The sequence below is a fragment of the Photobacterium obscurum genome (assembly GCF_026191635.1).
GTDB lineage: Bacteria > Pseudomonadota > Gammaproteobacteria > Enterobacterales > Vibrionaceae > Photobacterium > Photobacterium obscurum.
Genome location: NZ_JAKRRW010000031.1, coordinates 1 through 54,310 on the forward strand (window position 1 = coordinate 1; position 54,310 = coordinate 54,310).

General features: G+C 49.5%; 52 protein-coding genes. 38 read left to right on the forward strand and 14 right to left on the reverse strand.

Annotated elements, in window-relative coordinates; all coding sequences use genetic code 11:
• Positions 1–901: 901 nt before the first annotated feature.
• On the reverse strand, positions 902–2,029 hold the full coding sequence (gene queG, locus MD588_RS23770) for a tRNA epoxyqueuosine(34) reductase QueG (protein ID WP_265700399.1): 1,128 nt from the start codon (positions 2,027–2,029) through the stop codon (positions 902–904).
• 237 nt (positions 2,030–2,266) lie between these two features.
• Between queG and MD588_RS23775 the strand changes: the two genes are divergently transcribed.
• The 12 genes from MD588_RS23775 (at position 2,267) to motX (ending at position 15,525) form a co-directional block, all read left to right on the forward strand.
• Complete coding sequence (locus tag MD588_RS23775; protein ID WP_265700337.1) at positions 2,267–3,754, forward strand: NAD(P)H-hydrate dehydratase; 1,488 nt, start codon at positions 2,267–2,269, stop codon at positions 3,752–3,754.
• Between the two features lie 8 nt (positions 3,755–3,762).
• Positions 3,763–4,227, forward strand: coding sequence for a tRNA (adenosine(37)-N6)-threonylcarbamoyltransferase complex ATPase subunit type 1 TsaE (gene tsaE, locus MD588_RS23780; RefSeq protein ID WP_265700339.1), 465 nt, complete (start codon positions 3,763–3,765; stop codon positions 4,225–4,227).
• Positions 4,228–4,232: 5 nt separating this feature from the next.
• Positions 4,233–5,945 (forward strand): N-acetylmuramoyl-L-alanine amidase, encoded by a 1,713-nt coding sequence (locus tag MD588_RS23785; protein ID WP_265700340.1) that lies wholly within the window; start codon positions 4,233–4,235, stop codon positions 5,943–5,945.
• Positions 5,946–5,964: 19 nt separating this feature from the next.
• On the forward strand, positions 5,965–8,061 hold the full coding sequence (mutL, locus tag MD588_RS23790) for a DNA mismatch repair endonuclease MutL (RefSeq protein WP_265700341.1): 2,097 nt from the start codon (positions 5,965–5,967) through the stop codon (positions 8,059–8,061).
• On the forward strand, positions 8,054–8,989 hold the full coding sequence (miaA, locus tag MD588_RS23795) for a tRNA (adenosine(37)-N6)-dimethylallyltransferase MiaA (RefSeq protein WP_265700342.1): 936 nt from the start codon (positions 8,054–8,056) through the stop codon (positions 8,987–8,989). Before mutL ends, miaA begins: the two co-directional genes overlap by 8 nt.
• A gap of 86 nt (positions 8,990–9,075) precedes the next feature.
• Positions 9,076–9,345 (forward strand): RNA chaperone Hfq, encoded by a 270-nt coding sequence (gene hfq / locus MD588_RS23800; protein WP_075767857.1) that lies wholly within the window; start codon positions 9,076–9,078, stop codon positions 9,343–9,345.
• 26 nt (positions 9,346–9,371) lie between these two features.
• Complete coding sequence (gene hflX / locus MD588_RS23805) at positions 9,372–10,661, forward strand: ribosome rescue GTPase HflX (RefSeq protein WP_265700343.1); 1,290 nt, start codon at positions 9,372–9,374, stop codon at positions 10,659–10,661.
• Positions 10,662–10,718: 57 nt separating this feature from the next.
• A complete protein-coding gene (hflK, locus tag MD588_RS23810; RefSeq protein WP_265700344.1) occupies positions 10,719–11,879 on the forward strand; it encodes an FtsH protease activity modulator HflK in 1,161 nt (386 codons plus the stop codon).
• Positions 11,880–11,881: 2 nt separating this feature from the next.
• On the forward strand, positions 11,882–12,874 hold the full coding sequence (gene hflC, locus MD588_RS23815) for a protease modulator HflC (protein ID WP_265700346.1): 993 nt from the start codon (positions 11,882–11,884) through the stop codon (positions 12,872–12,874).
• A 123-nt stretch (positions 12,875–12,997) separates the two neighbouring features.
• Positions 12,998–13,192, forward strand: a complete 195-nt coding sequence (locus MD588_RS23820; RefSeq protein WP_265700347.1) for a DUF2065 domain-containing protein — start codon at positions 12,998–13,000, stop codon at positions 13,190–13,192.
• A 122-nt stretch (positions 13,193–13,314) separates the two neighbouring features.
• Entirely contained in the window at positions 13,315–14,631 is a 1,317-nt protein-coding gene (locus MD588_RS23825; RefSeq protein WP_265700349.1) for an adenylosuccinate synthase, read from the forward strand.
• Positions 14,632–14,898: 267 nt separating this feature from the next.
• The gene (gene motX, locus MD588_RS23830; protein WP_265700350.1) at positions 14,899–15,525 is read left to right on the forward strand and encodes a flagellar protein MotX; all 627 of its coding nucleotides are present in this window, start codon (positions 14,899–14,901) and stop codon (positions 15,523–15,525) included.
• Positions 15,526–15,619: 94 nt separating this feature from the next.
• Here the strand turns inward: motX and hmpA are convergent, their stop codons facing one another.
• Complete coding sequence (gene hmpA / locus MD588_RS23835) at positions 15,620–16,804, reverse strand: NO-inducible flavohemoprotein (protein ID WP_265700351.1); 1,185 nt, start codon at positions 16,802–16,804, stop codon at positions 15,620–15,622.
• 114 nt (positions 16,805–16,918) lie between these two features.
• Between hmpA and nsrR the strand changes: the two genes are divergently transcribed.
• The 7 genes from nsrR (at position 16,919) to rplI (ending at position 22,547) form a co-directional block, all read left to right on the forward strand.
• Positions 16,919–17,350, forward strand: a complete 432-nt coding sequence (gene nsrR / locus MD588_RS23840; RefSeq protein ID WP_265700352.1) for a nitric oxide-sensing transcriptional repressor NsrR — start codon at positions 16,919–16,921, stop codon at positions 17,348–17,350.
• A 124-nt stretch (positions 17,351–17,474) separates the two neighbouring features.
• On the forward strand, positions 17,475–20,009 hold the full coding sequence (gene rnr / locus MD588_RS23845; protein WP_265700353.1) for a ribonuclease R: 2,535 nt from the start codon (positions 17,475–17,477) through the stop codon (positions 20,007–20,009).
• Between the two features lie 3 nt (positions 20,010–20,012).
• Complete coding sequence (rlmB, locus tag MD588_RS23850) at positions 20,013–20,753, forward strand: 23S rRNA (guanosine(2251)-2'-O)-methyltransferase RlmB (protein WP_265700355.1); 741 nt, start codon at positions 20,013–20,015, stop codon at positions 20,751–20,753.
• Between the two features lie 349 nt (positions 20,754–21,102).
• Positions 21,103–21,504 carry a 30S ribosomal protein S6 gene (gene rpsF / locus MD588_RS23855; RefSeq protein ID WP_265700356.1) on the forward strand — a complete coding sequence of 134 codons (402 nt, stop codon included), beginning with the start codon at positions 21,103–21,105 and terminating at the stop codon, positions 21,502–21,504.
• A gap of 7 nt (positions 21,505–21,511) precedes the next feature.
• Positions 21,512–21,826: a primosomal replication protein N gene (gene priB, locus MD588_RS23860; protein WP_265700358.1), complete on the forward strand. Its 315-nt coding sequence runs from the start codon at positions 21,512–21,514 to the stop codon at positions 21,824–21,826.
• A gap of 3 nt (positions 21,827–21,829) precedes the next feature.
• Positions 21,830–22,057 carry a 30S ribosomal protein S18 gene (rpsR, locus tag MD588_RS23865; protein WP_002539422.1) on the forward strand — a complete coding sequence of 76 codons (228 nt, stop codon included), beginning with the start codon at positions 21,830–21,832 and terminating at the stop codon, positions 22,055–22,057.
• Between the two features lie 37 nt (positions 22,058–22,094).
• Positions 22,095–22,547, forward strand: a complete 453-nt coding sequence (rplI, locus tag MD588_RS23870; protein ID WP_265700360.1) for a 50S ribosomal protein L9 — start codon at positions 22,095–22,097, stop codon at positions 22,545–22,547.
• Positions 22,548–22,655: 108 nt separating this feature from the next.
• On the opposite strand, the gene MD588_RS23875 is transcribed toward rplI, so the two are convergent.
• Positions 22,656–23,408 (reverse strand): DUF481 domain-containing protein, encoded by a 753-nt coding sequence (locus tag MD588_RS23875; RefSeq protein WP_265700362.1) that lies wholly within the window; start codon positions 23,406–23,408, stop codon positions 22,656–22,658.
• 246 nt (positions 23,409–23,654) lie between these two features.
• Here MD588_RS23875 and MD588_RS23880 point away from each other — a divergent pair, with 246 nt between their 5' ends.
• From MD588_RS23880 to MD588_RS23890, 3 genes are all read left to right on the forward strand, one after another.
• Positions 23,655–25,052, forward strand: a complete 1,398-nt coding sequence (locus MD588_RS23880; RefSeq protein ID WP_265700363.1) for a replicative DNA helicase — start codon at positions 23,655–23,657, stop codon at positions 25,050–25,052.
• Between the two features lie 72 nt (positions 25,053–25,124).
• The gene (alr, locus tag MD588_RS23885) at positions 25,125–26,204 is read left to right on the forward strand and encodes an alanine racemase (protein ID WP_265700364.1); all 1,080 of its coding nucleotides are present in this window, start codon (positions 25,125–25,127) and stop codon (positions 26,202–26,204) included.
• A 25-nt stretch (positions 26,205–26,229) separates the two neighbouring features.
• Positions 26,230–27,477 (forward strand): BamA/TamA family outer membrane protein, encoded by a 1,248-nt coding sequence (locus MD588_RS23890; RefSeq protein WP_265700401.1) that lies wholly within the window; start codon positions 26,230–26,232, stop codon positions 27,475–27,477.
• 67 nt (positions 27,478–27,544) lie between these two features.
• Here MD588_RS23890 and MD588_RS23895 read toward each other — a convergent pair whose 3' ends face one another.
• The gene (locus MD588_RS23895) at positions 27,545–27,964 is read right to left on the reverse strand and encodes a secondary thiamine-phosphate synthase enzyme YjbQ (protein WP_265700365.1); all 420 of its coding nucleotides are present in this window, start codon (positions 27,962–27,964) and stop codon (positions 27,545–27,547) included.
• A gap of 283 nt (positions 27,965–28,247) precedes the next feature.
• On the opposite strand from MD588_RS23895, the gene pgi reads away from it, so the two are divergent.
• Positions 28,248–29,900, forward strand: coding sequence for a glucose-6-phosphate isomerase (gene pgi / locus MD588_RS23900; RefSeq protein WP_265700367.1), 1,653 nt, complete (start codon positions 28,248–28,250; stop codon positions 29,898–29,900).
• Between the two features lie 77 nt (positions 29,901–29,977).
• Here pgi and MD588_RS23905 read toward each other — a convergent pair whose 3' ends face one another.
• From MD588_RS23905 to MD588_RS23920, 4 genes are all read right to left on the reverse strand, one after another.
• On the reverse strand, positions 29,978–30,187 hold the full coding sequence (locus MD588_RS23905) for a cold-shock protein (RefSeq protein ID WP_047875438.1): 210 nt from the start codon (positions 30,185–30,187) through the stop codon (positions 29,978–29,980).
• A 271-nt stretch (positions 30,188–30,458) separates the two neighbouring features.
• Positions 30,459–30,923, reverse strand: a complete 465-nt coding sequence (locus MD588_RS23910) for a chemotaxis protein CheX (RefSeq protein WP_265700369.1) — start codon at positions 30,921–30,923, stop codon at positions 30,459–30,461.
• Positions 30,924–30,957: 34 nt separating this feature from the next.
• Positions 30,958–31,407: a zinc uptake transcriptional repressor Zur gene (gene zur / locus MD588_RS23915; RefSeq protein ID WP_265700370.1), complete on the reverse strand. Its 450-nt coding sequence runs from the start codon at positions 31,405–31,407 to the stop codon at positions 30,958–30,960.
• 59 nt (positions 31,408–31,466) lie between these two features.
• Positions 31,467–31,616, reverse strand: a complete 150-nt coding sequence (locus MD588_RS23920) for a hypothetical protein (RefSeq protein WP_265700371.1) — start codon at positions 31,614–31,616, stop codon at positions 31,467–31,469.
• Positions 31,617–31,988: 372 nt separating this feature from the next.
• Between MD588_RS23920 and cyaB the strand changes: the two genes are divergently transcribed.
• From cyaB to MD588_RS23960, 8 genes are all read left to right on the forward strand, one after another.
• A complete protein-coding gene (gene cyaB / locus MD588_RS23925) occupies positions 31,989–32,552 on the forward strand; it encodes a class IV adenylate cyclase (RefSeq protein WP_265700373.1) in 564 nt (187 codons plus the stop codon).
• A 482-nt stretch (positions 32,553–33,034) separates the two neighbouring features.
• Positions 33,035–34,075 carry a tRNA dihydrouridine(20/20a) synthase DusA gene (dusA, locus tag MD588_RS23930; RefSeq protein WP_265700374.1) on the forward strand — a complete coding sequence of 347 codons (1,041 nt, stop codon included), beginning with the start codon at positions 33,035–33,037 and terminating at the stop codon, positions 34,073–34,075.
• A 185-nt stretch (positions 34,076–34,260) separates the two neighbouring features.
• Positions 34,261–34,497 (forward strand): envelope stress response protein PspG, encoded by a 237-nt coding sequence (gene pspG, locus MD588_RS23935; protein ID WP_265700375.1) that lies wholly within the window; start codon positions 34,261–34,263, stop codon positions 34,495–34,497.
• 158 nt (positions 34,498–34,655) lie between these two features.
• Positions 34,656–35,294, forward strand: coding sequence for a TIGR04219 family outer membrane beta-barrel protein (locus MD588_RS23940; RefSeq protein WP_265700377.1), 639 nt, complete (start codon positions 34,656–34,658; stop codon positions 35,292–35,294).
• 115 nt (positions 35,295–35,409) lie between these two features.
• Positions 35,410–35,643 carry a thymidylate kinase gene (locus tag MD588_RS23945; protein ID WP_265700378.1) on the forward strand — a complete coding sequence of 78 codons (234 nt, stop codon included), beginning with the start codon at positions 35,410–35,412 and terminating at the stop codon, positions 35,641–35,643.
• Positions 35,644–35,801: 158 nt separating this feature from the next.
• Entirely contained in the window at positions 35,802–37,619 is a 1,818-nt protein-coding gene (locus MD588_RS23950; RefSeq protein ID WP_265700380.1) for an assimilatory sulfite reductase (NADPH) flavoprotein subunit, read from the forward strand.
• Complete coding sequence (cysI, locus tag MD588_RS23955; protein WP_265700382.1) at positions 37,619–39,310, forward strand: assimilatory sulfite reductase (NADPH) hemoprotein subunit; 1,692 nt, start codon at positions 37,619–37,621, stop codon at positions 39,308–39,310. The genes MD588_RS23950 and cysI overlap by 1 nt, the downstream gene beginning before the upstream one ends.
• Positions 39,303–40,064, forward strand: coding sequence for a phosphoadenylyl-sulfate reductase (locus MD588_RS23960; RefSeq protein ID WP_265700383.1), 762 nt, complete (start codon positions 39,303–39,305; stop codon positions 40,062–40,064). Before cysI ends, MD588_RS23960 begins: the two co-directional genes overlap by 8 nt.
• Positions 40,065–40,244: 180 nt before the next feature.
• Here the strand turns inward: MD588_RS23960 and MD588_RS23965 are convergent, their stop codons facing one another.
• Positions 40,245–40,739: a DUF2780 domain-containing protein gene (locus MD588_RS23965; protein WP_265700384.1), complete on the reverse strand. Its 495-nt coding sequence runs from the start codon at positions 40,737–40,739 to the stop codon at positions 40,245–40,247.
• Between the two features lie 173 nt (positions 40,740–40,912).
• The gene (locus MD588_RS23970) at positions 40,913–41,533 is read right to left on the reverse strand and encodes an FKBP-type peptidyl-prolyl cis-trans isomerase (protein ID WP_265700385.1); all 621 of its coding nucleotides are present in this window, start codon (positions 41,531–41,533) and stop codon (positions 40,913–40,915) included.
• Between the two features lie 123 nt (positions 41,534–41,656).
• Here MD588_RS23970 and MD588_RS23975 point away from each other — a divergent pair, with 123 nt between their 5' ends.
• Positions 41,657–42,310, forward strand: coding sequence for a LysM-like peptidoglycan-binding domain-containing protein (locus MD588_RS23975; protein WP_265700386.1), 654 nt, complete (start codon positions 41,657–41,659; stop codon positions 42,308–42,310).
• Positions 42,311–42,340: 30 nt separating this feature from the next.
• Here MD588_RS23975 and MD588_RS23980 read toward each other — a convergent pair whose 3' ends face one another.
• The 4 genes from MD588_RS23980 to MD588_RS23995 all read right to left on the reverse strand — a co-directional run bounded on the left by MD588_RS23980 (position 42,341) and on the right by MD588_RS23995 (position 46,431).
• Entirely contained in the window at positions 42,341–43,225 is an 885-nt protein-coding gene (locus MD588_RS23980) for a DMT family transporter (RefSeq protein WP_407676613.1), read from the reverse strand.
• A 1-nt stretch (position 43,226) separates the two neighbouring features.
• The gene (locus tag MD588_RS23985) at positions 43,227–43,691 is read right to left on the reverse strand and encodes a GNAT family N-acetyltransferase (protein WP_265700388.1); all 465 of its coding nucleotides are present in this window, start codon (positions 43,689–43,691) and stop codon (positions 43,227–43,229) included.
• Between the two features lie 105 nt (positions 43,692–43,796).
• A complete protein-coding gene (locus MD588_RS23990; protein WP_265700389.1) occupies positions 43,797–44,363 on the reverse strand; it encodes a Crp/Fnr family transcriptional regulator in 567 nt (188 codons plus the stop codon).
• A gap of 106 nt (positions 44,364–44,469) precedes the next feature.
• Positions 44,470–46,431, reverse strand: coding sequence for a bifunctional 2',3'-cyclic-nucleotide 2'-phosphodiesterase/3'-nucleotidase (locus MD588_RS23995; protein ID WP_265700390.1), 1,962 nt, complete (start codon positions 46,429–46,431; stop codon positions 44,470–44,472).
• 411 nt (positions 46,432–46,842) lie between these two features.
• Between MD588_RS23995 and cysG the strand changes: the two genes are divergently transcribed.
• From cysG to cysQ, 6 genes are read left to right on the forward strand one after another with little or no spacing between them, the layout of a single operon-like run.
• Positions 46,843–48,258, forward strand: coding sequence for a siroheme synthase CysG (cysG, locus tag MD588_RS24000; protein WP_265700393.1), 1,416 nt, complete (start codon positions 46,843–46,845; stop codon positions 48,256–48,258).
• Between the two features lie 16 nt (positions 48,259–48,274).
• Positions 48,275–49,183 (forward strand): sulfate adenylyltransferase subunit CysD, encoded by a 909-nt coding sequence (gene cysD / locus MD588_RS24005; RefSeq protein WP_265700394.1) that lies wholly within the window; start codon positions 48,275–48,277, stop codon positions 49,181–49,183.
• Between the two features lie 10 nt (positions 49,184–49,193).
• Complete coding sequence (gene cysN, locus MD588_RS24010) at positions 49,194–50,624, forward strand: sulfate adenylyltransferase subunit CysN (RefSeq protein WP_265700395.1); 1,431 nt, start codon at positions 49,194–49,196, stop codon at positions 50,622–50,624.
• 4 nt (positions 50,625–50,628) lie between these two features.
• Positions 50,629–52,356 carry an SLC13 family permease gene (locus MD588_RS24015; protein ID WP_265700396.1) on the forward strand — a complete coding sequence of 576 codons (1,728 nt, stop codon included), beginning with the start codon at positions 50,629–50,631 and terminating at the stop codon, positions 52,354–52,356.
• 40 nt (positions 52,357–52,396) lie between these two features.
• A complete protein-coding gene (gene cysC, locus MD588_RS24020; protein ID WP_265700397.1) occupies positions 52,397–53,017 on the forward strand; it encodes an adenylyl-sulfate kinase in 621 nt (206 codons plus the stop codon).
• A 15-nt stretch (positions 53,018–53,032) separates the two neighbouring features.
• Entirely contained in the window at positions 53,033–53,773 is a 741-nt protein-coding gene (gene cysQ / locus MD588_RS24025) for a 3'(2'),5'-bisphosphate nucleotidase CysQ (protein WP_265700398.1), read from the forward strand.
• Positions 53,774–54,310 lie beyond the last annotated feature (537 nt).

A 54,310-nucleotide genomic window follows, 5' to 3' on the forward strand; every position in this document is an offset into this window, starting at 1 on the left:
GGTAGAGCGCAACCTTGCCAAGGTTGAGGTCACGAGTTCGAACCTCGTGTGTCGCTCCAATTTCTTTGAGTGTTGTGATAATCATGATACTCCGACTCTGCTGCCAATGCATGATGCATAGGTACGGCAAAACTACTACTGTGAAGTATTAGTCTCAATGCAGCATTCCTGAGTTATTCGACTACCGATAACTTTGTGTGTTGCTCAAAAGTTCCATAACTACGGTTATCAGGAACCATTAGAAGCAGTCAGCTTCAAATACATCATCAGAATATTTACCGAGACAGCCTTTATTGGTCTGGCTCGTTTGTTTTAGGTAAATATGATGCTCTGTAGCCAATACGCTGAAGACGTATTGGTGTCAAATTACGACACATGCTCTTTGATTTTGTTGATGCCAGTAGTCACTCAATATGCTACTGAAAAGGACTTGTGAACCGTATCTGCTCTCTTTATCCAGTATTCCAAATTGCTTGAAAGCTGATGCTTTCTGGGCTGTTGCCCTGCTATCTGGGTAAATCTATCTGTTCGTACACAGACTTATCCACATAAACTAATCTGTGGGTAAGTCGGTTGATTACGTGTGCCGACACCGTGTGAATAACTCCGCACGCCCCTTCTGAAAGAAAAAAATAACAGTTATCACCAAAAAAATATCAACAGCTTAAGGTGTTGATATTGCTGGGCTTTGGTGGCCTTATTCAATACTTATATACAGCTTGATCAATATACCATGGTTTGGGATAACTGTTTTGATTCACAGATCTCGGGCCTGTGTTTAATATTTTATAGGTGGGTATAAATGGGTGGGAATGAAATTGTTTTCCACATTCATGCAGAAGCCTGATTTAGCTCCCACTTTGTATGAGAGCTGAAAGTCGATTACGTCAGATCACAAGACTTAAGCGTCGCGCGGCAAGCCTTTCTCTACGATTCTGATCAGCCTTTTAGTTTTGGCCGGTAGTACTTCAATCGTATTTTCCTGGCGCTTTTCTTGTTGTTTTTGTAGTGCCCACTGGATATGAACCTCAAGCACCTCGTTTTCGCCCTGGCGCTGTTGCAGGGCTGTCATGATATCGGCATGGTATGGGGCGTTACCCATGGCAATAGCTAGGTTTCGTAACCATTGGATATGGCCAATACGACGAATCGCCGAGCCTTCAGTATTTTTTAAAAATTGCTGCTCAGTCCATGCAAAGAGGGTGTGCAGTGGTTGCCGATATAAGCTGTCACGACAATGATAGTCGCTTTCGTCGGTAATTTCCGAGAAACGGTTAAATGGGCAAACTAACTGACAGTCATCACAGCCATATATGCGGTTACCGATCGGCTCGCGAAATTCTTCCGGAATGATGCCGTCAAATTCAATGGTTAGGTAGGAAATACAGCGTCTGGCATCAACCACACCATTTTCGACGATGGCACCAGTCGGGCAGCTGGTCAGGCAGGCGACACACTTTCCGCACTGGTTCTGAGCTGGTGGGTCGACGGGGAGTGGCAAATCGATGAGTAGCTCACCGAGGAAAAACCATGATCCAGCATCTTTATTGAGGATGAGTGAATGCTTGCCTGTCCATCCCAGCCCGGCTTTTTCTGCCAGTGGCCGCTCTAAAATAGGGGCAGAGTCGACAAAAGGACGGTAACCAAATTCGCCGACTTCTTTTTCTATCATCTGGCCAAGGCGCTTCAATCGGTTGCGAATAAGTTTATGGTAATCGCGGCCTAGCGAGTAGCGGCTGATGTAGGCTGTCTCGGGCTTGTTGAGGCTTTGGGCAAATCCTGCTTCAGGTGGCAGGTAGTTCATTCGTACACTGATGACCCGGATAGTGCCGGGGTGCAGCTCGGCAGGGCGAGCCCGCATCATGCCATGTCGGGCCATCCAATCCATTTCACCGTGAAAGCCAGCATCAATCCAACGCTGTAACTGGGCTTCATGCTGTTGAAGATCAATATCGCTGATCCCTACTTGCTGGAAGCCGAGTTCTTTGCCCCATTGTTTGATTTTCTGGGTCAGTTCGCTGTAGTCGATGTTCATGGTCTGATTCACAGTGTGGCTGAATTCTTGGGGGCCGAAGTGTACCACAATCATAATAGCTTTCACTGATATTAGAAAAGTCAGTAGGAATGGGAGCAGAAATGCTTTTTTGACATTGTGCCAAGCTGTAGTTTTGGGCACTATCTGTTCATTATGCGTTTTGCTTGCCCGACTTGGGTTTATATGGGCGGCTGCGAAATAACGTTAGAGGTTCAGAGGTAAAGACATACCATGGTGACTTCACAATTACCGATACAACTATATCTGGCCGAACAGGTTCGCCAGGGGGAACAACTGGCTGCCCAGGCGATGCAGCTAGAGATGTATCAGCTGATGGAAAGAGCTGGCGAGGCGGTATTTTCTGTTTTGCGTCAACACTGCCCTGAAGCTCAATCACTATTGATCTGCTGTGGTGGCGGTAATAACGGTGGTGATGGTTATGTCGTTGCCAGACTGGCTCGAGAGTCGGGCATGACGGTGAGACTGTGGCAACTGGGATGTGCAGAGCGGCTGACCGGCGATGCGGCTGTTGCTCGTGATGCTTGGTTAGCCAGTGGCGGAAAAATCGAGCAGCCAGAGTATACGGTTCCCGCCTCGGTTGAGGTGGTCGTCGATGCGTTGCTTGGTACGGGATTGAAAGGGCGTGTACGTGAAGATAGTGCCGCTTTGATTAATACCGTTAACCAGTCCGGTTGCCCGGTGATTGCCGTGGATGTGCCGTCGGGGCTATGTGCCGATACGGGGGCGGAACTGGGCCCCGTTATTTGTGCCCAGTCGACAGTCACTTTTATTGGGGTGAAGCAAGGTTTGTGTACCGGACGGGCTGCAAACTTCTGTGGTGAGGTTTATTTTTCCGGTTTGGGAGTAGAACAAGCGTTTCAACAGCAGTGTGTACCGTCTTCAAACCGGATAACCTTGCCTGAAATCGAGCGTTGTTTGCCGCCGCGTACGCGTGCGGCGCATAAAGGCGATCATGGTCGGGTGTTATGTGCCGGTGGTGAGCTCGGGATGGCCGGGGCGATCCGCTTGGCGGCAGAAGCCTGCGCTAGAGCCGGTGCCGGGCTAACGGCAGTGATCACTCAACCTGACAATGTGTTGTCAATTGTGACGGCCCGGCCTGAAATAATGGTACAGGGATGGCAGGACAAGGCCCATGAAATCAGCCAGCGGCTCGAGTGGGCGGATGTCATTGTGATAGGACCGGGGCTAGGACAGAGCGACTGGAGCAAAGCGTTATTTTTTCATTTTTCTGCTTGCGATAAAAAAATGATTATCGACGCTGATGGATTGAACTTATTGGCCCTCTCTCCAGACTATAAAAATAATCGTATAATAACCCCCCATCCGGGCGAGGCTGCCCGGTTGTTGAATACGACAGTAGCAATCGTAGAAGCAGACCGCTACGGCGCGGTGCGGTTGCTGCAACAGAAGTATGGTGGTGTAGTGGTATTGAAAGGTGCCGGTACACTGATTTGTGATGGCCAGCAGATCTGGGTATGTACCGCGGGGAATCCGGGCATGGCTACTGGTGGCATGGGCGATGTGTTGTCTGGCATTATAGGTGCTTTGGCAGGGCAGGACTTATCCTTATCAGAAGCTGCCAGAGTAGGCGTTTGGATTCATAGCACAGCGGCTGATTGCTGTGCTCGGGAAGGTGAGCGAGGCTTATTGGCCAGTGATCTTTTTCCTTATATTCGACAATTAGTAAACCCAAGATAAAGATAACAATGCAAACATTTGAAACCCTTCTTGCTGATGAGCAGGCAACCGTAGATTTAGGCCTTCACCTGGCAAAGGCATGTAAACGTCAGACAACCATTTACCTGCATGGTGACTTGGGGGCAGGGAAAACCACCTTCAGTCGAGGCTTTATTCGTGCATTGGGTCACCAAGGCAATGTGAAAAGCCCAACGTACACCTTGGTTGAACCTTATGAGCTGCCGCCATGGCAGGTATACCATTTTGACTTGTACCGCCTTGCTGATCCGGAAGAGCTGGAATTTATGGGGATCCGCGACTATTTCACGGATGATGCGATTTGTCTGGTGGAATGGCCGGAAAAAGGTGAGGGCCTATTGCCGGCACCTGATCTGGAAATTGATATGCGTTATTACGGTGAGCAGCGCAAAGTTGTGATTACCGCTAATAATGATTATGGTCTAGAGTTGATCAAACGTTTGGAGTTGTGTTGATCAGGATGTCATTACGGGCTTTATTGCAGGTTATTGTTCTAGGGATTGGGGTATTTAGCTCGGTAGCCATGGCTAATGAGCTAAAGGGGATCCGTGTTTGGCCAGCCCCCGATGAAACCCGAGTGGTACTGGACTTACAGGACGAGGCGGCTTTTTCCTACTTTACGTTGACGAAGCCGGCACGGTTAGTTGTTGACTTAAAAAAGACTACGCTGAAAACCAAGCTGCCAATAAAGGTGAGCAACAGTGCGGTATTAACCAAAATCCGAAGCAGCGGTGCGCCGGAGAAAGGGACGTATCGCTTGGTTTTTGAGACCAAAGTCGGGACAAACCCGAATATCTTCAAGTTGGCTCCGACCCCTGATGGCCATTACAGCCATCGTCTGGTCTTGGATCTTCCACATAGCAAGAAGGCGGTGAAAAGCCAGCCAGTCGCCCCCAAGAAGTCGGTAACCAATCAGCAGGCTCTGTTGCCTTATGGCAATGATGACATTATTGTCGCCATCGATGCGGGGCATGGCGGGGAAGATCCCGGCTCAATTGGCCCAAGCCGAAAATATGAGAAAAATGTCACTTTAGATATCTCGAAGAAAGTCGCGGCGAAGATTAATGCTACGCCGGGCATGAAAGCGGTATTGACCCGCCAGGCAGACTACTTCGTAAACCTCAACAAGCGTTCGGATATCGCTCGCCGGAATAAGGCTCACCTGCTTGTATCAATCCATGCTGATGGTTTCCACAAACCGCATCCGCGAGGAGCCTCGGTTTGGGTGCTCAATACCCGCCGCGCCAACAGTGAGATTGGTCGCTGGCTTGAGCAGCATGAAAAGCAATCTGAGCTATTGGGCGGGGGCGATGTGCTTTCTGGCGGCAATGATGATCAGTACCTCAGTATGGCCGTGCTGGATCTGCAGTTCAGCCATTCGCAGAAAGAGGGCTACGACGTCGCGAGCCGTGTCTTGAGGGAGCTCAGTAAGGTGACGACGCTGCATAAAAGCAAGCCGGAGCATGCTAGCCTGGCGGTGTTGAAATCTCCGGATATTCCGTCGCTGCTAGTTGAAACCGGATTTATCACCAACCCGAAAGAAGAGCGGTTGCTAAATACCAAGTCGCACCAGAATAAGCTGGCGAATGCCGTGTATAAAGGGGTGCTTGCCTACTTTAATGAGAAACCGCCGGAAGGCACTTTGTTCGCCTCTAGAAAAGGCGGGGTGAAGCATAAGGTAACCTCTGGCCAGTCCCTGAGTGTGATTGCCAGCAAATATGGCACTTCGGTGACGGCATTGAAAAAGGCCAACAACCTGAAGAGCAACACGCTGAAAATCGGTCAGGTACTGGTTATTCCGGGTGGTACGCCAGTGGCTGTTGCCAGTAAGGCATCGGTAAAATCCTCGTCAGTTGAGAAGCGCCCGGTTAAAACGATTACTCACACGGTGAAGCGCGGTGAGTTTCTAGGCAAAATTGCCGCCAATTATGGTGTCACTGTGGCTAGTATCCGTGGGATGAATAACCTACGATCCGACGAGTTGGCCATCGGCCAGAAGTTGAAGATCGACACCAGTAACCGCAAGGCGATTAATCATACGGTTAAGCGTGGTGAGTTTTTGGGCAAAATTGCTTCCCATTATGGGATCAGCGTGAATAGTCTCCGCCAAGCAAATAAGCTAAGCTCAGATAAACTGGCCGTAGGTCAAAAGCTAACTATTCCTAGAAGTTAACCATATCCAGAAGTGAATTATGCCGATTCAGATCTTGCCCGCCCGCCTGGCGAACCAAATTGCCGCTGGTGAAGTTGTTGAACGCCCCGCCTCGGTGGTCAAAGAGCTGGTTGAAAACAGTTTGGATGCCGGTGCCACTAGGATTGATATTGATATCGATAAGGGCGGTAGCCGTACCATTCGTATTCGCGATAACGGTAAAGGGATCCCTAAAGACGAACTTAGCTTGGCGCTGAGCCGTCATGCGACCTCGAAGATCACCTCACTCGATGATCTTGAAGCGATAGTGAGCCTTGGCTTCCGCGGTGAAGCCTTGGCGAGTATCAGTTCGGTGTCTCGCTTAACTCTGACCTCCAAAACTGCTGAGCAGGCAGAAGCCTGGTCGGCGTATGCGGAAGGGCGTGATATGGATGTGCAGCTTAAACCGGCAGCGCACCCCGTGGGCACCACGCTGGAAGTGCTGGATCTGTTTTTTAATACCCCGGCCCGACGCAAATTCCTGCGTACCGAGAAAACCGAGTTCAGCCATATTGATGAGCTGCTTAAACGGATCGCCCTGAGCCGGCTCGATGTCACCATCAACTTGCGCCATAACGGGAAGATGATCCGCCAGTACCGCGCCGCCCAGACACAGGTACAAAAAGAGCGCCGGTTGGCAGCAGTATGTGGTTCCAACTTCCTCAATCATGCATTGGCTGTTGAGCTGGAGCACGGTGATCTCAAGCTGTCGGGCTGGATTTGCAGCCCGCAGGGAGCTAGAGCCCAGAACGATATTCAGTATTGCTACGTGAATGGCCGGATGATGAAAGATAAGCTCATCAACCATGCTATTCGCCAAGCCTATGAAACCAGCCTGGCGGCGGATCAATATGCCGCCTATGTCCTGTTTATCGAGGTCGATCCGCACCAGGTTGATGTCAATGTCCATCCAGCCAAGCACGAGGTGCGTTTCCATCAGGCGCGTCTGGTTCATGATTTTATTTGCCAGGGGTTACAGAGCGCGCTGCAGCAAAGCCTATTGGAGGGCGACGAACACCTGTATCAACCGCCTCAGCGGGCCAGTGCGATCGCCACGCCATCTGCTGAGCCGGCTTCGGTTAATGAAATCTCGGAGCCCTCTCCGCTGATGTCGGCGGTAGCGCGTACCCCAGATTATCCCAGCAAAGCCCAGCCGAGTGAGTGGTTACCCACTTCGAACGAGCCGACATCGTCAGCCCGTTCTCAAGGGCAGGGAGGCCAGCCTAACCGTGCCAGTGAGAATCGTACTGGCAGCCGTAGTTCGTCGGGCGCACCATTTAATCAGAAGGGGCAGGCACGCCAGTTTGGCAATGAAGCGCCGTCTAAACGCGAAGTTAGTGCCTACCAACAACTGATGCAGACGCCTGAGCAGGAGGAGTTCGTTCGTCCTTCTCCGGCACCAACATCAACAGCGGTGGCTTCCCCATCGTCTGCACCAGAGCCGCTTCGAACAAGTTATTCTCAGGAACCGAGTACCTCTGCCATGTCACCGCCGGTGCGGCAGACTGCCATTGATGCACAAAATGGTATTGGCTTGGGCAAGGCACTGTGTCTGAGCGAGCAGCGTTACCTGCTGCTTAGCCGGGATAACGGAGTATTTGTGCTATCGCTCGATTACGCCCAGCGCCTGCGCAGCAAAGGTCAGCTGCATTTGGCTCAGACCGAAGGGTTAAAACCTCAGCCATTACTGATCCCGCATTCAGTACCGGTCGAGTCAGGCATGATAGAATGTGCCGAGCAGCATGCCCAGTTACTCAAGCAACTGGGTATAAATCTTAAAGCCAAGGGCAAAACCGGATTGATTATAATGTCGGTCTGTATGCCGCTTAGGCAGCAAAACCTCCAGCAGCTCATTCCTGCCTTGTTAGGGTATTTGGCCTCGGTAGCCGAGGATCCGGAAGCGCAAGGCTGGGACAAGCTGCTTGACTGGTTGGCATCGCAGCTCGTTATTCCTACCGATGCGTTTAGTTTGTCCCAGGCGATTCAGCTAGTGACTGAACTGGAGCAACTATGGGGAAGCGAGCTTGAACACTATTATCCAAACTTGCTGCGTCCGGTTGACGTTGGCGCAGCAATAGAAGCATTTAACTATGAGTAAGCCATTACCTCAGGCCATTTTTTTAATGGGGCCGACCGCATCGGGCAAGACCGATCTGGCCATTCGATTACGCCAGCAGTTACCGGTGGAGTTGATAAGTGTTGATTCAGCCCTTATCTATAAAGATATGGACATTGGTACAGCCAAGCCAGATGAGCGGGAACTTTCATTAGCGCCCCACCGTCTGATTGATATTCGTGATCCAGCGCAAAGTTATTCCGCTGCAGACTTTCGTGCTGATGCACTGAAAGAAATGGCTGATATAGTTGCAGCAGGGCGAATTCCCTTGCTGGTTGGTGGTACTATGTTGTACTACAAGGCTTTACTGGAAGGTTTATCGCCATTGCCAGCCGCAGATCCTGAGATCCGAGCTGAAATTGAGCGAGAAGCACAAGAGAAAGGCTGGCAGGCATTGCACGAGGAACTGGTGCGGATTGATCCGGTCTCCGGAGCCAGGATTCATCCTAATGATCCGCAGCGCTTATCTCGGGCATTGGAAGTTTTCCGTATTTCAGGTAAAACTTTAACAGAGTTAACCAAGACTCAAGGTGAATCTTTGCCGTACAAGGTTCATCAATTTGCAATAACACCCAAGGATAGGGCTGTCCTACATCAACGGATAGAGCAACGTTTTGACAAAATGATCGAAGCAGGTTTTGAACAGGAAGTTCGTGCCTTGTATGAGCGAGGTGATCTGCACCCCGATCTTCCATCAATACGTTGTGTTGGATATCGACAGATGTGGGATTACTTGGACGGGAATTGTGATTTGGAAGAAGCGGTTTTTCGTGGAATCTGCGCTACCCGTCAATTGGCGAAACGTCAAATTACCTGGCTTCGCGGCTGGAAAGATTTGACGTGGTTGGATAGCAGTGATGTGGATGCTGCGTTACAAACCGTCACAAACTCAGTTAGATGTGATGTTTGATTAGCGTGTATACTCTCAACTGTTTTGCGTATTTTTAATTTTGTTCGTTGCTAAATACAACTACAAACAAATAAGGAAAAGAAATAATGGCTAAGGGGCAATCTTTGCAAGACCCGTTTTTGAATGCGCTGCGTCGTGAAAGAATACCGGTCTCTATTTACTTGGTTAATGGCATCAAACTTCAGGGCCAGATCGAGTCGTTTGATCAGTTTGTGATCCTACTTAAAAACACTGTTAATCAGATGGTATATAAGCATGCGATCTCTACTGTGGTTCCGGCTCGTCCAGTGAACCACCACCATGCAGGCGACCGTCCGGCTCCTGCTGAGCGTTCTCAAGAGAAAACAGAAGAATAATTATTCTTCGATAAGGAGTTGATTGCTTGTTTGACCGTTATGAAGCCGGTGAGCAGGCTATTCTTGTTCATATCAACTTCACGCAAGAAGGGGAATGGGAAGACTTAAGCGAGTGTGAAATGCTGGTCTCCTCGGCGGGAGTGAATACGCTACGTGTTATTACAGGTAGTCGTAAAACTCCCCACCCTAAGTATTACGTGGGCGAAGGTAAAGCACAGGAAATTGCCGAAGCGGTTCGAGCTGAAGAAGCCGAGATCGTGATATTCAACCACTCCCTCTCTCCAGCGCAAGAGCGTAATTTGGAGCAGATATGCAAATGTAGGGTATTAGACCGTACGGGTCTGATCCTCGATATTTTTGCCCAGCGCGCGCGTACCCATGAGGGTAAGCTACAGGTTGAGCTTGCTCAGCTACGCCATATTTCTACTCGATTGATCCGCGGTTGGACTCACCTTGAACGACAGAAAGGTGGTATCGGCTTGCGTGGTCCGGGTGAAACTCAGCTGGAAACGGATCGCCGTTTATTACGAGACCGGATCAAAACAATCTTACGTAGATTGGAAAAGGTTTCGAAGCAGCGTGATCAGGGGCGTAGAGCCAGAAACCGGGCTGAAATACCCACTCTCTCATTGGTTGGCTATACCAATGCGGGTAAATCGACGTTGTTCAACCGAGTCACAAATGCTGGGGTCTATGCGGCCGATCAGTTGTTTGCGACCCTGGATCCAACCCTGCGCAAGATTGACGTTGCCGATGTCGGCCCATCGATTTTAGCGGATACCGTTGGGTTTATTCGTCACTTACCCCATGATTTGGTGGCTGCATTCAAGGCAACACTGAAAGAAACCCAAGAAGCAAGTTTGTTATTGCATGTGGTGGATGCGAGTGATGAGCGTTTTCGCGACAATATTGATGCGGTAAATAACGTGCTGGAAGAGATCGATGCCGATGACGTACCGGTCCTTATTGTGATGAACAAAATCGACAATCTGGATGGGGCCGAGCCGCGTATCGAAAGAGACGAAGACGGGATTCCCCGTCGAGTTTGGGTGTCAGCGATTGAAGGGGTGGGTATCGACCTGCTGTTTGAAGCGCTCACCGAACGTTTGTCTGGCACTATGGTGAAACACACTTTGTGCTTGCCGCCACATCTGATTGGTCGCTATCGCAGTAAGTTTTATCAGCTTGGATGTATTTTGCGCGAAGAATATGAGTCTGATGGCAGCCTGACGATTGATATTCGTTTACCGTTGGCAGAGTGGTCTCGGTTACAAAAAAGAGAAAGTACTTCGTTAGATGACTTTATCGTTGCTTAATGGACTGCTAGAGTAATAAGAAAAACTGTCGTCATATCATATTGATGGAGTTCTATAATGGCGTGGAATGAGCCTGGAAACAACGGCGGCCGTGATAAAGACCCTTGGGGGAATAATAATCGCGGTGGTCGTGATCAAGGTCCACCGGATCTCGATGAGGTTTTTTCAAAACTGAGTCGTAAGTTCGGTGGCATTTTGGGAAATAAAAAAGGACCTTCGGCTGGTGGCAGTGCTGCCGGTTTGGGGGCGATAGCGGTACTAGCTGCTGCGGTATGGGGTTTCTCTGGTTTCTATACCATTGGTGAAGCGGAGCGAGGCGTGGTTCTACGCTTTGGTAAGTTTTACGAGATGGTCGATCCTGGTCTGAATTGGAAGCCGACGTTCATTGACGAAGTGACACCAGTCAACGTTCAGGCTATCCGTTCTCTGCGCAGCTCCGGCCTTATGCTGACCAAAGACGAAAACGTACTGAAAGTTGAAATGGATGTTCAGTACCGTGTGTCAGATGCCAACAAGTATCTGTTTAGCGTGACCAACGCCGATGACAGTTTGCGTCAGGCTACCGATTCAGCACTGCGTGCGGTAATTGGTGACTCGGCGATGGATGAGGCATTGACGACGGGCCGTCAGACTATTCGTGCCAACACCCAGGAAGCGATCGACAAGATTATCCAGACCTATGATATGGGTATTTTCGTTGTCGATGTGAACTTCCAGTCAGCGCGTCCGCCGGAAGCGGTGAAAGATGCGTTTGATGATGCTATCGCAGCGCGAGAAGATGAAGAGCGTTTCGTTCGTGAAGCCGAGGCCTACAGCAATGATATCTTGCCGAAAGCGACCGGTCGTGCGGAGCGTCTGAAGAAGGAGGCTGAAGGTTATTCTGAGAAGGCAATCAACGGTGCGCTCGGTGAAGTGGCACAGTTTGAGAAGCTACTTCCAGAATACCAGGCTGCCCAGGAAGTTACCCGTAACCGCCTGTATCTGGAAACGATGGAACGCGTATACGGCAACACCAGCAAGGTAATGGTTGATTCCAACTCCAGCGGCAACTTGTTGTACCTGCCGTTAGACAAATTGATTAACCCGTCTGAGCAGGGCAGCAAGCCTAAGAGCAGCACATCAAGCGGCTCCTACGGTATTGAGCTTGAGAAAGTCGAAACAACAGCCCCTATATCCACGGCTCCGCGTGGCGATACTGGCCGTCAAGGGAGATATTAATTATGCGTAAGTTAATGATCCCAGTGATTGTCATCTTTATTGCCGCGCTGCTGATGTCGATGTTCATCGTACAGGAAGGCGAGCGCGGTATTGTGGTTCGGTTTGGCCGGATCCTGAAAGACAACAATACTGAAATTGCACGTATCTACGAACCGGGTCTGCACTTCAAGGTGCCGGTATTCGACCGTGTACGTATGCTTGATGCTCGTATCCAGACCATGGATGACCAGGCCGACCGCTTTGTAACGTCAGAGAAAAAAGACGTGATCATCGATACCTATGTAAAATGGCGTATCGAAGATTTCGGTCAGTACTACCTGACAACCGGTGGCGGTGATGCTTCAACGGCAGAAGCGCTACTGAAACGTAAAGTGGTTGATAGCCTGCGTTCTGAAATTGGTTCGCGTGAGATCAAGCAAATCGTTTCCGGCCCTGACCGTAACAGTAATGCTGTTGAGGAGACTTCTGAGTTAGATGATGCTCCTGCTACAGAAATTGTTGCAGAGGTCGCTCCTCGCAAAGAGGTGGAAGGCCAGCGTGATCAAATCATGGCTAATGTACTGGCTGATATCAAGATAAGCGCAATGAAAGACTTGGGTGTTGAAGTGGTTGACTTCCGTATGAAGAAAATCAACTTGCCTGATGAAATCAGTGAGTCTATCTATCGTCGTATGCGTGCCGAGCGTGAGTCTGTCGCGCGTAAGCACCGCTCTCAAGGTCGTGAGAAAGCGGAAGTTATCCGCGCTCAATCTGAGCTGGAAGTGGCGAAAATCCTGGCCGAAGCTGATCGTCAGGCACGTGTTGTACGCGGTACGGCTGATGCAAAAACGGCAGAGATTTACTCTTCAGCGTTCAACAAGGATCCGGAGTTCTATAACTTCCTGCGTTCTTTGAAAGCGTACGAGAACAGCTTCAATTCGAAGAACGATATCTTGGTGGTTGATCCAAATACTGACTTCTTCAAGTACATGAAAGAATCAAGCGGTACTAACTAAGCCGATACTGATAAGCATAAAGACAAGGCTTCGGCCTTGTCTTTTTTTTTGTCGTCAGATAATAATCAGGCATCAATATGCGGTGCCTCTTTTTGTACGATTAGCAAGATAAAGGTAGTAACAATGAGTAAAGCAATCTGGTTAGCTCTAGGTTTAGTGCTGGTTTTTGAAGGGCTTGGGCCATTGCTTGCGCCAAGAGGCTGGCGTGAGATGGTCAGTCAGCTGAGCCAGCAAGATGATAATACCCTGCGCCGAATTGGCGGTTGCTTAGTGGCCGCTGGCAGCGTTATCGCTTACATGATGTACACTAGTATGTAAATCGCCCTGGCATGCAACCGTGACACTCTTCTTGCAGAATTATTCCCTATGGTTAAAAAATGACTGCAAGGCGTCCTTTAAGGTGCTAGAATCCCTTTTTAACTACTGATAGACGAAGAAAGATGGCAAATAATGTAGTCGTTCTTGGCACCCAATGGGGTGACGAAGGTAAGGGTAAGATCGTTGATCTTTTGACCGAAGATGCAAAGTATGTAGTACGCTACCAAGGTGGCCACAATGCAGGTCACACTCTTGTCATTGACGGTGAAAAAACTGTCCTTCACCTGATCCCATCAGGTATCCTGCGTGACAACGTTAAATGTATCATCGGTAACGGTGTTGTACTTTCTCCCGATGCACTGATGAAAGAAATGGGCCCGCTAGAAGAGCGTGGTATTCCAGTTCGTGAACGTCTGTTCCTGTCAGAAGCTTGTCCGCTAATCCTTCCGTATCACATCGCACTAGACCAGGCGCGTGAAATTGCTCGCGGTAAAAAAGCAATTGGTACTACTGGTCGTGGTATCGGTCCTGCTTACGAAGATAAAGTTGCTCGTCGTGGCCTACGTGTTGGCGATCTATTCGATAAAGAAGCATTTGCTGAGAAGCTTAAAGAAGTTATGGCTTACCACAACTTCCAGCTTGAGCATTACTACAATGCCGAGCCTGTAAGCTACGATGAAGTACTTGAGACCATCATGTCTCAGGCTGATATTCTAACTTCAATGGTTATCGACGTAACTAAAGAACTTGATGATGCTCGTCTGCGTGGCGACAAGATCATGTTCGAAGGTGCGCAAGGTACACTACTTGATATCGACCACGGTACTTACCCGTACGTAACCTCTTCAAACACGACGGCTGGTGGTGTTGCTGCAGGTTCTGGTTTCGGTCCTCGTCACCTGGGTTACATCCTGGGTATCGCGAAAGCATACTGTACCCGTGTTGGTGCAGGCCCATTCCCGACTGAGCTATACGATGGTCTAGATAAGCAAGACCCAGTTGGTAAGCACCTAGGTGAAGTAGGTAACGAGTTTGGCGCAACGACTGGTCGTCTACGTCGTACTGGTTGGTTTGATGCGGTTGCTATGCGTCGTGCAATTCAGATCAACTCAATCTCTGGTTTCTGCCTAACCAAGCTAGACGTATTGGATGGCCTGAAAGAAATCAAGATCTGTACTGGCTACAAGACTAAAGATGGCAAAATCCTAGAAGTATCTCCAATGGCGGCTGATGCTTACGAAGATCTGGAACTAATCTACGAAACAATGCCTGGCTGGTCTGAAACTACCTTCGGTGCTAAGTCTCTGGATGCACTTCCACAAGCGGCTCTAGATTACATTGCACGTATCGAAGAGCTAACTGGTGTGCCAATCGACATCATCTCTACTGGTCCTGACCGTAACGAGACAATCATCAAGGTTCACCCATACGGTGAGTAATCATCGATATTGATGAGCATGATTAGAAAAAACCAACCTCTAGGGGTTGGTTTTTTTATGCCTGCGGTTTTACCCGCGCTGGATGGGATGACACACCGTTGATTTCAGTGTGGGCTTTGCTTCCAAATTTGATTAAAGGGAGTTGCGTCAAATTTCTTGCCGTGTAATGAATTGCAGCGGCAAAAAATTGCCGTTTTTTTAATAAAGAGATTAAAGTCTGATCCTTTCTCGCCGATAAGTTATCTACGGTTCAACAGAGATTAGTGAATGAAACTGCACACACTGCTTCTTTCTACATTGCTGGCTGCGACACCTGCCCATGCATTAGAGGATGTAGGTGAGGCGGTCCCGGTATATACCGAAGCAGAACTAATCCGGCTGTTTGACACTAATAGTCAGTTGAAGCAGGTGAAAGCGGATGATTGCCAGCTCGTGCAGGATATTGAAGCACGTGCTATACGTGTTGAATCACCGGCCTACCAATTTCTGTATGGCGATATGCTGGCATGGGGAGTCTGTGTCGATCGTGATGTCGAGCTGGGTGTGTATTACATGCAGTCTGCCGCTCATCAGGGTTCCCCCGCGGCCTTGGAGCAGCTGGGTCGCTACTACGCGACTGGCACCTTGGTTCAGCAGGACCGGGAGCGGGCGATCCCCTACCTGCGAGAAGCCGCATCCATGGGCAATGTCGATGCCCGTATTCAGCTCGCCGAATTATTGCTGAGCAACTACGGCAGTCCGTTGGATTTTGAAGACGCCTATCGCTGGTTGTATAACACCGTTACTGCCAGTCGAACCACTCACAGTAAAATTACCCGTTTGCGTCGCAGCTTGGAAACCCGTATGCCGGGCAATGTCATTGCCAGAGCGAAGCGGCGTGATACTTTTTGGTAAGGCTGCAAGAGTTGATTACCACCAATGTAAAAAGAGAGGCCTGCTGGCCTCTCTTCTGGTTTGGAAGGTTATCTTTTTATTGCCTTTCCGTTGCTTAGAGTACCTTGTGTGGGCCAAAGCACTCATAATGGAGACGATCTTCAGTGATCCCCATGTCAATCAACTGCTTGGCGACATGCTGCATGAAGCCGACAGGGCCACAGAAGTAATAGTGCATCGCGGTGTTTGCTAGCTCAGACTGAAGTTTGCTCAGATCCATCAGGCCTTCATACTGGAAGTCTTCTGCCGGGCGGTCAGAATCAAGTGGTTCGCGGTACCAAGTGGTTGCCGTAATGTGTTCATGCTGCTCGGCGAGAGCGTTGACGTGATTCTTAAAGGCATGCTGGGCGCCACTCTCGGTTGCGTGGAGCCAGTGAACCGGAGCTTGGTGTTCAGTCAGGGTTTCCAGCATTGACAAGGTTGGTGTCAGGCCGACTCCGGCCGAGATCAGGGCGACTGGTGTTGCGGCCTCTACGTCGAGGATGAAATCACCCGCCGGGGCGGCTAACTGAACCTTGTCACCGACTTTTAGGGTGTCGTGCAGGTAGCCAGAAACCTTGCCGCCTTCTTCACGTTTGACCGAAATTCGGTAACTACCGGTACGGGAGGAAGAGGAGAGGCTGTATTGACGGATTTCCTGATATTCAAATTCATCCGGCTTGAGGTAGATCCCCAGGTATTGTCCCGGTTTGAAATCAGAGACTTCACCGTTATCAGTTGGCTTGAAGGTAAAGCTGGTGATCACATCGCTCTCTTGGACTTTTTCTGCCACTTCAAATTCTCGGGTACCTCGCCAGCCACCGTCTTTGCTGGCGTTTTCCTGGTAGATCGCTTCTTCACGCCGGATAAAAACATTTGCCAGAACTCCGTAAGCCTCGGCCCAGGCATCAAGAACTTCCTGACCTGGGGAAAACAGTTCATCAATGGTGGCAAGTAGGTGATCGCCAACAATGGCGTACTGTTCGGCGGTGATCATAAAGCTGGTGTGTTTGTGGGCAATTTTTTCGACCGCCGGCAGTAGGGCGGCCAAGTTGTCGATATTGTTTGCGTAACCGCAGATAGCGTTAAACAGGGCTTCGCGCTGATCGCCGTTGCGCTGGTTACTCATGTTGAAAATATCTTTTAGTTCAGGATTATGGCTGAACATCCGCTGGTAGAAATGGGCCGTGAGCGCCGGACCGGTTTGGGCAAGCAACGGAGCAGTTGCTTTGACTGTATCGATGGTTTTTTGACTTATCATGACTTACTTTACTTTCTTATATTAAAGTTATATTTATAATGCACCTTATAAGTTGTATCTGATCTGTATCTTTTAGTCAATAACCAGATTAAAATGGCAGCAGGAGGAGTTATTGTGCAGCTAACAAGTTTTACCGATTATGGCCTACGGGCCCTGATATACCTGGCAACATTACCGGAAGGGGAGTTGGCCAGTATTTCAAAAGTGACCGAAATTTACAGTGTGTCACGTAACCATATGGTCAAAATTATTAATAAATTGGGCCAGCTCGGTTATGTCGAAACCGTGCGCGGCAAAAATGGCGGTATTCGCCTGGGAATGCCTGCGGACAAAATTATCCTCGGGGACGTGGTACGTGCAATTGAGCCCTTGCAGATAGTGAACTGCAGTGAAGAATTTTGCCATATTACACCGGCTTGCCGCCTGAAAGGGATCTTGGATTCGGCAAGGCTCGCGTTTTTAGCCGAACTTGATCAGCATACGCTGGCCAGTATGATCACGGATAACCCGCCGCTGCGTGTGCTGCTGGATCGTCCTGTCGCATAATTGTGTAGCCAACCAATAACTTCTTAAATTATTCAGTGGAGCAAAGAAATTGAACTTTGCTCCCGTCTGTTCACCTATGGCCCGGATATACTATGGTTATATCTTCGCCAATATGGATCTGCTTATGTCCAAAGGTACTACCGATTTACCGGTCGACCCTTTTCGCGATCGCGAAGCATCAAATTATGAAAACCCAATTCCAAGCCGTGAGATGCTCCTTGAAGTGATCCGCGGCTTTACTGCGCCAGTGAGCCGTGATCAGCTGTTTGCCGAACTCAAGCTTGAGGGTGACGAACAATATGAAGGCTTACGTCGTCGCCTGCGTGCGATGGAGCGGGATGGCCAGCTTATTTTTACTCGTCGTCAGTGCTATGCCTTGCCTGAGCGTCTGGATCTGATCAAAGGCCATGTGATTGGTCACCGCGATGGTTTTGGCTTCTTGCGTCCTGAAGGTACCAGTGCCAAAGAAGAAGACCTACTGCTGCCGCATCACCAGATGCGCGGGGTGATCCATGGTGACTATATCTTGGCCCAAGTGGCGGGTACAGATAAGCGGGGCCGTCGTGAAGGTCGTGTGGTTCGTGTTTTGCAACAATATGCCGGCCAGATAGTGGGCCGCTTCTTTATTGAAGATGGCTTGGGCTATGTGGTCCCTGACGACTCCCGTATTGCCCAGGATATTGTAATCCCTAACGATTATCGTATGGGTGCCCGGATGGGGAATGTGGTGGTGGTCGAGATCAACCAGCGAGCGACTCGTCAGCACAACGCTGTCGGTAAAGTCGTGGAAGTGCTGGGTGAGAATATGGCGCCGGGGATGGAAATTGAGATCGCCCTGCGTACCCATGATATTCCTAATGAATGGCCGAGTGAGGTTGAGAAACAGATCCAGGGACTAACTGAAGAAGTTCCTGAAGAGGCCAAGAAGGGCCGCGTCGATCTGCGTGACTTGCCATTGGTAACCATTGACGGCGAAGACGCCCGTGACTTTGATGATGCTGTTTATTGTGAGCGTAAGAGCTCCGGTGGTTGGCGCCTATGGGTGGCCATTGCTGATGTCAGCCATTATGTTCGCCAGGGCTCTGCGCTGGACAACGAAGCGGTCAAGCGTGGTAACTCGGTGTACTTCCCGTCTCAGGTGATCCCGATGTTGCCGGAAGTACTGTCGAACGGCTTATGTTCACTCAATCCGCAGGTCGATCGCCTGTGTATGGTTTGTGAAATGACCATCTCGGAAAGCGGTAAGCTGTCGGGTTACAAGCATTACGAAGCCGTAATGAACTCCCATGCTCGCCTGACCTATACCAAGGTTAGCAGCATGCTGGAAGGCAACGAGGAGCTGCGTGAGCGTTATGCGCCACTGGTACCGCACCTTGAAGAGCTGTACAGCATGTATAAAGTGCTGAAGACAGAGCGTGAATCGCGTGGTGCGATTGAGTTTGAAACGGTAGAAACCAAGTTTATTTTCAATGCGGACCGCAAGATTGACCGCATTGTGCCGGCTGAACGTAATGATGCGCATAAGATCATCGAAGAATGTATGATCCTGGCCAATATCGCCTCTGCACGTTTTGTCGAGAAGGCCAAAGAGCCAGCCCTTTACCGGGTGCATGATGCGCCGGGCGAAGAGCGCCTGATCGGCTTCCGTGATTTTCTTGGCGAACTGAGCCTGAACCTGTCGGGTGGGTTGGAGCCTTCACCACGTGACTATGCCGAGCTGGCGACGCTGATCCAGAACCGTCCGGACAAAGAGCTGATCCAGACCATGCTGCTGCGCTCGATGAAGCAGGCGGTGTACCAGGCCGATAACATTGGCCACTTTGGTTTGGCATTGAAGCAGTACGCGCACTTTACCTCGCCAATCCGCCGTTACCCGGATCTGACCTTGCACCGTGCGCTTAAGTATCTGATTGCCAAGAAAGAAGGTAAGAATACCGATCGCTGGACACCGACGGGCGGCTACCATTATTCGTTTGATGATATGGATGTATTGGGCGAGCAGTGCTCGATGACCGAACGCAGGGCCGATGATGCAACCCGTGATGTGGCTGACTGGCTGAAGTGTGAGTACATGCAGGATCATGTCGGCGACGAGTTTGACGGCGTGATTGCCAACGTAACAGGCTTTGGTTTCTTTGTTCGTCTCAACGAGCTGAACATTGATGGCTTGGTCCATATTTCCAACCTGGCCAACGACTACTACCAGTACGATGCAATTGGCCAGCGACTGATTGGTGATAGCTCCGGACAGGTCTACCGTCTGGGTGATACGGTTAAAGTAAAAGTGGCCTCAATTAACCTTAATGACCGCCAGATTGACTTTGATATCGTCGGTAGTACCCGTAAACCTCGTGGTGCGGGCAAGACTGCCAAAAACCGAGAAAAGAAGCAGCGGATGCGCAAGGCTGAAGGTTTGCAGCGCCAGAGCATGAAAGTCTATCGTGTCGAGGATGGTGAGGCACAGCAAGAGCACCGTAGCAAGTCGAAAAAAGAGCGTAGCTCGGTACGTCAGAAGCTGAAGGCGGGAGCGATCCCACGTCTTGAGGACGATAAAGCCCCTAAAGGCAAAGCGGACGACAAGAAGAAAGCCAAGAAAAAATCGACCAAGAAACGCAAGCAACGAGCTGGTAAAAAAGAACGCGCAGCGAAGAAGAACTAAGACATGAGTAATCAAGTAATTTTCGGCATTCATGCCGTCAAAGCCATTTTGGCTTCCGATCCGTCACGCTTCATTGAAGTGTTTGTCCTGAAAGGCCGTCAAGATGACCGTCTGATGCCAGTGCTGAACGAGCTTCAGATGCTGGGCATTACTATGCAGCAGGCAGGCCGTAAGGCGATGGATGACAAAGTGAAGGGCGCGTCTCATCAGGGCATCATTGCACGGGTAAAGCCGGGCAAGCAGTACAATGAAAATGATCTTGATGATCTGCTGGCCGGAAAAGAAAACCCATTGCTGCTGGTGCTGGATGGGGTGACAGATCCACACAACCTTGGCGCCTGTTTGCGTAATGCCGATGCGGCTGGTGCGGTGGCGGTGATTGTGCCTAAAGACCGTTCTGCCCAACTGAATGCAACGGCCAGCAAGGTTGCTTGTGGCGCTGCAGAAGTGATGCCACTGGTTCGTGTGACCAACTTGGCTCGTTCATTGCGCGCACTGCAGGACAAAGGCGTTTGGGTAGTGGGAACCGCTGGCGAAGCCACTCATGATATCTATCACAGCAAGCTGACCGGCCCGTTGGCGATTGTGATGGGGGCCGAAGGCGAGGGCATGCGCCGTCTGACCCGTGAGACCTGTGACGATTTGATCAAAATTCCGATGGCTGGCTCAGTTTCTAGCCTGAACGTCTCTGTGGCGACGGGGATTTGCCTGTTCGAGGCCGTGCGTCAGCGTCAGGACGGCTAAGGGGCAGAAGCCTTATAAGACGGCCCTAGGAAAACAGAACCTAGGCGCTAGCAAGAGCAGAAGCGGAGTTATTATTACGCTTCTGCTTTTTTATTTTGGCCGTTTTTTCGCTAACACTTACCAGCCCAACTTACTCTTCCTGTAAGGGCTAGCCATCTATGCGTCCACGCCTGTTTAGTTTAATGGCTTAAACTCAGTTACTTCCCGCCAAACCTTAAAATTCGCTTGCTTAGATTGCCCATTCTCTGTACTATTCTGCCTCCAAATTCTCGGTTCTTTTTTTAGTTCCTTGCTTCTCCTGGATGACCGAGCCAAATAGAGAAGCTGATTAATCCGTAAGGAGCAACCAATGCGTCATTACGAAATCGTATTCATGGTGCACCCTGATCAAAGCGAACAGGTTGCTGGCATGATCGAGCGTTACACTGGTTCAATCAAAGATTCTGGTGGCCAGATTCACCGTCTAGAAGATTGGGGTCGTCGTCAAATGGCTTACCCAATCAACAAACTGCACAAAGCACACTACGTTCTAATGAACGTTGAAGCTGAGCAGTCTGTAATTGACGAGCTAGAGTCAAGCTTCCGTTTCAACGATGCTGTGATCCGTAACATGATCATGCGTGCGAAAAACGCTATCACTGAGCCATCTCCAATGATGAAGGCTAAAGAAGAGCGTTTCACTAAGCGTGAAGATCGTGCAGAGCAGCCAGCTGCTCCAGCACAGTCTGAAGGCGAAGCAGCAGCTGAGTAATTCTTAGGTGACCAATCGTCTGGAGTTATCTGGCGTTATTGCCAAAGACCCCAAACGAAGCCAGTCCCTGGCGGGAATCCCTCATTGTCACTTTGTGCTTGAGCATCGTTCCTACCAACGGGAAGCCGATTTACCGCGGCAGGTATATTGCTATATCAACGTGGTAGTCAGTGGTAAAGGTCAGCAAGTACTCACGCAAGATTTAGCTGTTGGCAGTCATATTAAGGTAGCGGGATTTATCTCATACCAAACCGGCCGTAACGGTATCGGTAAATTAGTATTGCATGCCGACCACATTGAATTATTTTGTTCAGGAGATTAGCCCATGGCACGTTTCTTCCGTCGTCGTAAATTCTGCCGTTTCACTGCAGAAGGCGTACAAGAGATTGACTACAAAGACGTAGCAACTCTAAAAAACTACATTACTGAAGCTGGTAAAATTGTACCGAGCCGTATCACTGGTACTCGTGCTAAATACCAACGTCAGCTAGCTCGCGCTATCAAGCGTTCTCGTTACCTAGCACTTCTACCGTACACTGACAAGCATCAGTAATCGGTAGCGGTTAAATTAAGTTTAAGAGGACAAGATAATGCAAGTTATTCTACTTGATAAAATCGGTAACCTAGGTGGCCTAGGCGACCAAGTTAACGTTAAAGCTGGTTACGCTCGTAACTTCCTTATCCCACAAGGTAAGGCTGTAATGGCAACTAACGCTAACGTTGAAATGTTCGAAGCACGTCGTGCAGAACTTGAAGCTAAAGTTGCTGAGCAACTAGTAGCTGCTCAAGCTCGTGCTGACAAGCTAAGCGCTCTAGAAGCAGTTGTTATTGCTTCTAAAGCTGGCGACGAAGGTAAGCTATTCGGCTCTATCGGTACTCGTGACATCGCTGACGCTGTAACTGCAGCTGGCGTTGAAGTAGTGAAGAGCGAAGTTCGTCTACCTGAAGGCGCACTACGTACTACTGGCGAATTCGAAATCAGCATCCAGCTGCATTCTGAAGTATTCGCAACTATCAACCTAGCTGTTGTTGCTGCAGAGTAATAGCTTTTAGCGTTGTTAGTAAAAAGCCAGCCTTCGGGCTGGCTTTTTTGTATCTGGAGTTTGGTGAGAAAGATCGTGTTTGGTGGAAAGAGTTGCTTGGCAGGGCGCTTAGATCTTGAACAGCAGGTTGATCGTCATCGTGGAGTCACGCTTTTTCAGCCCATCAGGTACCCAGCTGTTGAGTTTCTGGGTGTTACTGAGTTTAATCGCAATATGTTCGGTGATGGAACTGGTCAGGTTGATCTCAGATTCCAACGTGCTGTTGCTGTTGCCCGCGATACCGGTAAAGCGCGCATTGAGCTCGACGGTTTTGGACGGCTTCCAGGTGAACTTCATATTTCCCCTGAGAATCAATTCATCGACCGTTTCCGGCACAATGATATCGTCATCGTCGATTTCATCAATATTCGGCTCTTGGTGGCGGTAGCCGGGACCGGCTTCCACTTCCATCTGGAAGGTTTCCAGCCGCAATAACTGATAACCGAGACCGGTAGACAATGTGAAATCGGTAAAGTACGGGCCGTAACGGTCATCGATATAGGTCGCGTTGCCCAGTACATAGGTCCGCTCATTGATCTTCATATCACTCTGAAGTTCGATCTGGCCTTTGCGCTTGTCCTCCTCGCCATCTTTTTCTGCCAGCAGGTATTTCGCCTCGGCAGTTTGGCGGTACTGGTTTTTCACGTAAGTAAACGCAACACGGCTATTGAGTGATTCTGAGTCAGAGTTTCCCCCCAGAGACTGATACCCCAGTTCCAACTCGCTTGACCATGGTGGTGGGATCCGTGTCGGCGTGTCGTCGTCGCCCGCATAGGCTGTCGTATTGGCAAGCAGCAACAATATCGGTAAATATCTTGCCAAGCGTCCTCCTTCAGGTTGAGAGTCAGTAATAGATTCGGTATCAGATCACGCAGTTTACCTGATAAATGTCAGTATTTGGTCAAGAATCATGATGATTAGCGCTGCCTAGGCAGAATGCGTTGCATAATCATTGTTTGGAAATGTTGCATCTCGAGTTATTGTGCTTTTCGCGACTATATTGATACATAGACTAACTACGAATAAGGTATAATGCCCGGCCTAGTTTCCGGCAAGCACGCAATTCCTATGGCAGATAAAAGTAAACCGAATAAACCCAAAGATTCCCAGATGGATGCAATAAAAATGCCTCCGCACTCTCTGGAAGCCGAGCAGTCAGTCCTTGGTGGCTTGATGCTGGATAATGAGAAATGGGATGCCGTGGCTGAAAAAGTGGTCGCTAATGACTTCTACAGCCGCCCTCACCGCATTGTTTTTGAAGGCGTTTCGGTTTTACTGGAAAGTGGCCAGCCACTCGACCTGATCACCTTATCAGAACACCTTGAGCGTGCTGACCAACTGGAGGATGTCGGTGGCTTTGCCTATCTTGCCGAGCTTGCCAAGAACACTCCGTCTGCGGCAAACATCTCGGCCTATGCCGAAATTGTCCGTGAACGGGCTCTGATCCGTGACATGATCGGTGTTGCCAATGAAATTGCCGATGCCGGTTATGATCCGCAGGGGCGAACCAGTGAAGACTTGCTGGATATGGCGGAAAGTAAAGTTTTTGCCATTGCCGAACAGCGCACCTCGGAAAATGAAGGCCCGCAGAATGTTGATACCATTCTGGAAAAGACCTTAGAGCGTATTGAGTTGTTATACCAAACCCCGCAGGATGGTGTGACAGGGGTCTCGACCGGCTTTAGCGATTTGAATAAGAAAACGGCTGGCCTGCAAGGCTCCGACTTGATTATCGTGGCGGCACGTCCATCGATGGGTAAAACCACCTTCGCGATGAACTTGTGTGAAAATGCGGCGATGGAGCAGGAAAAACCGGTGCTGATTTTCTCGCTGGAGATGCCTGCCGAACAGATCATGATGCGTATGCTCGCTTCATTGTCCCGAGTCGATCAGACCAAGATCCGTACCGGTCAGCTGGATGATGAAGACTGGGCGCGTATTTCGTCAACGATGGGTATTCTGATGGAGAAGAAGAATATGTACATCGATGACAGCTCGGGCCTGACCCCGACGGAAGTCCGCTCCCGTGCCCGACGTATCGCCCGCGATAGCGGCGGTCTTAGCATGATCATGATCGATTACCTTCAGCTGATGCGAGTGCCGGGGTTGCAGGATAACCGTACCTTGGAGATTGCCGAGATTTCCCGCTCCCTGAAAGCGCTGGCAAAAGAGCTGAATGTGCCTGTAGTCGCGCTATCGCAGCTTAACCGATCGTTGGAGCAACGTGCAGACAAACGCCCGGTTAACTCGGACTTGCGTGAATCGGGCGCCATCGAGCAGGATGCCGATTTGATCATGTTTATTTATCGTGATGAGGTATATCACGAAGACAGTGCCCTGAAAGGGATTGCTGAGATTATTATCGGTAAGCAGCGTAATGGTCCAATCGGCTCTGTACGTCTGACCTTCCAGGGACAGTTCTCTCGATTTGATAACTATGCCGGCCCGGCCTTCGACGAAGAGTAACCGGGCGGATTTTCTTGATGACTTGGTGTCGGCTTCCCGGCCCAGGCCGGATTCATTAATGTAGGATTTTTGATGAAAGCGGCGACAGCTTATATCAACACAGAAGCGCTGACTCACAATATCAGCCAGCTCCGATTACAGGCCCCAAACAGTAAAATACTGGCGGTGGTGAAGGCCAATGGCTATGGCCATGGTTTGGCTCACGTGGCACAAAGTCTGCCGGATGTGGATGGTTTTGGTGTCGCACGGATTGAAGAGGCACTGACCTTACGTGCGGGCGGCGTGGTGAAACCCGTTCTCTTGCTCGAAGGTTTCTATGCCGCCTCTGATCTGCCGGTACTGGTAACCAATAATATTCACACCGTCGTTCACTCTATCGAGCAGCTTGAGGCCTTGGAGCAGACCTCACTGGATAGCCCGGTGGTGGTGTGGCTGAAGATAGATACCGGGATGCACCGCCTTGGTGTTCGGCCTGAACAGCTCAATGAGTTTGTCGAGCGCCTGCATGCCTGCCCAAATGTCGCGAAACCGCTGCGCTATATGAGTCATTTTGGCTGTGCTGATGAGGTTGGCAGTGCCGTAACGTTGCAGCAAATCAACACCTTTCTTTCCCTGACAAAAGGTTGCCGCGGCGAGCGCTCGCTGGCTGCTTCGGCTGGTATCCTGGCTTGGCCAGACAGCCACCTGGAGTGGATTCGCCCCGGGATTATTATGTATGGGGTGTCGCCTTTTGTAGAAGCCGAGCGTTCGGCGGCAGCGTACAATATGCAGCCGGTGATGACGTTGACCTCCAGCCTGATTGCAGTCAGAGACGTAAAAAAAGGCGAGCAAGTCGGTTATGGCGGGATCTGGACTAGCGAGCGGGATACCAAGGTTGGGGTGATTGCTATTGGTTATGGTGACGGTTATCCGCGCTCAGCGCCAAATGGCACACCGGTATTGGTTAATGGCCGTATTGTACCTATGGCTGGTCGGGTTTCGATGGATATGCTAACGGTTGACCTCGGCCCGGATGCCGAAGACAGAGTCGGTGACGAAGCCATTTTATGGGGCGAAGGGTTACCCGCGGAAGTGGTTGCCGAGCATATCGGTACGATCGCCTATGAGTTGGTGACGAAACTCACCTCCCGGGTGGCAATGGCCTATTTGTAAATAAGTATAGATACCGACGATTTTGATAAAGCCTTATAACTTCAAAGCCGCAGCCGTTGCTGCGGCTTTATCATATTCACTGGCCGCGCAAGCTGATGGCTGGCCGACTTGGGAGCCGGAAACGGCAGCGGTTCCATTTGCTTTCTCAACCGATTCGATGGGATTCTCGGTGGGAGTCGCCGGGGTGCTAAAAGGGGCCGGACAGCCGCAGGCAGCCCTGTTGGGCGCTGGGCTGGTAACCGATAAAGGCACTTGGATGACTTATCTCGGAGCGAGTAACTATACACTTGGCAATGGTAGCCGCTGGCTGTTTGGTGCCGAATTGTATGCGGCCGAGTTCAAGCAGTTTGACTATTTTCTTGGCGATGCAACCCGCAATGACTCGGTTGCCGATGATGCCACGGTGGCTGATGCCGAAGAAGGCCAGTATCGTCTTTCTGCCCGTTATATCCTGCCTGTCGGAGCGGCCGAGACCCAGGGATTGCGCGCCGCATTACGGCCTAATCGCCCGGTGTCAGGTAATGCACCGTGGAATAGTGGGGTGACATCGATAGAGTTCCGGCCTTTTTACCAGAGCCGTGAGTTCTCCAACTTGGAGGCTGGTTCCGTACCTGGCTTCAGTGAAGCGGAAAGCGTGTGGGGGCTGGAGACCCGTGCTGACTGGGATAACCGCAATAACAGCCGTAACCCCACAACAGGAAGCCGGAGCCAGTTCAGTGTGACCTATGCACCAGGAAGTTCGGATCACGCCAGCTGGTGGAAGTGGGAGCTAAACCAGAGCTGGTTCTGGGATCTCGGCGCACTGGGAGAACTGCTTGACCAGCAGGTACTCGCTTTTAATGTTTATACCGGTGATACTCCGAGCTGGAATAGCCAGGAAACCGTCGATGGCCAGGAGGCGTTCCGCCGTCCACCAGCCTACGCGGGTATCCGCCTTGGTGGCCTGTACCGCCTGCGCAGTTTTCAGAGTGGGCGGTTTGTTGATCGTTCTGCTCTTAGCTACAGTATGGAATACCGAGTATTGCCAGACTGGCAGCCGCTGGAAGACTGGCCGGTCTTTGAATGGTATGACGTGCCTTGGTGGCAGTGGGTTGCCTTTGTTGATGTCGGTCGGGTAGCGGGTGAGTACGATCTGCGTGAACTTCACCAGGATATGCAGTGGAGTGCCGGCGGAGCGATCCGCTTTCAGGTTGAAGGTGTCGTTGTCCGGACCGAGATGGCCTGGGGCAGCGAAGACAGCCTGTTCCGCGTCATGATCAACCAGCCGTTTTAAAGCAGAACTTAGTATCGGGTATCTATGTTTAGTTACTCGATACCTATTCCCTTCCTGCTTTCTGTGATTATTCCCCTTGTATTGTCACCACTATCCGGCGGCAGCCACCATGATCGCGGTGCTCGCCCAGATAGATCCCCTGCCAGGTCCCCAGGGCCAAGCGTCCCTGCGAGACAGGAATAGTAATGCTGCTGCCCAGGGTTGAGGCTTTAATATGGGCAGGCATGTCATCATCACCTTCATAGGTGTGCAGGTAATAAGGTGCCCGTTCAGGGACAGATCGGTTGAAATGGGATTCCATATCGCTACGAACGGTAGGATCAGCATTCTCGTTGATGGTCAGGCTGGCAGAGGTATGTTGGATAAATAAATGGGCTAGCCCAATGCGATATTGCTGGAGAGCCGGGATTTGTTGTTCTATTTCATCGGTTACAAGATGAAAGCCACGCTGCTTTGGTTTGAGCTGAATTGTCTTCTGGAACCACATGGTGCTTGCCTCTTTGTTATCACTTTGCTGCAATCTTAGATAATTACTGTACTCATAAGCGTTTTTTGCGTCTATTATTTACTCTTAATTTTCGTGACCTGACTCAATGCAGGTAGAGGTGGCTTCAAGTCATAATCTGTCATAAGTCGTAAAATTACAAAAAATTAGCCGACTCTGCTGGTTGCGCTAAAATTGACAACATTTACAAATATCGGGGATCCATGGCCAGGATCAGGCTGATCCGGCTAATGGATAGAAAAAATAAAACATCAGGAACTTCACCATGTTGAAAAACATCAATCCAACGCATACTCAGGCGTGGAAAGCGCTGACGGCACACTTTGAAGATGCACAGGATCTTCAGTTGAGCGAGCTGTTTGCCCAGGACAGCGAGCGTTTTGCCAAGTTTTCGGCAAATTTCGGCTCTGACATTCTGCTTGATTACTCTAAAAACCTAATCACAGAAGAGACGATGAGCAAGCTACTCGCCCTTGCGGAGCAAACTGAGCTTGAAGCTGCAATTGCTGACTTGTTCAGCGGTGAAAAAATCAACCAGACCGAAGGTCGTGCTGTTCTGCACTCTGCGCTTCGTAACCGCAGCAACACGCCGGTAATGGTTGACGGTGAAGACGTAATGCCAAAAGTGAATGCGGTATTGGCGAAGATGAAAGACTTCACCGCACGCATCGTTGATGGTGACTGGAAAGGCTATACCGGTAAAGAAATTACCGATGTGGTAAATATCGGTATTGGTGGTTCCGATCTTGGTCCATATATGGTGACAGAGGCTCTGGCTCCTTATAAAACCCGCCTGAACATGCATTTCGTATCGAATGTCGATGGTACGCATATTGCTGAAACACTAAAAGCGCTAAACCCTGAAACGACGTTGTTCCTGATCGCTTCTAAGACATTCACAACCCAAGAAACGATGACCAATGCGCATTCTGCACGTGACTGGTTCCTGGCGACGGCACAAGATCAGGCTCATGTTGCCAAGCACTTTGCGGCATTGTCCACCAACGCGACTTCAGTTGCCGAGTTCGGTATCGATACCGACAATATGTTCGAGTTCTGGGACTGGGTTGGCGGTCGTTACTCGTTATGTTCTGCGATTGGTCTATCGATCAGCCTATCTATCGGCTTCGACAATTTTGTCGAGCTGCTTGACGGTGCACATGCGATGGACAAGCACTTTGCAGAAGCCCCACTAGCTGAAAACCTCCCGGTTATCCTGGCGCTAATCGGTATCTGGTACAACAACTTCCACGGTGCAGAATCAGAAGCGATCCTGCCATACGACCAATATCTGCACCGCTTCGCTGCATACTTCCAGCAGGGCAACATGGAGTCAAACGGCAAGTGTGTTGACCGTGGCGGTAACCCTATTGATTACCAGACGGGTCCAATTATCTGGGGTGAGCCAGGTACGAATGGCCAGCATGCGTTCTACCAGCTAATTCACCAGGGCACCAAGCTGATCCCGTGTGATTTTATTGCGCCGGCAATTAGCCACAACCCACTAAGCGATCACCATCCTAAGCTGATGGCTAACTTCTTTGCTCAGACTGAAGCACTGGCATTTGGTAAAACCAAAGAGCAGGTTGAAGCGGAATTCGTTGCAGCAGGTAAGACGCTGGATGAAGTAAAAGAGCTGGTTCCGTTTAAAGTCTTCGAAGGCAACCGTCCAACTAACTCGATCTTGGTTAAGCAGGTGACGCCTTCTGTACTGGGTTCGCTTATCGCGCTATATGAGCAGAAGATTTTCACTCAGGGTGTTATTTGGAACATCTTTAGTTTTGATCAGTGGGGTGTTGAGCTAGGTAAACAACTAGCAAACAACATTCTGCCAGAGCTGAACAATGCTGAAGAGATTGCTAGCCACGACAGTTCGACCAATGGCCTAATTAACGCGTTTAAACAATGGCGTAGCTAGGCAGTAGCTTGATTTACGATAAAAAACGCCGCTTAGCGGCGTTTTTTTCATTCTGAGGTTGAAAACGCTCAGCAGAATTATGATAGCGCGACAACTTCGCTTGCTTGTGGACCTTTCTGACCATCTGTCACGATAAACTCAACACTCTGGCCTTCCTGTAAGGTGCGACGGCCCTGGGCTTGAATTGCACTAAAGTGAACGAAGACATCTTTGCCATCAGCACCAGAAATGAAGCCAAAGCCTTTTTCATCGTTAAACCATTTAACGGTTCCAGTCAGTTTGTTCATGTTACGATCTTTCCTTTGAATGTGGGCATTTCCTTGCTTGGCCGGATAGGCAAGCAAAAGTTACGTGCTAAAACATCAGGGCAATAAGAGTCTTGATGCTTATTCAGCATATCAAGTCTAGACCGATTATCTGGTTGTGGGTAGTCTTTTATCTGGGATTTGTGGCTTCTTCACAGAAATTTCAAGGGGATAGAGATCTTGGTATGGAAAGGGGAGGATCGCCAGCCAGAGAACTCTGGCTGGGGCGAATTAACAGGTCAGTGGCTGGTGGTTAGCCGTCAAAACAGATCTCAATAAAGGCCTTACCATACTCAGAGTCGAACGGCATGATAATAATTGCGCCGTCGCACTTATGGGTGATGGTGTGCCCACGACCGGATACTACTGCCGGTGTAGCCATTTCAAAATCATAGCCACGCTCAGCGAGGATACGTTTGGCGCCGCCCGTGACCATATTGGTGATCTCACCCACCATATCGGTGACTTCCTCATTGATGCCATTCGGTCGCTCACCCAACATACGTTGCATGATTTCTAGCGCTAGGGGCTCATCAAAGGTGATAGACATAGAGCCTTTGGTTTGGGGGCCAATCATACCGATCAGGCCAGATACATCACCGCGGGCGACTTCATCTTTTTTTACTCGAGGCTTTTGTGGTGCTAACTCCATCGACGCCATGGTCTTTAATACATTCAGGAGTGAAGCTAGGAAAGGGTTTACGAATTCTGCACGCATAATTGGATAATGACTGTATTAGTAAATGTAAAAGTTACTGCTTGCTGTTCTGGCACGTATGACAAATGCCGTGGCTTTCCACAACATGATTAGAAATCTGAAAACCATGATTCTCAGCCTTCTGGCGCAGTAATTTAGCCAGTTCATCATCATGGCATTCTTCGACAGTACCGCACTCATCACAAATAAGCAGCTGCGAGCAATGGTCTGCATGTCCGAGAACACAACAGGCAATATAGCTGTTAGTTGACTCAACCTTATGTACAAAGCCCTGAGCTAAAAGAAAATCAAGGGCGCGGTATACCGTCGGCGGCTTCGCTTGTGGTTCGGTTTCCCTGAGTAAGTCCAGCAGCTCATAGGCACTTATCGAACTATGATGCTCAATGATTAGCTCAAGTACTTTCAGCCGTTGAGGTGTCAGCCTTACTCCTCGTTGCTCGCAAATCTGTTGCGCTTTATTCAGCAGTTGCGTTTGATTTGCCATATAACCTCAATAAACAGCGATAAGTCCAGTAGTTTATCATAGCATTCGGGAAACGTATCTTAGTTCCAGTCATTCCTGCTTAAAAGGCCAGAAAAATCGTGTTCCGGATCACGGCTATTTAACGGCAAAGGGCGCGGAACGGTTATTAATGAGTAAGCTTCTCCCGTATCGAGTGCCGGGAAGCGACTGTTTACTTCGCTTCGTTGCATACCGCAGTACAGCTTTTTCCTTGCCGGACACAAGAAAGCTGAACCTTGCTTTCTGGGGGTAGTTTGGGTGAGTGTAAGTTATTGATATATTTGACGTGTACAGCCTGTACAGCTTTTTCACTACAATAACCTAAAAGCTAAAAAAGCTGTACGGCTTGTGTGGTCTTACTGTAAAAGCTCTTCTTTATCAGTGTTTTACAGTTATTATCGTTAGGCTTGTTATGGTCTTTATGCTGGTTAGGGTGTTTTCATTTGGAACATGGCTGTACTAATACTAATTGGATGGCATTTTGAGCTATGAAGCTGCTCAGGTTCGAAAATCGGTACTGCGATTCGTCAACGGATCTTTTGAGGAAAGGTATTGAAGGTAAAATGACAGAGCATTTTGTTGGTAAGTATGAAGTGGAATATAAGTTTCGGGTTAAGGCACACGATTTGTTGCTACAGCGTCTTATATCGCTTGGAGCCAGTGAGTTTGTAGTAAATAACCGTGAGCAAGATACTTATTATGAAATGGCAGACCATGCCCTGGCACAGCAGAAAATAAGCATGAGTGTCCGCAGTATGGAGCCCTCAGGAATTAAGTTGTGGATTGTTAAGGGCCCCGGGGATGACCGCTGCGAGGCTGTTAATGTTGAATCGGTCGAGAAAACCGACAGTATGTTACGTACCTTGGGATATCGGGCGGCATTTGAGATTGCAAAGCAACGGAGCATCTACTTTTATCAACAGTTTCACATAACACTGGATAGCGTGAGTGAGTTAGGGTGTTTTGCTGAAATTGCCGTGATGACGAACGATGTTGATCAATTGGAAACATTGAGGCACCAGTGCCTTGAGCTTGGCGTTAAGCTTGGGCTTAACGGCGTCGATATTGAGCCGAGATCGTACCGGCAGTTGCTGGGACATAACGAGTTGAATCAGTGTCTGGGCTAGATGTGATTTGGCCATCGTGAACACTTACTTGATTATGTACAGCTTATTGCTCTTTATTTACCTAAAAGCTTGGTAACGGCTGGTGGGGATGAGTTGGTGTTTATAATGTATTGAAACATATGAGATAAATATGCTGTACAGGTTTTTGGGTTGTTGGTGGTCAAAAGCTCTATTAGCTGCACGTTACGCGGATGGTTGATGTTTATTTTCTTTTATTACAATCGCTTATGAGATTGCTTGGTTGGCCTGCCATGTTCTTTTTCTATGTGGTTTATTGGTTGGGATAAGCAGAATGATCGCTATAGTTGGGCTACGGGCCGATATGAGGTAGAATCCGCTCTCTTTAGTAAACTGCCGTTCGGAGTGTCGGTTTCAACCCTGGTGACAATACTACTGGGGGAAGAGAGCGGTACCTCTGTTTTGCTATTAGTTGGCTTAATAGCAATTATCGACGGGTAAACGGGTCAAAATGAGGCTTTTCGATGCAAGATAGTGCTGTTGCCAACCGCGACGATTTACAAACAGAACCAACACTGAGTGCTGATTTTCCATCATGCCGTTTTTCCGTTGCCCCGATGCTCGACTGGACAGATCGTCACTGCCGTTACTTCCACCGCTTGCTGAGTGAGCATGCCTTGCTGTACACCGAGATGGTGACTACTGGCGCTATTATTCACGGCAAGGCTGACTATCTGGCCTATAACGAAGAAGAGCACCCGCTGGCACTTCAGCTGGGTGGTTCGAATCCGGCGGATCTGGCCCATTGTGCCAAATTGGCTCAAGAGCGTGGTTACGACGAAGTTAATCTGAACGTAGGGTGTCCGTCTGACCGTGTGCAGAACGGCCGCTTCGGTGCTTGCCTGATGGGCGAGGCGGAATTGGTAGCACAGTGTGTGTCAGCAATGCGCGAAGTGGTTGATATTCCTGTGACGGTAAAAACCCGTATTGGGATTGATGAGCAAGATTCCTATCAGTTCCTGACGGACTTTATTGGTACGGTCAGCGAGAAAGGCGGTTGTGATGATTTTACCATCCACGCTCGCAAGGCCTGGCTAAGTGGCTTGAGCCCGAAAGAAAACCGTGAGATCCCACCGCTGGACTACCCGCGTGTTTACCAGTTGAAGCGAGATTTCCCTCATTTAACCATGGCGGTCAACGGCGGTGTTAAAACGCTGGCTGAAATTGAAGCCCACTTGGAACACCTGGATGGCGCAATGGTTGGCCGTGAAGCCTACCAGAACCCTTATATGATGGCAGAGCTTGATCAGCGACTGTTCGGCAGCAATAAGCCGGTAAAAAAACGCCGTGAAGTGGTAGAGGCAATGTACCCGTATATTGAGCGTCAGATGGCTAACGGTTCTTACCTTAACCATATCTCCCGCCATATGCTGGGTTTGTTCCAGAATATGCCGGGTGCCCGTCAATGGCGCCGCCATATTAGCGAAAACGCGCATAAGCCGGGTGCTGGCATCGAAGTACTGCAGCAGGCGTTGGACAAAATTCCGGCCCATTTGGATGTCTAACTGATGTGGTTTTTTTCACCATGTTAAATGGTGAAAATAGCTAACTTTAAAAAGCGTTGACGGTTACCTGTCAGCGCTTTTTTTGTATCTGCCTGATAAATAATGGCTTAATTGTTTTTCTTATTCTGGCCTAGTTTGTGCACCTTGTAATGGTAATACAGAGATAAAGCGAAGAGGGCTACATAATGATTGAGTTACTGTTTCTATTGTCTTTTGCAGCGGTACTGGTGTTAACGGGCGTCAGTATGGTCGGCATGATTTTCGCGGTCTTGGCTGGTTTTGTTGTGATGGCTGTTGCCGGCATGGTTGGGGTGATGATCAAACTATTACCATGGCTGATTGTGATTGCCGTTGTGGTTTGGCTATGCCGCGAGCGTAAAGCCGAGCAGCAGCATCGCAAGCGTTATCACCGCCGTTATTAATCCCGTTGAGATGGATTATTTTGAATTTTGATGGGATTGATATGTTTGTTCTGAAAATATTAGGTAACGGAATGAAATGCGGTTTTCTTGTACAGCATCTGGTATAGTTTGGGCCGAATTTTCAAATTCCAAATTCTAATAATGAGCGGAGACTCGGCATGAACAAATTGACTATTTCTGCTGTGGCGGCTGCGGTTGCTCTTTCAGCAGCAGTACCTGCACAGGCAGCAATGCTTCTGGGTGTAAAAGCCGGTGCAGATGCATGGTTTGCAGATGCAAAAATCAACGATACAAAAAATAGTGATAGCGATACTCAGTTCTCGTATCACGTTGCGCTAGAGCATTTCATTCCTCTAGTACCGAATGTGCGTCTACGCTATGCAGATGTTGATGCCGGTGCTGTGTCTTTCGGCCAGACTGATTACACTGCCTACTATGAAATTTTAGATAACGATGCGATTGCTTTCGATATCGGTGTAACGTTGTCTAAGTATAACGCCGGTAACTTTGCAGGTGAAAGTTTCAGCGAGTGGCAACCAAACCTATACGGTAATGTTGAGGTAGGTGTTCCAATGACACCAGTTTCTGTGTTCGGTGATTTGAACATGGGTAACTATGACAGCACAAGCACTGTTGACGGCCAGGTGGGTGTGAAGTGGACGCTGCCTCTTATTGCTGCTGATCTGAACTTGCGTGCGGGCTACCGTGTGATGGACTATGACTTTGACTTTATCAAACAAACAGAAGGTAAAGTGAAGCTGGACGGCTGGTTTGCCGGTATCGAAATCGATATCTAAGTTGTTGTTCATATAGCCAGATTGCAAAAGCCACGATTTATCGTGGCTTTTTTGTTGCCTGTTTTCGCATTTTTGTACCATTTTTAAAATGATACAACTTTCAGGAAGTGGGCTTATGACATTATCTGAACTCCAGAGATTATATGCCAACCACGATATTGTGGAAGCGGTGATTGAGCCCTCGATTCAGGCCAATGGCTGGATTGTGGAGTTTCGTCATCGACGAGGCGGGTTTGTACCGTTGACCGATGGGGCCGGCAGTGAAAAATGTTACCGTGATATAGATACCGCTACGGAGCGGGCTTTTGAAGTCGGTTTCCATCAAGTACGTATTGCCGATACCTTTTAAATTGCTGGGTAATATTCCGGCTTAATACCAGGTTAAGCCGAATTTATCTCACGTTTTTTAACCTTACTAAAAGTTATAAAACATTCTTATCTATTCTTTCTTGTTATTTCCTTGAGTCGCTAATCTAACACTACGCAATATATAGGGATCGTCGTGTCATGTTACTTAAGGAACTCTCGGCCATAGCCAGCCCACTCAATGATCAGCAAATAGGTCAGCTGCAGCAGGCCGCTGCAGAATTATCGCCACAGCAACTGGCGTGGATCAGCGGTTATTTTTGGGGGCTAAGCCAAACTCAGCCAGCAGGCCAACAGCAGTCTGTCGGGCAACCTGCAGCGGCAGTCGCTGCCCAGCCAGCAGGAAAACTAACCATTATTCATGCCTCCCAAACAGGTAATGCCAAAGGGGTTGCTGAAGCATTAAAAGCGGAAGCCGATGCTGCCGGGATCGCCGTTGAGCTATTTGCCGCGGGTGATTACAAAGGCAAGAACCTGGCGAAAGAGACTCATGTGATCATTGTGGCCTCTACTCACGGTGAGGGTGAAGCGCCGGATGATGCTATCGAGCTGCACGAGTTTTTGCAGTCGAAGAAAGCCCCTAAACTGCCCAACCTAAAATATGCGGTTATTGGCCTGGGGGATGCCAGTTACGAGTTTTTCTGCCAGACGGCAAAAGACTTTGATAGCTACATCAGCACGTTGGGCGGCGAGCCGATGCTGGCAAGACTTGACTGTGACGTGGACTATGATGCCCCTGCGGCAGAATGGCGAGCGAAGGCGCTGGAGAAGGTCAAAGAAACGTTGTCCACAGGCGAAGCGGAAGTGGTTCAGCTACCAGTCGCCAATGCTCTGCAGGCGGTCTCTCAATATTCAAAGCAAAATCCCTATCAGGCGACACTGCTGACCAGTCAGAAGATCACCGGGCGTCGCTCGGGAAAAGATGTCCGACATATTGAAATCGATCTTGAAGGCTCAGGGCTGACTTACCAGCCGGGCGACGCGCTTGGCGTTTGGTATGAAAATGATTCGGCTCTGGCTGAAGCCCTTGCGGTACGGGTTGGACTGGATGGCTCTGAAAGTGTCGAGGTCGATGGGGAAGCCCTGACATTGAAACAGGCTTTGATAGGCAAGTATGAGATCACTGCGGCGAATCCGCAGCTGGTGACTAAGTTTGCTGAGCTGTCTGGCAGTAAAAAGCTGGAAAAATTGGTGGCGGACAAAGACAAGCTACGTAGCTATGCCGGCCAAACTCAGGTTATTGATGTTCTGGCCGAGAAGAAAACCAAGCTGAACGCCGAGCAGCTTGTTGGTTTGCTACGCCGATTGACCCCGCGCCTTTACTCTATTGCATCCAGCCAGGAAGAAGTCGGTGAGGAGGTGCACCTGACGGTTGGGGTGGTTGAGTTTGAGAGTGGCGATGAAACCCGCCAAGGCGGAGCATCCAGCCACTTGTCGTATCGCTTGGAGGAAGGCGATAGTGTTAAGGTCTTTGTTGAGGGTAACAATAACTTTAAGTTGCCTGCAGATGATAATACCCCGGTGATCATGATTGGCCCGGGCACCGGTATTGCCCCATTCCGTGCATTTGTTCAGGAGCGGGAAAACCGAGAAGCGGAAGGTAAGAACTGGTTGTTCTTTGGCGACCGCACCTTTACTGAAGATTTCCTATATCAAGTTGAGTGGCAGAAGTACCTGAAATCGGGTGTAGTGACTCAGTTGGATGTGGCTTTTAGCCGCGACCAGGTGGAAAAGGTGTATGTGCAGCACCGACTGCTTGAACATGCTGCCCAGGTTTGGCAGTGGCTGCAGGATGGCGCGCATGTCTATGTTTGTGGTGATGCTAACCATATGGCCAAAGATGTGCACGAGGCCCTGATCACTATAGCCGAGCAACAAGGTCTGCAAAGTCGTGAGCAGGCAGAGCAGTATCTGAATGAGCTGCGCAAGAACAAGCGTTATCAAAGGGATGTGTACTAATGACTGAGCAAAAACTATCAGATAACGAGCGCCTGAAGCGCGAAAGTAACTTTTTGCGCGGCACCATTGAGAACGATTTGAAAGATCGTATCACTGGGGGATTTACGGCCGATAACTTCCAGCTGATCCGTTTCCACGGTATGTATCAGCAGGATGACCGAGACATCCGTGCCGAGCGTGCTAAGCAGAAACTGGAGCCGTTGCAAAATGTGATGCTGCGTGCTCGGATGCCAGGGGGCGTTATTACCCCGACCCAGTGGCTGGCGATCGATAAGTTTGCTGAAGAACACAGCCTGTACGGCAGTATCCGCTTGACCACCCGACAGACGTTTCAGTTCCATGGCGTGCTGAAGCCAAACATTAAGCTGATGCACCAGACGCTGAACAAGATTGGTATTGACTCAATCGCCACGGCCGGTGATGTGAACCGTAACGTATTGTGTACTACCAACCCGGTTGAGTCCGAGTTGCATCAGGAAGCCTATGAGTGGGCAAAGAAAATCAGTGAGCATCTGCTGCCGAAAACCCGTGCCTATGCCGAAATTTGGCTCGATGGCGAGAAAGTCGAAACCACGGATGAGGAGCCGATCCTCGGCAGCACTTACCTGCCACGTAAGTTCAAGACGACAGTGGTGATCCCGCCGCAGAACGATGTTGATGTACATGCCAACGACTTGAACTTCGTCGCTATTGCCGAAGATGGCAAGCTGGTCGGCTTTAATGTACTGGTGGGAGGCGGCTTGGCCATGACCCATGGTGATAAGTCTACCTATCCGCGCCGGGCTGATGATTTTGGCTTTATTCCGCTAGAGAAAACACTGGATGTTGCAGCAGCAGTGGTAACGACCCAACGTGACTGGGGTAACCGCTCTAACCGTAAAAATGCCAAGACCAAGTACACCCTGGACCGTGTGGGGAGCGATGTGTTCAAGGCGGAAGTCGAGAAGCGGGCGGGAATCGAGTTTGCCGCTAGCCGCCCGTATGAGTTTACCGACCGGGGTGATCGCATCGGTTGGGGAGAAGGCATTGATGGTAAGCACCATCTGGCATTGTTCATTGAGAACGGCCGTTTGTTGGACTACCCGGGTAAACCACTGAAAACCGGCATGGCTGAAATTGCCAAGGTACACAAAGGCGATTTTCGTATGACAGCCAACCAAAACTTGATTGTGGCGGGGGTGGCAGCCAGGGATAAAAAGAGGATCGAAAAGATCGCTCGCGATCATGGTCTGATCGATGATGGTGTCAGCGAGCAGCGTAAAAACTCCATGGCCTGTGTGTCATTGCCGACCTGTCCATTGGCAATGGCAGAAGCAGAACGCTTCTTGCCTGAATTTGTCACCGATGTTGAAGGTGTTCTGGCTAAGCACGGTTTGTCTGCCGAGGAAAACATCATCCTGCGCGTGACCGGATGTCCAAATGGCTGTGGTCGGGCGATGCTGGCAGAGATTGGTCTGGTGGGTAAGGCGCCTGGACGCTATAACCTTCACCTGGGTGGTAACCGGAATGGTACCCGGGTGCCGAAAATGTACCGTGAGAACATTACCGTTGCTCAGATCATGGAAGAGATCGACCTGCTGGTGGGGCGTTGGTCAAACGAGCGAGAGGCGGGAGAAGCCTTTGGTGACTTCACAATTCGTGCCGGGCTCATCGAGCCGGTTTTAGTATCTAAGAGGGATTTCTATGCCTAAGTTCGCGTTAGCAGAGTTGCTTGAGAAGAATAAAGTAGAGCAGATCCTTCAGCTGGCGGAAATTAATGCAGAGCTAGAGATCCTGACAGCCCGGGAAAGAGTCCGTTGGGCGTTGGAGCATCTGGACGGTGAATTTGCGCTGGCATCAAGTTTCGGGATCCAGTCAGCTGTCATGTTGCACCTGGTGACGCAGGAGAAGCCTGATGTGCCGGTGATCCTGACGGATACGGGCTATCTTTTCCCGGAAACCTATCAGTTTATCGATCAGCTAACCGTTCGTCTGTCATTGAACCTCCACGTCTACCGTGCAGAGGTAAGCCCGGCTTGGCAGGAAGCACGGTTCGGCAAGCTTTGGGAGCAGGGGGTTGATGGCATCAAGCAGTATAACCGCCTGAACAAGGTTGAGCCGATGCGTCGGGCCTTGGATGAACTTAATGTCGGAGCCTGGTTCTCGGGGTTACGCAGGGAACAGTCAGATACCCGGGCGACTTTACCGGTACTGGTAATTCAAAATGGCTTGTTTAAGTTTCTGCCGCTGATCGACTGGAGCAACAAGGATATTCACCAGTATCTGACCGAGCATGATCTGCCTTATCACCCGCTGTGGGAGCAGGGATACCTGTCCGTCGGAGATATCCATACCACCCGTAAGTGGGAGCCAGGGATGAAAGAAGAAGAGACCCGGTTCTTCGGCCTCAAGCGAGAGTGCGGGCTGCATGAAGATGATGCCGAATCCGATGGTTCCGGAATCTGATCTCGCTGCCAATACTTTTCTCTAATAATTAAAAACCTTATCTGATACCGGTTAGTCGATATAGATAAGGTTTTTTATTTATGAGCAGAAAGAAAGCATAGCCTGCTGTTTTTATATGATATTTTACTTATTTCTGACAGCTGCTAACGTCTTTCTCGCTATCCTCGCGGCCACAATTTGTTAGCCCGCGGGGTTCCAGACTTTTCCTACTGCATCCATTAACCCGGTACTGGCACCCTGATCCCCTAAAAACTGCATGACGATAGGGATGAACTGGCTGACCATACTGGCATCCATTCCCAGGGCTGAAAATACCTGATTGATGGTATCCATATTGGTTAGCATTCCGCCTAAGCCTGCTGGTATCGCGCCGCTAAGTGCATCGGCGCCTGGTATCATTTTGCTTAACTCGGTCGCCTGATCGCCGCTGAGTTGGCTGGATGCGAGGGATAATAATGCCCCGGCACCACCTGCGGCTTGCTCTGAAGTGACGCCTAGCTGGCTACTGAGTATATTGGTTAAGGGGTTGGCAGCAGTGGCTGTCGCTTCTTCTTTATCATCGCTGCCGAACAGGTCTGAAAGACTGAAAGCAGAGCTGGTGGCCGAAAAAACGAAACTGCTGAGCAGTGTAGCAAGGCAAAGAAAGCGAGCGAAAAAAAGTGGTTTGATTACCATGGCATCCTCCTATGATTAACGCCTTAAGCGTAGTGGGGAATGCGGCGAATATACTAAATTAAGTAGAAAAAATGTGATTTGCTAAGGTGGTCGGGGTATGGCGCTGAGGCATTTGATAAAATAAAACGGCGCCGAGGCACCGTTTTTAACTAGTCTGTTTAACCAAGATTGGCTTACAGGATGTCTAGTAGTTCCACTTCGAATACTAGTGCTGCGTATGGAGGGATTGCGGCACCCGCGCCACGCTCGCCATATGCAAGATCTTGAGGGATGTATAGCTTCCACTTAGAGCCAACAGGCATCATTTGTAGAGCTTCAACCCAACCAGCGATAACGCCAGTTACAGGGAACTCAGCAGGCTGGCCGCGAGATACAGAGCTGTCGAATACAGTACCGTCAGTTAGCTCACCGTGGTAGTGAACACGTACTTGCTTGTCAGAAGTCGGGATTTCGCCGTTGCCTTCAACAAGAACTTCGTACTGAAGACCAGATTCAGTTACTGTAACTTCAGGGCGCAGTGCGTTATCTTTTAGGAATGCTTCACCGTCAGCTGCAGCCGCTTTAGCTTGCTCTTGACGAGCTTCTTCTGCACGAGTGTGGATTTCACGTAGTGCATTGTTGATGTCGTCAACTTCGATTTCTGGCATTTCGCCAGTTAGGGAAGTTGCGATACCTTTAGCGATAGCTGCAACGTTTAGGCCTTCAAGACCGCTTTGCGCTAGCTGTTGGCCCATTTGTAGACCGATACCATAGCTTGCTTTAGTTTCAACTGTATCTAGTTTAATGTCAGACATGGTGTCATCTCTTAATGTAGAGTGAATTAAAGCAGGCAGGATAACAGTTTCGACCCCAAGGGGTAAACTTTTGTGACAAGATGTCGTTTGATTGCGTGAGATGAGAACGCTGGAGTGTTGTATATGGGACAGGCCAAACGCCGTTCGAAGAAAAAGAGTGAATTTAAGCTTCCCAGTTTTTCTTTTAACAAGGATGAACTGAAGGCTAAGCTAGCCCCGCTGAAAGCGAAGTGGCAGTCTCTGCCCTCTTTGCATCGCAAAGCGCTGACGGTATTAATTCCCGTGATGGGCATTTTATTGCTGCTGCCTGCGAGTGAAAAAACGTCGACGTCAGTACCTGCTGAGCCGGAACGACGGGAACTTGCACTTAACCTCGAGAGTAACCAAGAGGTTCCACCTCCGGTTGGTCAGCGTGCTGAGCCTGAATCCCCCAAGCGTGCGGTCGCAGCAGTACCGAAAAGACAACCTGATACCGAGCCTGCTGAGCCGGAACGAAAGCAGCCGGCTACAGAGAAGTCGTGGCAAAAATACCAGGTACAGCAGGGCGAAACACTGGCTCATATTTTCCGCGAGAAGTCGCTGCCACTAGCCGACCTTTATGCAGTGGCTGCCATCGAGGGCAAGGACAAGCCACTTAGCCGGATCAAAGCCGGCCAATGGCTGCGTTATAAGCAAACCGCAAAAGGTGGATTAGATGCATTGCAGATTGAAAGCCGTAGTGGTGAGTCAGTGATGTTCTTCCGCCGCTCGGATGGCAGTTTCATCCGTAGCCAATAATTGTCTTTGTTACTGATTGGAAAAGGCCGCTTAAGCGGCCTTTTTTTCTATCGGTAGTTCGGCGTTATGCCGCTGCTCCGAGTTGCGTTTTTTCGGTAGCGGCACCATTGGTAGTACGATTAAGAGGATCCCTACGGTTGTCAGCATATCTGGGATTTCATCAAACCCTGCTATTCCTATCAGGGTGACAAAGATCAGCCCAGAGTACTCAATCAACCCGAGCTGACAGGTTTCGGCCCGCCGGTAGGCAGCCACACCACAACCATGGTATCCCAAGGTAAACACGGCGCTGGCAGCAATCAGGCACAGCTCTGCGGTACTTATCGGTTGCCAGAACCAGGCGGCGAGAATACCCGCAAGGGGTAATGACAAGACCCCCGTCCAGAACAGAGTGCTGACCACGGGCTGCTGTGCCGGCAATTTTCTGACCAGGACGTTATACAGTGCGAGGGTGAATGCACAGCCCAAACCAGCCATGGCCGCCCAGTGAAATTGATCAGGTCTTAGCACCAGCAATACTCCGCCAAAGCCTGTTACTGTGGCCAGTATTTTCTGCCACCCCGGCTTTTCCTTTAGCAGCCATGCCGAGAGCGGTAACATCAACAGCGGCGCGGCATAAAAAAGCGCATTGGCAGTTGCCAGCGGCAGCCATGTCAGGGCTATCATGACCAAACCGCTGCCGGCGAGCACCAGATGAGAGCGGATGAAGGTAACTGTACGGTTGCCAATAGCCTGCTGCTGCGGTGACAGTTTCAGCCATAGCGGCAACAGCAGCAGAACACTGAACAGCTGGCGGATAAACATATATTGAAAGGCGCTGACGCCTCCCTCCAGTAACTTCACCGCCACGTCGGAAAAAGAGGAGGATAGGTTGCCCAGTAGCAGCAGTAGTGCGCCGGCTGCAAAGGGGGACAGCCTATTCACAAACGATGCCTTTGCTCAGTCTCATGTCGACATGTGGAATACCGTCTTCCAGATACTCCGGAGAGATCGTTTCAAAACCATAGCGGCCATAGTAGCTTTGCAGATGGGATTGGGCACCGATATCGATAGTTTGATCCGGCCATAGGCGCTGGGCATGTCCAAGCCCAAGCTGCAGCAGCTCGTGACCGGTGCCGGTTCCCCGTACACAATCGGCTGTCAGCACACGGCCGATACTGGTATTGGCATAGGTGGTGCCGGGTGGCAGCAGCCTTAGGTAGGCAACGAGCTTATCATTTTGGTACCCCAGCAAGTGATGGATACCGGCCTGGCGATCACAGTCATCCAGCTCAGGGTAGGGACAGTTTTGTTCGACAACGAATACATCAACCCGAAGCTTGAGTAGGTCATAAAGCTGGTGGGTCGTGAGCTGTTCAAAAGGCAGGCATTGCCATTGCATCGCATTTCTCCTTGGCTGATAAAGGTTGATGGCAGCAGCTTAATCCCTGCTTGCTTGTTTGGCATTAACGAATGTTAATGCCAAACAGAATAAGACAACATGGAATTATTCTTCTTCGAGGCGTTTTTTGATCCGGCTTAAACTAATAGGGGTGATCCCTAGGTAAGACGCGATTTGGTAATCTGCAATGCGGGGTAGTAGCTCCGGGAAGTTTTCCGTGAAAAGCTGGTAGCGTTCCTCAGGACTGTGCATCAGCATAAAGCGCTCTTTCTGTTCTTTATAGCTTAGCTGGCGTTCGAGCAGGCGAAGGTAGAGCGGATTTCCCTGTTCTCGCCACTGTTCAATCAGGCTGATTGGCAGCGCCAGTATCTTGCTGGCAGAGAGTGTCTCTAATAGGAAAGGAGAAGGGAGAGCGTTGATTAGGCTCTCGAAACCAACCAGAACATCTTGATCCCAATAAAACTCTTTGCTGAATTGTTTGCCATCTGCTGTGAGGTAGCAGGCATGACAAAGCCCATCAAGCAGAAAGTAGCAGTATCCAGGCTTTTCACCTTGATTGAGCAGGACATGGCGGGTTGGTAATTCCATGGGCTCGGCAAGGGCGAGCGTCTCTTCAATAGTCTCTGGCGTGGCACCAAGTTGGTGGAGGAACTCTTGTAGGGCTTGTTTCATAATGGCTGTCATTTGGGTTGGGTATTGCTTTTAGTATATGAGTCCAAGCATCATAGCAAAAAAATACCGCGGGCTAAGCCGCGGTATATTCATGGGACATTAGCCGTTACTTTTGCAGGTCGATACGGTAAACCGCAAAGCCAACTTTGTCGGTTCCCACTTTTTCCATCGAGTACTGACCCTTGTCCTTAATAAATTGTGCTGCTTTATCGCTTGGTGACGTTTCAAACGTAACATTCAGCTTCTTGTCACTTTTCAGAGGCGTGAAGTGCCAGTTGTTATCGGCACTTGGTGTCACCAGTCCTTTCTCTTTGCTGATCCGGCTGATGTAGTCGGCAACGACGGTACGGTTCTCATCTGGCGAGGCAAAGGCCACGAACGCTTCACCGGTACCGGCGAACTTACCGCTGTAAGCTCGGTAGTTATTAGTGGCGACGATGAATGGCTGTGCCGGATCGACAGGCTTACCGTTGAATGTTAGATCCTGGATACGTGATGCTTTATCGTTGATCAGCTTACAGTCGCCGTCGTAACGGGCTGGCTGGGAGATATCAATACTGTAGTTAACGCCGTCGATAACATCGAAGTTATATGTGCGGAAGCCATCCCAGTTGATCAGGCCTTGCTGTTTGGTGCTGTTAAGGTCGATCTGATTAAACTGCCCAGCAGAACATTCCAGCCACTCTTTGACCTCTTTGCCGGTAACTTTCATTGCTACCAGGGTATTTGGATAGAGGTAAAGGTCAGCAGCATTACGGAAGGTCAGCTGGCCAGACTCGACTTCGGTGAAGTTTGTTGGATCGTTACCACGACCACCTGCCTTGAATGGTGCCGCTGCCGACAGAACAGGAATACCGTCGAGATCCGGGTCACCCTGAATAAAGCGTTCGACATAGTCTTTCTGGGCAAGGCTAACGATCTGTACGGTTGGATCGTCCTGAACCAGGGCCAAGAAGCTGTACATCACATCGTTCGCTTTGCCGATTGGCTGGTTCACGAATTCACGGGTGCCCTTGTGATCATCCATCACGGCAGCAACCATCTTCTCGTCAGCTTCAACTAGGGCTTCTTTCTTATACTTGTCGAAGATTGGGCGAGCTTCGGTTTGTGCGCCAGTGACCGCCCACTCTCCCCCGTCTTTTTCCAGAACAAGATCCATCACGCCAAGGTGATCACCCCAGCGGCCTGGCATAACCGCGGCAACGCCGTTGATGGTGCCTTTCTCGATGTCGGTTTTCGGCAGGTTGGCGAATGCTTTGCTTGGGAAGACGGCATGCGAGTGACCAAAAGCAATCGCATCGATACCGTCAACTTCTGTGAGATAGTAAACCGAGTTTTCCGCCATCACTTTATACGGATCGGCAGAAACACCGGAGTGAGGAATTGCGACGATAACATCAGCACCCTCTGCTTTCATTTGCGGGACATATTTTTCAGCAGCCTGTTTGATATCTAGTGCTTCTACTTTACCTTCCAGGTTTTTCTTATCCCAGATAAGGATTTGCGGCGGTACAAAACCGATGTAACCGACTTTGATTTCGTGTTCTACACCATCGGTATCTTTAAAGGTGTGCGGCTTGATAATGTAAGGGGTGAACATGTTCTTGCCTGTCTTCAGGTCAATCACGTTCGAGTTGATATAAGGGAAGCCTGCACCTTCAAGAGAGGTTTTCAGGAAATCCAGGCCATAGTTGAACTCATGGTTACCAAGGTTACCGACATCATAGTTGAGCTGGTTCATGGCTTTATAAACTGGGTGAACTTCACCAGATTTGATGCCCTTGGCAGCCATATAGTCACCCATAGGGCTACCCTGAAGTAAATCACCGTTATCTACCAGTACGCTGTTTGTGACCTCTGCTCGCGCTTCTTTGACTAGCGTCGCTGTACGAACAAGCCCTGTTTTCTGAGTAGGCTTGTCTTTGTAGTAGTCGTAATCCATCACATTGGTGTGGATATCTGTCGTTTCTAGGATACGAAGCTTGATGGTTTCAGCCGTGGCAGGGCCTGCTAGTGTTAGCAGGCCACCAAGTACTGCAATCGACAGTGGCTTGGCAGATAGTTTCATGATTTTCTCCAGGATAAAGAACAGAAAAAGCGTGCTAAAGGTATCAAAAAATGTGTCGTATTTACGTGAACTGGTTACCTTATTGTGTTCGGAATCTCGTTTTTTGCTTCGAAAGGCGGACAAAGTCGCATTATGCTCATGATTTCATCAGATTGGGTTTCGGGGAGTAATACAAAAAAGGAATAACATAAGCCAAATCAACCTAGAGCAAATATGAATCGTGATGATATTTATCTGTAATGATTACTTTTTTTGGATCAGGGTATAGGCAGTTAGCATTTTGGCTTTCGTATTTCTCTTATTTAGCGTTTAGCCAAACTTTTTGGAATAAAAAATGAAATTTTAGAATTTCAGGTAATATCCTAGCCCGACTATAGTGCCTTTTAGTTATAGGAATAGAGGGCGCTGGACATGGAATATTTGCCGATTTTTGCAGACTTAAAACGACGGCCATGCTTGGTTGTTGGCGGCGGCGAGATTGCATGGCGCAAAACTCGGATGTTGCTTAAGGCGGGAGCCGATGTAAAGGTCATTGCCCACGAGCTAAATGCCGATTTCCAGCAGGCCTTGCAGGCCGACAAAATTTCCTTCCTTGGTAAAGAGTTCGTTCCGTCCGATCTTGACGGCATATTCTTGGCCATTGCCGCTACGGATCGCAAGGCGGTAAATGCCCTGGTCTATCAATCGGCAAACCAGCGTCAAGTGCTGGTCAATGTAGTTGACGATCCTCAGCGCTGTAGCTTTATCGTTCCTTCTATCGTCGATCGTTCGCCTGTCATTGTGGCTATTTCTTCGTCCGGACAAGCGCCTGTTCTTGCCCGTCTAATCCGCGAAAAGCTAGAAGCGCTCTTACCCCAGCACTTAGGCCGAATGGCTGAACTTGCAGGCCAGTTCCGCAGCCGGTTGGCGAAAACAGTGACCTCATTTTCAGCTCGCCGCCAGTTTTGGGAACAGGCTTTCGATGGCCGTTTTTCTGAACTGGTTGCCGCGGGACAGGAGCAGGCTGCCGAGCAGGAATTGGTTTTTCTATCACAGCAGCAACAGGTTTTGCCTCAAGGGCAAGTTGCGCTAATCGGTGCCGGTCCCGGTGATGCCGGGCTACTGACGCTACGTGCCTTGCAACTCATGCAACAGGCCGATGTCGTGCTTTATGACTACCTGGTATCAGATGAGGTGATGGCATTGGTTCGCCGTGATGCTGAGCTGGTCTGTGTCGGCAAGAAAGCTGGCTTCCATAGTGTGCCGCAGGAAGAAACCAACCGCCTGATTGTTCATTATGCCGAGCAAGGCAAGCGTGTGGTTCGCCTCAAGGGGGGGGATCCCTTCGTCTTTGGTCGTGGCGGTGAAGAATTGGAAGTGTTGTTTGATGCCGGTATTCCTTTTCAGGTGGTGCCGGGTATTACTGCAGCTGCCGGGGCAACGGCCTACGCTGGGATCCCATTGACCCACCGTGATTATGCCCAGACCGCGATGTTTATTACCGGTCACCTGAAGCCCGATGGTGATCAGCTTGACTGGTCGACTCTTGCCCGCGGTAAACAAACGTTAGTGATTTATATGGGGCTGATGAAATCCAGCCACATCCAACAGCAGCTATTGGCTCACGGTCGTGCGACAGATACGCCTATCGCCATCATCGAACGTGGCACGCAGAAAACCCAGAAAGTATTGAAAGGTCAGCTCGATGAGCTGGCTGAATTAGCTCAGCATGCTGCTTCACCGTCATTAATCGTGGTGGGAGAAGTGGTGAATTTATCAGATAAGCTACATTGGTTCGGAAAGCAGGAACAGCAGCCGCAGCAGTCCGCTGTTGTGAAGCTGGCATAGTATGGAGAGAAGAGTGATGGACCCTAAACGTTTAACCCACCTCAAGCAGTTAGAAGCGGAGAGTATTCATATTATCCGTGAAGTGGCTGCTGAATTCGATAACCCCGTGATGATGTACTCCATCGGGAAAGATTCATCGGTGATGTTGCACCTTGCCCGCAAGGCGTTCTATCCGGGCAAGATCCCATTCCCTCTTCTCCACGTAGATACCGACTGGAAATTTCGCGAGATGATCGAGTTTCGTGATCGTACGGCGGAGAAGTATGGCTTTGATTTGCTGGTGCATAAAAACCCTGAAGGGTTGGCGATGGGGATTAGCCCATTCACGCATGGCTCATCCAAGCATACCGACATCATGAAAACCCAAGGGCTGAAGCAGGCATTGAATAAATACGGCTTTGATGCTGCATTCGGTGGGGCGCGCCGTGACGAGGAGAAATCGCGGGCCAAGGAACGTGTCTATTCCTTCCGTGACAAGAACCATACCTGGGATCCTAAAAATCAACGTCCTGAGCTTTGGAAAACCTATAACGGTCAGATCAACAAGGGGGAGAGTATTCGTGTTTTCCCGCTGTCCAATTGGACTGAGCTAGACATCTGGCAGTACATCTATCTTGAAGGCATTGAAATTGTACCGCTGTACTTATCCGAAGTGCGGCCTGTGGTCGACCGTGATGGCATGTTGATCATGGTGGATGACGAACGTATGGAGCTGCAGCCTGGCGAGAAGATTGAGCACAAAAGTGTTCGTTTCCGTACCTTGGGTTGCTACCCACTGACCGGGGCGATCGAGTCGGAAGCCAATACGTTGCCGGGCATTATTGAAGAGATGCTGGTGGCGACTTCCAGTGAACGCCAGGGGCGGGCGATTGATCATGATCAGTCAGGCTCGATGGAACTGAAAAAGCGTCAGGGTTACTTCTAAGGAAAGATACATGAACAGTCTTATTGAACAACAAGTGGCCGAGCTAGGCATCGAAGCTTATCTTGACCAACATCATAATAAATCACTGCTTAGATTCCTGACCTGTGGCTCGGTGGATGATGGCAAGAGTACGTTGATTGGTCGTCTGCTTCATGACTCCCATCAGATTTATGAAGATCAGTTGGCGGCCATTCATACCGACAGCCAGAAAGTCGGAACAACGGGTGACAAGCCTGACTTGGCGCTGTTAGTTGATGGCTTGCAGGCCGAGCGTGAGCAGGGCATTACTATCGATGTGGCTTACCGTTATTTCTCAACCAAGAAACGTAAATTTATCATTGCCGATACGCCGGGGCATGAACAATATACCCGTAATATGGCAACGGGGGCATCGACGTGTGATGTGGCAGTGATCTTGATTGATGCACGTAAAGGTGTCTTGGATCAAACGCGTCGCCATTCTTATATCGCCAGCTTGCTGGGTATTCGTCATTTTGTGGTGGCGATTAACAAGATGGATTTGGTGGGCTTTGAACAGCAACGATTTGAAACGATTCGTGATGAGTATTTGGAATTTGCCGAGAAGCTGAATAAAGATATCGATATAAAGTTAGTGCCGCTTTCAGCGCTTGAGGGCGACAATGTCGTTAGCTTGAGTGAGAAAACGCCTTGGTATGATGGCGACTCTCTCCTGACGTTGCTCGAAGAGGTTGACTTCGGACAGGAGCGTGAAGCCGGTGATTTCCGTTTCCCTGTGCAATATGTCAATCGCCCTAACTTAGACTTCCGCGGTTTTGCCGGCACGATTGCTTCTGGGATTGTAAAGGCAGGTGACAAAGTGAAAGCACTACCTTCCGGTAAAATCTCTACGATTGAACGTATTGTGACGTTTGATGGTGATCTGCCAGAAGCGCATCCTGGTCAGGCGGTAACATTAACCCTGACGGATGAGATTGATATTAGCCGTGGTGACACCATTGTAGCAGCAGAGGACGATGTACCACTCAGTAACCACTTGTTGGCCGATATTGTCTGGATGGCGGAAGCGCCACTAGAGGCTGGTCGTCAGTATGATATTAAAATCGCCGGTAAAAAAACAATCGGCTCAGTGCAAGCGATTCGCCATCAAGTGGACATCAATAACCTGGACACTTTTGCGACTGAAGAATTACCACTGAACGGGATTGGCCTATGTGAAGTTACCCTTAATGAAGCCATTGTTGTTGATGCTTACCAAAACAGTGCTGATACCGGCGGGTTCATTATTATCGATCGCCTGACCAATGTAACCGTTGGTGCGGGGATGGTACGTGAGGCTCTGGCAGATAAGGAAGGCCAACAAGATAGTCCGTTTAGTGCATTTGAAGTCGAGCTCAATGCGCTGATCCGTAAACACTTCCCACACTGGGACGTGAAAGACATCAGCAAGCTACTGGGATAACGGCATGAGTTGGGAACAAGGAATGGTTCTTGCCATGTTAATGGTGATAGTAACCTGTCTGCTGACAACAAGGATCAAACCGGCGTATTTGTTTGCCGGAGTAGCTTTTGTCGGCTTTCAGGCAGGAATGATTGACTTGCCGACATTGGCTGGCAATTTTACTAACTCATCACTGCTAACTTTGGTACTACTGATCCTTGTTTCTGTTGCCTTGGAAAAAACACGCCTGATTAGTTGGGTTGGCCGCCAGATCTCACAAGGTGGCCAGTCAACCGTGGTGGCAAAGTTAGGGTTATCGACGGCGTTCCTGTCGTCATTTACCAATAACACCGCAGTCGTTGTGTCGCTGATTGGTGCCATCAAGCGAAATCAGCGCCACGCCCCCTCGCGATTGTTGATCCCACTTTCTTATACTGCGATTTTAGGTGGAACCCTGACGCTGATTGGGACTTCGACTAACCTCATCATTAACAGTTTTGTTGAAGATGCTGGGCTACCAAGCTTGGGCTTTTTTGCTCCGACAACTATAGGCTTGGCTGTACTGGTTATCGGGCTAGCTATCTTGATCCCGCTAAGTTATCTGTTACCTGTCTATGATGATCATAACCAAGATGATCTGCCTTACTTTCTCGAAGCCAGAATTGAAGGTGGTTCACCGCTTGCTGGCAAGACCATTGCCCAAAATGGTTTGCGGGCACTTCGTCGATTGTTTCTGGCAGAGGTGATCCGTAATGGTAAGACGATAGCGCCTGTATGTCCGGATACCCAATTAATGGCGGGTGATACATTGCTGTTTTGCGGTGATGTAGAGAGTGTCACCACCCTACAGGAAATTAAAGGCTTACATTTGTTTGGCCAGCATCACCTGAACGGTCAATCAATGTTGGAAGTGATCGTGAGTCATTCAGCCGGTATTCGTGGCAAGACGCTTAAGAGCGTTCGCTTCAGAGAGCGCTTTGATGCTGTCGTTGTGGCTATTCGTCGTGGTCACGAACGTTTGGCAGGTGGACTGGGTAATATCGAACTGCATGCCGGTGATACTTTGGTTGTTGTACCCGGCAAAACGTTTAATGAAAAAAAGCAGCAGCTTAACCGTGAATTTGTTTTGGTTAACGGCTTGGATTCCAGTGCGCGACTTGATGGCAGTAAAAGTATGGCTGTATTGGCCGGTTTCATGGCGGTTATTGCCGCAGCCTTGCTGGATGTTCTGCCGATTATCAATGGGCTGACTGCCTATCTGCTGGCATTGGTAGCGACTGGTATTGTCTCTTTTGCTGAAATAAGACGACGGTTCCCGATCGATATCGTGGTGATTGTCGGTTCAGCCTTATCGTTAGCGCAGTTAATGCTTTCCAGTGGTTTGTCCGAACGAATGGGCAATATGCTCATGGCCTCATTTGAAGACTGGGGAATCTATGGTGCCTTGGTTGCGGTATATCTGCTGACGCTGGTGTTGACTGAACTGATAACCAACAATGCAGCGGCGGCACTGTCGTTTCCTATTGCCTATAGTTTGGCTGTGAGCTACGGCGTTGATCCGATGCCGTTCATTATGGCCATTTTATTTGGGGCCAGTGCCAGTTTTATCTCTCCCTATGGCTACCAGACTAACTTGCTGGTTTATAGCGTCGGGAACTACAAGTTAAAAGATTATCTTAGAATAGGCTTACCGGTATCGATTGTGTATTCAGTGGTTGTTCTTTCTTTGATCCCTCAATTATTTCCTTTTTAAATTCTACCTATTAATAGAACGTCTCGAAACGGAGTTTATTATGACAGCCACCGTCCAGCCTCATGATAATGAGCATGTTGTATGGCATAGCCATCAGACAGATAAAGCATTTCGTGCCCAGCAGAAAAAGCAAAAACCTTGTGTTATGTGGTTTACCGGTCTGAGTGGTGCAGGTAAGTCAACGGTAGCTGGTGCACTGGAATCCCGATTGGCGGAGCTTGGACATCATACCTATTTGTTGGATGGCGATAATGTCAGGCATGGACTGTGCCGTGATCTTGGGTTTTCTACAGAAGATCGCCGTGAAAATATCCGCCGAATAGGAGAGGTGGCGAAGCTAATGGCCGATGCGGGTTTGATTGTGTTGAGTGCATTTATTTCTCCCCATCGCCAGGAGCGTCAGTTGGTACGTGATCTCTTACCGGAAGGTGAGTTTCTAGAGGTGTTCGTTGATACGCCGTTGGCTGAATGTGAGAAGCGTGATCCCAAAGGCTTGTATAAGAAGGCCCGAGCAGGTGAAATTAAGCAGTTCACAGGCATTGACTCAGAGTATCAGGCCCCGGATTCTCCAGAGATCCATTTGCAAGCCGGAGAGGCATCGATTGCTGAGTTGGTTGAGCTGTGTTTGGAGTCGTTGAAAGAACGTCAGATTATCCGCTAATAAAAGGAGCCGCGGGTGAGTACTCTACTCGAATCGATATATGGCATAGCACTTGAAGCCGGAGTTGCCATCATGGATCGTTATCACGGTAATATTCAGGTTTCCGAGAAGGCTGACAGTAGTCCGGTAACAGAAGCCGATCTCGCAGCTAATACTATTATTGTTGAGCAGCTAAAAGCTTTAACACCAGATATTCCAATTTTATCTGAAGAATCTGCGCATACACCTTGGCCTGAACGACAGCATTGGTCATCATTTTGGCTGGTGGACCCACTAGATGGAACCAAGGAGTTCTTGCGCAAGAATGGTGAGTTTACGGTTAATATTGCGTTGATTGAAAATGGAAAGCCGATCTTAGCTGTTGTTCATGCGCCGGCATTGGATAAAACATGGTTAGGTGACAGCGAGAAGGCTTGGCTACAGACCAAAGCAGGCCGGGATCCAATTAAGAGCCGACCGGCAACGGTTCCTACGGTAGTGGGCAGTCGCTCTCACCCAAGTCCGGATATGGAAAATTACTTGGAACAGCTTGGTGAGCATAAGATGACAGAAGTTGGCTCATCGCTAAAATTCTGTTTGGTAGCCGAAGGGCGTGCACAGTATTACCCTCGCTTAGGCCCCACAATGATGTGGGATACTGCAGCAGGGCAGTGTATTGCTGAAAGTGCAGGGGCGACGGTTAAACAACTCAATGGTGAAGTACTGAGTTATCATCGGGAAGATTTACTTAACCCTCATTTCCTTGTCGCGATCTAATAAACCTCACAGTGACAATAACTAGGCAGCCTTTGGCTGCCTTTATTAATAATTCTCTAAAATAAGATCATTCCTTCCTATTTTTGACTACGCTTAATCTACTGCAATGAGTTTTGATGCTCTGTTGTGTGGTTTAGAGTTGGCGTATTTATTGTCATTTTTATGGGTTCTGGATTGAATCGTCATCGATAAGTAAAAAAGATCAAAAAATCGGTTGTCATATCTCCTCACCTCCCTATAATGCCGCCTCACCGACAAGGCACGAAGATACTTAGTAAGCTATTTGCAAGCTGTGTATAACTTGTAGGTAAACAGGATGGCAAAGAAAACAATTCAAAAATGGTGCTTGACACCATCTTTAAATTGCATAGAATGGCCAGCCTCTTCAGTGAGTAAGTCGAAAGCGTTAAAAGTTAACCTTTTGCTTTGTTGAAGCCAGTTAGGAAGCGGTTTTGAGAAAAACAAAAAAACTTCTTGACTTAAATAAAGAGGCGCGTAACATACGCCGCCTAGCCAACACCAAGTGTTGAGCTAAAC

Coding starts and splice junctions, on each gene's coding strand:
- MD588_RS23775 (WP_265700337.1), top strand. CDS start 2,267: ATGGTGACTTCACAATTACCGATACAACTATATCTGGCCGAACAGGTT.
- tsaE (WP_265700339.1), top strand. CDS start 3,763: ATGCAAACATTTGAAACCCTTCTTGCTGATGAGCAGGCAACCGTAGAT.
- MD588_RS23785 (WP_265700340.1), top strand. CDS start 4,233: ATGTCATTACGGGCTTTATTGCAGGTTATTGTTCTAGGGATTGGGGTA.
- mutL (WP_265700341.1), top strand. CDS start 5,965: ATGCCGATTCAGATCTTGCCCGCCCGCCTGGCGAACCAAATTGCCGCT.
- miaA (WP_265700342.1), top strand. CDS start 8,054: ATGAGTAAGCCATTACCTCAGGCCATTTTTTTAATGGGGCCGACCGCA.
- hfq (WP_075767857.1), top strand. CDS start 9,076: ATGGCTAAGGGGCAATCTTTGCAAGACCCGTTTTTGAATGCGCTGCGT.
- hflK (WP_265700344.1), top strand. CDS start 10,719: ATGGCGTGGAATGAGCCTGGAAACAACGGCGGCCGTGATAAAGACCCT.
- hflC (WP_265700346.1), top strand. CDS start 11,882: ATGCGTAAGTTAATGATCCCAGTGATTGTCATCTTTATTGCCGCGCTG.
- MD588_RS23820 (WP_265700347.1), top strand. CDS start 12,998: ATGAGTAAAGCAATCTGGTTAGCTCTAGGTTTAGTGCTGGTTTTTGAA.
- MD588_RS23825 (WP_265700349.1), top strand. CDS start 13,315: ATGGCAAATAATGTAGTCGTTCTTGGCACCCAATGGGGTGACGAAGGT.
- motX (WP_265700350.1), top strand. CDS start 14,899: ATGAAACTGCACACACTGCTTCTTTCTACATTGCTGGCTGCGACACCT.
- hmpA (WP_265700351.1), bottom strand. CDS start 16,804: ATGATAAGTCAAAAAACCATCGATACAGTCAAAGCAACTGCTCCGTTG.
- rnr (WP_265700353.1), top strand. CDS start 17,475: ATGTCCAAAGGTACTACCGATTTACCGGTCGACCCTTTTCGCGATCGC.
- rlmB (WP_265700355.1), top strand. CDS start 20,013: ATGAGTAATCAAGTAATTTTCGGCATTCATGCCGTCAAAGCCATTTTG.
- rpsF (WP_265700356.1), top strand. CDS start 21,103: ATGCGTCATTACGAAATCGTATTCATGGTGCACCCTGATCAAAGCGAA.
- rpsR (WP_002539422.1), top strand. CDS start 21,830: ATGGCACGTTTCTTCCGTCGTCGTAAATTCTGCCGTTTCACTGCAGAA.
- rplI (WP_265700360.1), top strand. CDS start 22,095: ATGCAAGTTATTCTACTTGATAAAATCGGTAACCTAGGTGGCCTAGGC.
- MD588_RS23880 (WP_265700363.1), top strand. CDS start 23,655: ATGGCAGATAAAAGTAAACCGAATAAACCCAAAGATTCCCAGATGGAT.
- alr (WP_265700364.1), top strand. CDS start 25,125: ATGAAAGCGGCGACAGCTTATATCAACACAGAAGCGCTGACTCACAAT.
- MD588_RS23895 (WP_265700365.1), bottom strand. CDS start 27,964: ATGTGGTTCCAGAAGACAATTCAGCTCAAACCAAAGCAGCGTGGCTTT.
- pgi (WP_265700367.1), top strand. CDS start 28,248: ATGTTGAAAAACATCAATCCAACGCATACTCAGGCGTGGAAAGCGCTG.
- MD588_RS23905 (WP_047875438.1), bottom strand. CDS start 30,187: ATGAACAAACTGACTGGAACCGTTAAATGGTTTAACGATGAAAAAGGC.
- MD588_RS23910 (WP_265700369.1), bottom strand. CDS start 30,923: ATGCGTGCAGAATTCGTAAACCCTTTCCTAGCTTCACTCCTGAATGTA.
- zur (WP_265700370.1), bottom strand. CDS start 31,407: ATGGCAAATCAAACGCAACTGCTGAATAAAGCGCAACAGATTTGCGAG.
- MD588_RS23920 (WP_265700371.1), bottom strand. CDS start 31,616: ATGCAACGAAGCGAAGTAAACAGTCGCTTCCCGGCACTCGATACGGGA.
- cyaB (WP_265700373.1), top strand. CDS start 31,989: ATGACAGAGCATTTTGTTGGTAAGTATGAAGTGGAATATAAGTTTCGG.
- dusA (WP_265700374.1), top strand. CDS start 33,035: ATGCAAGATAGTGCTGTTGCCAACCGCGACGATTTACAAACAGAACCA.
- pspG (WP_265700375.1), top strand. CDS start 34,261: ATGATTGAGTTACTGTTTCTATTGTCTTTTGCAGCGGTACTGGTGTTA.
- MD588_RS23940 (WP_265700377.1), top strand. CDS start 34,656: ATGAACAAATTGACTATTTCTGCTGTGGCGGCTGCGGTTGCTCTTTCA.
- MD588_RS23945 (WP_265700378.1), top strand. CDS start 35,410: ATGACATTATCTGAACTCCAGAGATTATATGCCAACCACGATATTGTG.
- MD588_RS23950 (WP_265700380.1), top strand. CDS start 35,802: ATGTTACTTAAGGAACTCTCGGCCATAGCCAGCCCACTCAATGATCAG.
- cysI (WP_265700382.1), top strand. CDS start 37,619: ATGACTGAGCAAAAACTATCAGATAACGAGCGCCTGAAGCGCGAAAGT.
- MD588_RS23960 (WP_265700383.1), top strand. CDS start 39,303: ATGCCTAAGTTCGCGTTAGCAGAGTTGCTTGAGAAGAATAAAGTAGAG.
- MD588_RS23965 (WP_265700384.1), bottom strand. CDS start 40,739: ATGGTAATCAAACCACTTTTTTTCGCTCGCTTTCTTTGCCTTGCTACA.
- MD588_RS23970 (WP_265700385.1), bottom strand. CDS start 41,533: ATGTCTGACATTAAACTAGATACAGTTGAAACTAAAGCAAGCTATGGT.
- MD588_RS23975 (WP_265700386.1), top strand. CDS start 41,657: ATGGGACAGGCCAAACGCCGTTCGAAGAAAAAGAGTGAATTTAAGCTT.
- MD588_RS23985 (WP_265700388.1), bottom strand. CDS start 43,691: ATGCAATGGCAATGCCTGCCTTTTGAACAGCTCACGACCCACCAGCTT.
- MD588_RS23990 (WP_265700389.1), bottom strand. CDS start 44,363: ATGAAACAAGCCCTACAAGAGTTCCTCCACCAACTTGGTGCCACGCCA.
- MD588_RS23995 (WP_265700390.1), bottom strand. CDS start 46,431: ATGAAACTATCTGCCAAGCCACTGTCGATTGCAGTACTTGGTGGCCTG.
- cysG (WP_265700393.1), top strand. CDS start 46,843: ATGGAATATTTGCCGATTTTTGCAGACTTAAAACGACGGCCATGCTTG.
- cysD (WP_265700394.1), top strand. CDS start 48,275: ATGGACCCTAAACGTTTAACCCACCTCAAGCAGTTAGAAGCGGAGAGT.
- cysN (WP_265700395.1), top strand. CDS start 49,194: ATGAACAGTCTTATTGAACAACAAGTGGCCGAGCTAGGCATCGAAGCT.
- MD588_RS24015 (WP_265700396.1), top strand. CDS start 50,629: ATGAGTTGGGAACAAGGAATGGTTCTTGCCATGTTAATGGTGATAGTA.
- cysC (WP_265700397.1), top strand. CDS start 52,397: ATGACAGCCACCGTCCAGCCTCATGATAATGAGCATGTTGTATGGCAT.